Raw genomic sequence first — 57,671 nt, forward strand, 5'->3', positions numbered from 1 at the left:
ACTCGAACCCCGAACCCGCGGATTAAGAGTCCGCTGCTCTGCCAGTTGAGCTAGCGGCGCTCGTTGGCAACGGGAGAAACCTTAGCATGCGGTTCGGCGGGATCTCCAATCGGTATTGCTGCGGCGCGCAAATGTGAGCCAGGCTATGGTTCAGCCGGACAAACAGCCGCAAATCGACCCCGGGTCCGCCAGCGAGAACCCCGACGGCGTTGATCATGGAGTTTCCAGTGGCGACCCGGCGCGAAACCACGGTTGACTCCATGATCAACGAAACAGGGGGAGGGAGAAGAAGCGCTGGCCGTGGACGTCGTCGCCGTAGGGCGGGATCTCGGCGTACCCGAGGGCCTGATAAAGGGCGATCGCCTCGGGCAGGGCCTCGTGCGTACTGAGACGGAGTTCGGTGAACCCGAGGTCGGCCGCCGACGATTCCAGGGAAGCCAGCAGACGTCGTCCGACGCCGAGACGCCGGGCGGAGGGACTGACCCACATGTGCTTGATCTCGCCGACGCCCGGCGAAAGAACGCGAAGTCCGACGCAGCCAACCGGTGCGACGCCGTCCGACGCCACGAGGAAAAAGGCGAAGGCGGAGGCCGGCAGGAGATCGTCCGGCCCGTACCCCTCCGGGAAACGACGGGACAGCTCTTCGGCGTACTCGTGAAGGCATGAGCGAGCGACGGCGGATCCGGCGGCGACCGGCTGGACCTCGATGGCCGCGATCCGCAACAGGCGCTGGACCTCGTCCATGGCGTCGGCGAGGCGCCGGCGCTGGTCAGGGGTGAGCGGGTCGACGAGCGTGGCCACCGACTCGTCGGACCGGGTGTCGAGGTCGGACACCGCCGCGCGGCCCGCGGCCGTGAAGACCGCGATGCGCGCGCGGCCGTCCTCGGGGTGACGCTCGAGGGTGATGAGGTCCTGGCGTTCGAGGGCGCGGAGCAGTCGGCTGAGGTAACCGGAGTCGAGGCCGAGGCGGGCGCGAACGGAACGGACGTCGGGATCGCGTGAGAGCTCGTAGAGCAGGCGGGCTTCGCCGAGCGAGCGTTGGCCCAGGTAGTGGTCGGTCAGCACGCCGATGCGCTGGGTGTAGTAGCGGTTGAACTCGCGAATGCGACCGGTGACCTGCTCCATGCAGAAAGTATCTGACTAAAGTCAGGTAATCTCAAGGCAACGCGGCAAGCCGGAAACGCGTCCATCGATTGTGCTGAAGCGAATCTTCACGGCGCTGGCCGTGCTCGCGGTGACGGCGGCGTGCTCCAACAGCCCTGAGCAGAGCGATACGCCTGGTCTGACCCCGCGTGGAACGATCGTGACGACCGCGAAACCGACGCGGCAGGACCTGACGAATCGGGTGAGCCTCACCGGCAAGGTCACGGTCAACCCCGTGTTCGGGCTGGTCGCGCCGGTGACCGGGCAGGTCCGGTACGTGACGGTGACGACGCCGACGAGCACCCCGACGAAGCCGACCAAGGTCGCGACGGTGGTGGCGAAGGGCAAGTCGCACGTCGTGAACGTCCCGGCCGGGGCGATCTTCACCGGGCGGCTGGCCGACGACCGCTCCACCGTGCAGGCCGGGATGCCGATCGTCTCCGCCAAGCACGTCGGCTACGGGATCGTCGCCGACATCGACGGGGCTCAGGCATACAAGATCTCCGGGGCGCTGTCGACGGTCCGCGCGCAGATCACCAACGGTCCCGGCCCGTTCACCTGCAACGTGCTCGGCACCATCGCCGCGCTGCCCGGCGGGGTCATCCCCGATCCGCCGGCCCAGCAGCCCGATCCGTCGGCCTCGCCGTCCGCGCCGCCGGTGGTCAAGGCGCCCCAGCAGAACACGACGCCGTCGGAACCGACCGGCATGCGCGTCGTCTGCATCGCGCCCGCCTCGGTCACCCTGATCAACGGCGCGGCCGTCACCATCGAGGTGGTCACCGAAAGCGCGACCAACGTCCTGGTCCTGCCGGTCGAGGCGGTCGCGGGTGGTCAGGGCAAAGGTCAAGTCGAAGTGGTACGCCCAGACGGCACCCACGAGACCCGGGAAGTAGTGCTGGGTCTCACGGATGGGAAGGTCATCCAGATCAAGTCGGGACTCACCGAGGCCGACACGGTCATGGTCCCGGGGCCGGACCTCCCGCCTGCGCAGACCACCGGCGAGCAGGGCGGACCCGGCGTCGTGGTGACGAAGTGACCGCATTGATCGAGCTGTCCGGCGTAACCAAGACGCTCAAGGGACAGCAGGAGCCACGCACCATCCTGTCCGGAGTGGACTTAAGCGTTCACGCCGGTGAAAGTGTGGCGGTGCTCGGCCGGTCCGGTTCGGGTAAGAGCACTCTGCTGAGCCTGATCGGCCTGTTCGACCGGCCCGACGGCGGGCAGTACCTGTTGAACGGCAAGGACATCACCAAGCTGCGGGAACGCAGAGCGGCCGCGCTGCGTAGCGCCGAGTTCGGCTTCGTGTTCCAGCGGTTCTTCCTGCTCAAGCACCTGACCGCCGCGCAGAACGTGGCGATGGCGCTGGTCAACGGACAGGGCTGGCTGCCTCGGCGGCACCGTAAGGCGCGGGTGATGGCGGCGCTGGAACAGGTCGGCATCGCCCATCTGGCCAAGCACCGGCCGGCTCGGCTGTCGGGCGGTGAGCAGCAGCGAGTGGCGGTCGCCCGGGCGTTGGTCCGGCAGCCGAAGGTGCTCCTGGCCGACGAGCCGACCGGCGCCCTCGACACCGAGACCGGCAACCTCGTCATCGAGGTGCTCCACGCGACCACGGAGATGGGCTGCGGCCTGGTGCTCGTGACGCACGACTGGGATCACGCCAGGCGCATGGGCCGCGTGGTACGCCTTTCCGACGGCGTACTGCATCCCGAGGATGTGGAGGTCGGAGTATGAGGCGGTTCTCCGGGCGGCTGCGGTCCGCTCTGATCATCGGCATCCAGGGCATCCGCGCCCGCAAGACGCGTACGCTGCTGTCGATCGTCAGCCTGTTCCTCGGCGTGCTCGCCGTCGTCGTCGTGCAGGCGGGGGCGGAAGCGGCGAACAAGGCGGCCCTGGCCAACATCGAGTTGATGATGGGCAAGGACGGCACCGTTCAGATGTGGGTGCCGGACGAGAAGCACGCGCTCTCGCTCACCCTCGACACGTTGAAGGGGCGTACGGACGCCGTCGGCACCCTCGGCACGAGCGCCACCATCGGCGAACCCGGCGTCAACCCGGTCAACCCCGGGGGCGGGCCGTTCGATCAGCCCGGCGAGTACGGGCCGATGGGCGGTGGCCAGTTCTATTGCGACACCCGGGGCTACTGCAAGGAGGTGCCCCAGCAGCAGCAGGCGGAACAGCCACCGGTCGGCGCGGCGATCGAACTCGGGTTGACCGGGTTCACCGGCGACATCCGGCCGTTCCGCCCGTACAAGCTGACCTCGGGGAAGTGGCTCGATTTCAGCGGCCCGCCGTCGCTGGCCCCGCGCATCGTCGTCAACAAGGTCGCCGCGAAGGGATTCGCCCGCTACCAGATTCCGGCCGAGATGCGGATCAGAGGCGCCATCGCGAACCCGACTCCGCACATCATCGGCGTCGTCGACGACGGTCAGGACCGGCCGATGGCATACGTGCGGGCGGACGAGCTGACGAACTGGGTTCCGACCACCACCGCGGGCACCTTCGGCGGGATGGAGATCCTGCGTACGCAGGAAGCCACCGATGTCGAGCAGATCCTCAAGCGGCGGCTGCTGGCCGACGGCCTCACGAACGACCAGTTCAGCTCGATGGTGATCCAGTCGAAGAAGGAGATCGAAGGGCAGCTGGCCATGTTCCGGCTGATCTTCCTCGGCATCGCCGGGCTGGTGCTGCTCATCGGCGTCGCCGGCATCCTCAACGTCGGCCTGGCCACGGTCGGCGAACGGGTCGAGGAGTTCGCGCTCCGCCGAGCCGTCGGTACGCCCAGATCCCTGCTGGCCGGCATCGTGCTCGCGGAAACGCTGCTGACCGGGCTGTTCACCGCGGCCGCTGCGATCGGCGTCGCCTCTCTCTGTCTGAAAATCGTCAGCCGTGTCCTGGCCGGGCGGGCGGCGTTCCTGGCCGACATGGAATTCCCGTGGCAGGCCGGGGTCGCCGGAATCCTCGCCGGGCTGATCGCCGGGCTGCTGGGCGGGCTGATCCCCGCCATCCGGGCGGCCCGCATTCCGATCGCGACGGTCATGCGCGCCTGACTCTCTTCCGCGCTTCGACCGCGCTTCTGACCGCCGGATCACGGTTATGCATGCTTCCTCGCGCTGGGAAGCATGCGTAACCGTGATCTGCTTGCTTCAGAGCGGGCCACGGGGATGGGCGCCCACCTCTACCATCGGGGATCTCTGCTGGAGAAAGGACACTGGTGACAGACCCCGAAGTGGTCACGCCGGAACAACCCACTCTCGCGCCGGTATCGGTTCGGCGCAGCCGCGGCCCGCTGCTGCTCGTCGGCAGTCTGGTGCTCGCTCTCCTCCTCGGCGTCGGCGGCTGGGCCGGCCTGTCGCTGATGGCCGGGACCGGCCCGCAGGCCGCCGAGATCACCCCGGGCAACGTCGTCGCGTTCGCCGCGGTCGACCTCACTCCAGGGCTCGGCCAACAGCGCAAACTCGCGAACCTACTCGCCAAGTTCCCCAAGGCGTTCGACGACGGCGACGTCCGAGTGGACGACAAGGACCTCACCGCCGACGTCACCCCGTGGCTGGGCGGCCGGTTCGGTGCGGCGATGTGGATGCACAACAGTCAGGCGTACACCCTGTTCGTGGCGGCCAGCCGCGACGACCGCAAGGCCCGCGAGGGTCTCGAACGCCTCCGAGGTCGCGAAGGCTCCGGCAAGTTCGGGTTCGTCGTCGGCGACGGCTACGTCGTGGCAGCAAGGGGTACGCGCGACGCCCAGGCCGCCGCCGAAGCCGCGCACGCGGAGGCCCAGGCCACGCCGCTCGCCGGAGTGGCGGCGTACGCCGACGCCGTGAAGTGGCTGCCCGAAGAGCACTTCGCGCACGCGTACGCCGATCTCGCCGGGCTGAACCAGGCGATGACGACGATGATCATGTCGGATCTCGGGGACCTCGGCGAATCCGAGGAGGCGATTCCCGAGGACGCGATCACGGAGGTCACCTCCTCCGGTTTCTTCACCGGCGTACCGGGGTTGACGGGGAAGCAGAAAGGCACGCTGATCGTCGGCGCGAACGCGGTCGACGGCGGCGTGGAGGTCCACTACCGGACGTTCGGCGCGGCCGGGACGGAGTCGGTTGCTCCGACCGCTGACCTGATCGCCGCCGTCGGTGACCTCTCCGCCGACTCGGCCGTCGCGGGTTCCGTCGCGATCGCGAAGGCTCCGGCGGAACTCGAAGGCATGTTCGGAGCGCCGATGCTCGACCCCGAGGATTTCGACCCGGAGGACTTCGAAGGCCTCACCCCCGAGGACATCGCGGCGATCAAAGCCGAGATGGCCAAGGGACCCGACTTCGCCAAAGCGTTCAAGGCGCTGGACTCGTCGCTGCTCACCTTCGCGATGACCGGTATGCAGAATGAGATGCCCGTATTGTTCGCCACCCTGCAGACCAAGGACGCGACAGCGGCCGGCGATGTGGCGGCAGCGGCGAAGGCGACGGAGATCCCGCTGAAGGTGACCGTCAGCGGCAACACCGTCCGGATCGTCTCGGACGGCTACACCGCATCGGCGAAGCTGTCCGGCTCGCCGCTGTTCACCAAGGCGATCGAGGGCCTGCCCAGCCACCCGGACTCGCTGGTCTACGTCGACCTGACCAAGTTCCTCAGCCAGACCGGGGCCGACGCGCGTACGCGGGAGATGGCCGCCCCGATCAAGGCGATCGCTGCAGCGTCCACCCCGCTCGGTGCGGACAGCGAAGGCACGATCCGCCTCGTCATCGAGTGACCGTGGCGGTGGGCGGGCATGTCCGGCCCGCCCACCGCATTCGGCGCCTTCGTCAGGTGGCTTCGGCCAACTCGCGGCGCTGGCCGACGCTGTGCGCGATCGCGAGCGTCACCGCGACGGCGACTCCGAAGCCGATCGTGAGGATCGCCGAGACGAGCAGGGTTTGGCGGCCGCCGACGGCGGTGACCAGTGGGCCGCCCAGCAGCACGCCGAGGGCGGTGGACGGGATGGTCAGGGCGCTGCGCGCCGCCAGTACCCGGCTCAGCGCCGACGGCGGGCTCAGGCGCTGGAACAACGCCGTGCAGATCGCGGTGAACGGGCCGTAGATCAGCCCGCCGATCGCCATTCCGATGAGGCCGGGCGTCACGCTGTCGGTGAGGCCGAGCGGCAGCAGCGCCAGTCCCCAGCCGACGATGATGCTGATCACGACCAACCACAGTGGATGGTTACGCAGGAAGCCGGCCGCCAGCCCGCCGACGGTGCAGCCGACGCCGAAGACCGTCCAGTACAGGCCGAGCAGGCTCGCCGGCGCGTGCGCCTCCGTCGCGATGTGGATCGGCAAGGCTACCTCTACGGGGCCGTAGAGGAAGAAGAAGACGCAGGTCACCGCCAGTAGACCGAGCAGTTTCGGCTGGCTGCGCAGCGTACGCCAACCGCCCGGTTCGGCGCCGGCAGCGCGGGAGGCGGCGGGGGCGGTCGAAGAGGGCGCAAGCGTCCAGGAGACCGCGGCCAGCACGGCGAAGCTGACCGCGTCGGCGGCGATCACCCAACCGGGGCTGACCGCCGCGAGCAGCAGTCCGCCGAGCGCCGGGCCGACGAGGACTGCGGCCTGGGTGAAGGTCGACACGAGTGCGTTGCCGGTGACCTGATCCTCTTCCGGAAGCACCTCGGCGACCATCGTGTACGCGCCGGCGTTGCCCCAGGCGTGCAGCAGCGACGACACCGCGAGCAGGACGACGTAGAGGGCGGGTCCGAGCACTCCGGCGACGGCGAGCACCGCGATCGTGCCCAGGACCACCGCCCGCAACGAGGCGTCGACCGCCACGAGGCGTACGCCGCTGAACCGGCGCACGAACCGGGCGAGCAGGGCGGCGCCGAGGGTCGCCGGCAGGGCGTACGCCGCGACGGCGAGCCCGGTCCAGACGCCCGCCTGGCCGGCCGGGGCGATCTGCACCGCCAGCCAGGCCACGGCGACCATGCTCATCCCGTCGCCGAGCGCCGAGACCAGCATTCCCGGAAGAATCCGGCGCAACGCCGGCTGCCGGAGGACCCGGCCGTACGACCCGTTCATGTCAGCGATCCTGCAACAAGCCGAGGACATTGCCGTCGGGGTCGGTGACGGTCGCCACAACGCGGCCACCGCCGACTTCGCGTACGGGGTCCTGCACGGTGCCGCCCGCTGCCACGATCTCGGCGATTTTCGCCTCGATATCCGTCACCTCCCAGTACGTCACCGGGGATGTCATGCCCTGCGGTCCGCCACCCAGCACCAGCCCCACCTGCAGGCCGTCCATGTCGAAGCCGACATAGTAGGAGGAATCACTCTGCGGCTGCCGGCCCAGCAGCGCGGCGTACACGTGCTTGGCCTTGGTCAGGTCGGAGACGGGGTGAAGCACGGTCTTGATGCCCTTGGTCGTCATGTCTTTCAGCCTCGACCACCGCGCTGCCGCGCACATCCGTGGCGACCACGGGGAGCACCACGTATTCCGCGGAGCGTGAGGCACAATTGGCCGCGTGACAGCGGTCCAGGCAGGGATTTCCACGCGCGAGGCCGAGGTGCTGGCCCTGCTCGGCGACCACCTCAGCAACGCGGAGATCGCCGCGCGTCTGTTCATCTCGGTCCGTACCGTCGAAACCCACGTCTCGTCGATGTTGCGCAAGCTCGACGCGCCGGACCGGCGCGCGTTGGCCCAGCTCGCGGCCGAGTGGGGCCGGGCCGCGCGGGGTGGCGATGTCACACTCGGGCTGCCGGCGCCGGTGACGGCTTTCGTCGGCCGCGCGCAGGAAAGAGCAACGCTGGTCGAGGCGGTCACGGCCCACCGGCAGGTCAGCGCGGTCGGTCCCGGCGGCGTCGGCAAGACCCGCCTCGCGCTCGCGGTCGCGAGCGACGCCGCGGCCGATTTCACCGACGGCGTCTGGTTCGTCGACCTCGTGCCGATCACGGATGCCGCGATGGTCGGCGCCGCGGTCGCCTCGGCCGTCGGGGTGGGCGAGCAACAGGGCCGCGGCCTGGACGACAGCGTGATCTCCGCGCTCGCCGATCGGCACGCGCTGCTCGTTCTCGACAATTGCGAACATGTACGCGACGGAGTTGCGCCCTTCGTGGAACGGTTGCTCGCGGGGTGCCCGCGAGTGACGGTGCTGGCCACGAGCCGGGCCCGGTTGATGGTTCCCTTCGAACGAGTGCACCCGGTTCCGCCGCTGTCGCTGGAGGGTGACGCCGACTCCGACGCGGTGGCGCTGTTCCTCGACCGGGCCGCCGCGGTCGGCTCGCCGGTCGCGCCCGAGCAGCGAGACCAAGTCGCCGGCATCTGCCGGGGGCTGGACGGGGTGGCCCTCGCGATCGAACTGGCCGCCGCCCGGCTGCCGATGCTGGGGCTCGACGGGCTGACCGAGGTGCTCTCCGACCAGCTTCGGGTGCTCACCGGCGGAGCCCGCGCCGCCGACCGGCATCGGTCGGTACGCGCGACGCTGGACTGGAGCGTCGCACTGCTCGACCCGGCCGACCGTACGCTGCTCCAGCGGATCGCCGTCTTCGTGGCACCGTTCACAATGGACGCATCCGCTCAAGTGGCCGGAGCCACAATGGACGGACTGGCTCGGTTGGCGGAGCAGAGCCTGCTGTCGGCCGCGCCGGCACCGGGTGGCATGCGTTACCGGACGCTGGAGACCATCCGTCAGTACGGCCTGGAGCAGCTGGCCGCCACGGGTGAGCTCGACCGCGTACGCGCCGAGCACCTGCGGTGGTGTCTCGCCTTGGCGACTGAGCTGGCCGAGGACCCGAAATCGGGGACCGGTGCGTGGCGGGCCCGCTTCGACTACGCCGCCGACGATCTGCGGGCCGCCCTCGGCTGGGCCGCCACCTCGCCCGAGCACCGAGCCGACGCGTACGCCCTCGCCTCGGCGCTGGCGCAGACGGCGTTCAGCCGGAACCTCATCGGCGAAGCGCAGCAGCGCTACGAACAGGCCGCTGACTTGGCCGGCGATCCCGTTCCGGCCGGAGCCGCCCTGCGACAGGCGGCCGCCGTCGCCGGATGCCGGATGCGCGGTGACGACATGTATCGCCTCTATCGAGCCGCCGCCGAGACCGCCCGGGATGCCGGCGACGACGCCGGAACCGCTCGCGACCTGGCGACGGCCGCCGCGACGGTCTACCGATTCTCCGGCACGTTCGCCGACCCGCCGTCCGCCGAGCAGGCGGCTGCGTTGCTGACCGAGGCGCAGTCGCTCGCCGGAGACGATCCGGCCGCGCTGGCCGCGGTCGCGCTGGCCGAGTGCGGCGTACTCAGTGCTGAGGCAGGGTTGCCGGCGGCGTCGTCTCGCGCCGAACGCGCCGTCGAGCTGGCTCGGAGCAGCGGCGATCCGCTTGCGCACAGTGCGGCGCTCGACGCTCTCGCGGCGGTGCAGTGCTGGGCCGGTGACACCTTCGCGACCGCTGCCTCCGCTCGTCAGCGGGTGGACTTGCTGGCCAAGGTTCCGGCCACGCCGGCCGGCGCGCTTGAGCGCACGTACGCCTTGTCCGAAGCCGCCGAGATGTCGGTCGGAGTCGGTGATCTGGCCGCCGCCCGCCGGTGGGGCGAGGAACTCCGGGATCTGCCGCTGCTGGCCGAACGCGGCGACTTCGCGACATCCCGGCTGCTCGTCGCCGATGCCCTCGCCGGTCGGGCCGACGGCGTACTGGCCGCTTGTGGCCGTTTCCGCGACGCTTGGGGCCGGTCGGGCGGGCTGCATACGCCGACTCTCGCCGTCGCGGCCGCTGCCGTCGCGATGATCCACGGCCTCCGCGGTGACGACGTCGCCCGGTCGGAGTGGCTGGAAGTCGTCGACGAACTCGACGTCGCCCCGGAACTGCGAGCCGGATACAGCGCGGTATTCGACGCGACTGTGCTGCTGCACTCGGGTCGCGCCGACGAAGCCTTCACGTTGCTCGCCGCCGACCCCGACGAACTGGGGGAGTGGGCCATCTGGGTGTGGCGGCACTGGTATCTCGCTGCGCGCGCGGAAGCCGCCGCGCTGCTCGATCGGCCCGACGCTCGCGACCTGATCGCCGCCGCCCGCCCGATCGTGACCGGCAACCCGGTCGCGTCCGCGCAACTGGACCGCGCGGAAGCGTTGCTGGACAACGACTCTGAGCGCTTACGCGCCATCGCGGCCGACTTCGAGGACGCGGGCAGCCGCTATCAGGCCGCCCGCACGCTTTCCCTGGCTGGGGACGCCGCCCACGGATCGGCTGCGCTGGCCGCTCTCGGGTTCACCGCCTAGCTGCAGATCACGGTTACGCATGCCTCCGCGGCCGCTTTTGGCATGCATAACCGTGATCTGCAGCTAACGAGCGGGCGCGGTTGGGCGCGGCGAGCGGGCGAGTCAGCGACGCAGGCGGCGGGCGGCCTCGCCGAGCAGTGCGATGCCTTCGGCGATCGCGCTCTCGCTGAGCACCGAGTAGCCGAGGATGAGCGCCCCGCGCCGGTCGCCCACCGGCGCGATTCGATAGCGCGACAACGGTTGCACGAACACTCCGAGTTTGGCCGCGCCGTCGGCGAGTTCCTGCTCGTCCAGGTCGGGTGGCAGCCAGACGAGCAGATGCAGGCCGGCGGCGATGCCGGCCGGGCGGGCACCGGGCAGGTGGCGGTGCAGCGCTGCTACCAGCGCCTCGCGGCGGGCCCGGTAGAGCGGGCGCATGCGGCGGGTGTGCCGGTCGAACTCACCGCGTACGAGGAAATCGGCGAGGGCCAACTGCTCCAGGGTGGCCGAACCGCGATCCGCCGCGATCTTCGCCTCCGCCACCGCGTCGGTCAGGTGCTCGGGCAAGACGAGCCAGCCGATGCGTACGCCCGGAGCCAGCGTCTTGCTGAGCGTTCCGGCGTACGCCACCTGCTCGGGCGCGAGACCTTGCAGCGCACCGAGGGGATCACGGTCGAAACGGTACTCCGCGTCGTAGTCGTCCTCGATCAGCAGAGCGTTCCGTTCGCAGGCCCAGCGAACCACCGCCGCCCGCCGGGCCGCCGGGAGCGCGCCGCCGACCGGCCACTGATGCGACGGCGCGAGGACCAGGGTGTCGGCGTCCACATCGTCGAGTCCGTCGGTCAAGATGCCCTGTTCGTCCACCGGTACGCCGATCACCGCCAACCCCGCGCGAAGGGCCGCCGGACGGGCGTCGTCGTCCGGGGCCGGATCCTCCAACGCGAGCCGGGTCGCACCCTGGTCGGCGAGCACCTGAATGAGCAGCCGGATGCCTTGGGCGAATCCGTTGGTGATGACGATGTTGCGGGGATCGGCGACCGTCCCGCGTACGCGATTGAGGTAGTCGGCCAGCGCAGTTCGCAGCGCCGGCGCTCCGCGCCCGCTGAGCAGTGCGAACTCGGGTGTCGACGTCGTGGTCAGCACCTGGCGGAAGCTCCGCAGCCAGGCTTGGCGAGGGAAGTGCGCGACATCGGCCCGGCCATAACTGAAGTCGATCCGGTACGCGGCGGGCTCGATCACGGGCGGCCGATCGGCGGGTTCCCGCACACCCCCGGCGACCTCCGTGTAGCCACCGGGGCGAGAGGCCAGATAGCCCTCGGCGGTCAGTTGTGCGTACGCCTCGATCACGACTCCGCGCGAGACGCCGAGGTCGGCGGCGAGCAGCCGCGTCGGCGGGAGGGATGAACCGATGGGCAACCGGCCGCTGCGGATGTGTGCGCGTACCGCCGCTGCTATCTGCCGGTGAAGCGCGACCGGAACGTCACGGCGGACGTCGAGCCGCAGCTCGCCCACCCGCGGGGAATTGGTCCTGTTTCCGGCCATCGATTCGGACCTTATCAGCGGTCCCCGATGCGGCGAGGATCGAAGAAACCACTTCACCAGGAGGAATGACATGACCACGAAGCTGTTCGTCAACCTGCCCGTCCGCGACCTCGGCCGCTCGCAGAAGTTCTTCACCGCGCTGGGCTTCGAGTTCTTCGGCGCGACCGAGGACATGGCGTCGGTGATCATCAGCGAGCACACGCAGGTGATGCTGCTGGCCGAGAGCACGTTCGCCGGGTACGCCCACCGCCCACCCGCCGACGACGGCGCCACCGAGGCGATCCTGGTCCTGGGCCTGGAGGATCGGGCCGCCGTCGACGCCCTGGCCGCCAAGGCGGTCGACGCGGGCGGTACGCAACTCGGCCCGGCCCGCGATGACGGCGGGATGTATCAGATCGGATTCGTCGACCTCGACGGTCACCAGTGGGCGGCGCTGACCATCGGCGCCTGACCTCCTTGATCAGCGGAAGTTTCGTGGGGTCAGGACACCGCGAAACTTCCGCTGATCATGTGCTCACCAGTAGGCGGCAGCGGAGACCGATCCGCCGATCGCCCAGCCGATCCCGTACGCCGACAAGTCCCAAGCGGTCCACGACTCGGTTTCGGTGAACGCCGTGCCGCCACCGGGGTAGACGGCGACGCGACCGCGCTCGGAGGCGCCGGAGACGGCCGTCTCCTGCTCTGCCCCGATGATCAGATCGCCGATGCCGTCGCCGGTCCGGTCCACCACGGCCACAGGCAGCCCGAACGCGTCGCCCAGCTCGGCGGTGTCACCGAATCCGGGTGAGTCCTGGGTGTACCACTTCGTGCCGGCGGGTGCGTAGCCCGAGGCGGTCGCGGGAACGACGCCGACCGCGCCCGTGATGGCGGTCCGAGCCAACGGTGTGCCGATGACCAGCTCGGCCCGGCCGTCGCCGGTGAGATCGCCTACGCCGTACCAGTTTCCGTAATAGAGATCCTTGCCGGCGGCCCCGGTGTTACTCGGGACGATCACCTGACGGTCGGAGCCGATGATGCCCGTCGACCGGCCCTTGAGCACCACGATCGCGCCCGTCTGATCGTTGTCCGATCGGAAGACATCCGCATCGGTGAAGACCTCTGCCCGGCCGTCGCCGTCCACGTCGGCGATCGCGACCTTCCACCCGATCTCCCCGAAGTTCAGCGAGCCGTTGCCGGGTGCCCCGAGCCCCGGCGGTGTGATCCGGTTGATCCCCGTCGTCAGCAAGCCTGTCGGCGAGCCCTTCAACAGGAGGACCGCGCTCTCGTTGGCCCAGATGGTTCCGTCGTGGTAGTTCTCGGCCCCCGGTACGCCGATCGCTAGGTCGGCGTACCCGTCGCCGGTGACGTCACCGAGCGCGATGGACTGGCCGAAGTAATCGGCCTCCTGGCCCTGGTAGGGATCGCTCTCGGGGTAGTTGCCGCCGGTGTTGTCCTGCGTGAAGTACTGAGTTCCCGTCAGCCGTACGCCGGCGGCCGAGCCGAAGAAGACGTTCACCGCGCCGAGGCGCTGACTGCCCGGCCCGGCGGAGCGAGTCGCGATGGCGACGTCGTCGAAGCCGTCTTTGTTGATGTCGCCGACCGCGAGGGAGGAGCCGAACTCGTCGCCGTACTCACGCCGGCCGGGTACGCCCGGAAGATCCGGCTGGAGGGCGATCGCGGTGTCCATGTGCAATCCGGCCGGGCCGCCGTAGACGAGCCAGATGCGGTCGTCGCCGACCGAGCGGGAGGTCGCCCGCCCCGTCCTCCTGGTCGGCAGCAGTCGCTGTGTCGCCGGGGCGTACTCCCGGAACATCAGGTCGCCGTAACCATCGCCGTTGACATCACCGGAGGTGAACGGAGTCGGCGTGTTGGCCAGCGAGCCGATGCGGTCGAAAGCTCCAGACGCGTAATTCACCCGTAGACCGTTGTCCTGGACGAAGACGATCTCCGCCTTGTCGTCACCGTCGAAGTCCCAGGCGACCCGGCGGGCGGTCGGCGTCACCGGCGAGATCGTTCCCACTCGGGTGAACGACGGCGGCGGTTGCTCGATGACCACCGGTGCCGAGGCCCGGCTTCCCGCCGTCGGCAGCACCGCTGTGACGGCGGCGAGCAGGGCCGCGATTCCCTTGATCCACATACCTGTCCTCCCGTGGTTGCACGCAGCATAGAGCCCGTTCGCATCCGGCGTCTGCCGTCCCCGGAAGGGCGGTGGTCTACCCATCGACACAGGCCACTAGCCCTAAGCGTCGATGTGTGGTAGGAATCCTTCAATCTTCTGGCCGAGTCTGAGAATTTCCTTCATTGGGAGGCGTGCATGAGAAAGGTGATGGCCGCCGGGGCCGTCCTCGCAGCACTGATCGCACCTTCGGCGGCCGCTCCCGCGACTGCGGCGGTAGCGGTCGCAGCAGTCGCACCACAGCCGGGCACCTATACGGGCAAGGGATTCGACACCTGCACCGCACCCTCCCAGTCGGCCATGAACGCGTGGAAGGCCAGCTCGCCCTATCGGGCGGTCGGCATCTACATCAGCGGTTCGAGCCGGTCCTGTTCGCAGCCGAATCTCACCGCGACGTGGGTGTCCAACCAGGTCGCCAACGGCTGGCGCCTCATCCCCATCGAGCTCGACTACCAAGCCCCCTGCGGCACGCGTACGCCGAAGATGTCCAGCGATCCGGCGACTGCCCGGTCGCAGGGCGCGAGCCGGGCGACCAGCGCGGTCAACGCCGCCAAGGCGCTCGGCATCCCGGCCGGCAGCGCGATCTACAACGACATCGAGCAGTATCCGACCAGCGCCTCCTGCCGGGCCGCGGTGCTCTCGTATCTGTCCGGCTGGACCAACCAGCTGCATACGCTGGGTTACCTGTCCGGCATGTACTCCAGCGGTTCGTCCGGCGTCCTCGACGTGTGCAACGCGTACGACAACCCTCAGTACACTCGGCTCGACCATCTCTGGATCGCCTGGTGGAACGGGGTCGCCGACACCGGCGGCGGCCAGTACTGCGCCGACACGGCGTACCCGAACCACCAGCGTCTGCACCAGTACGCCGGTGATGTCAGCGAGACGTGGGGCGGCGTCACCATCAAGATCGACCGCAATTACCTCGACGTCTCCACGGTGGTGACGGAGCCGCCGACTCAGTGGAGCACGATCGTCGACAACTCCGACAGCAGCCGGTTCACCGCGAGCGCCAACTGGGGCACGTCGAGCTACTCGACGCAGCGCTACGGGGCCGACTATCGGTTCGCCGACCCGGTCTCCGCCAGCGATCCGGCCTGGTACAAGGTGAACATCCCGGAGACCGCAACCTACGAGGTCTCCGTCTGGTATCCGGCGAACTCGGGGTACAACAGCGCGACTCCCTACATCGTGGCCACCACCAGCGGAAACCAGTCCGTCGTCGTGAGCCAGCGGGTCAACGGCGGGCAATGGGTTTCGCTCGGCGTCTTCACCCTCGCCGCCGGCGACGGCGACAAGGTCGGCGTCAGCCGCTGGACAACCGGAACCGGCTACGTCATCGCCGACGCCATCCGGGTCACCCGCGTCTGACCGGGTCGGACCGCGCTGGATCAGGGATCCGGGTCGTACTCGCGCCAAGATTCGACCCGGAACCCTGATCCAGCCCCAACGTCAGGGGCAAACGTTCATCCGAGCGTTCGAAGCTGATCATCAACCCAAGCGCCGGAGTTAGCGAACCGTCGGCAGAGTGCAGCGCGAACACACTCCTGCCAGCTCGGAGCGCACCCCTTTGCACCGACCCAGGCGAGCGATCGCCGCCTTGCTCACGGCCCTCGCGGTAACCGTTTTCGCGGCACCGGGCCAGGCTGCGGCGCATCCGTTCGGCGATCCCCAGACCGTCACGATCAGCGCCGACGCCGCCCGACCGGACACCGTCCACATTCGATGGAAGGTCGGCGGCCTCGACGACCTCACCCTGCTCGGCATCTCGCTCGGGTTGCTGCCGCGCAGCCGGGTCATGCTCGACGGTGCGGTCTTCTACCAGGCCACGGATGCTACGACGGTCGGTCCGTCGCCCGAGCTGACGGAGTACCTGCTCCGCCAGATCGGCGTCACGAGCGCCGGGAAGTCTTGTGCCGGGACCGTGCATCCGCCCACCGAACTGGCCAAGTCCGGGATCACCCTCGACTTCACCTGTCCGGCTGCGGTCGGCAAGGTCACGGTCGCGGTGCGTACTCTGACCGACCTCAATGCCGCGTACCAGACGCTCGCGACGGGTCCGAACGGCGCTCGGGCGGTTTATGCCGCGGGCCACGAAACGCACGACTGGGTCCTCGGCCAGGCAGGCAAAAGCAACCACGTCGTTCTCGCCGGTGTCTCGCTCCTCGTCGTGGTCCTTCTCTTTCTGCTGGTACGCCGAATGCAGCGGGCGAAGCGGGTGACCCGGTGACCGCCGCCGACCAGTTGCAGGAGATCCTCCGGTCGCCGGGAGTGCCGCCGCTGGCCTTCGCGCTCGCGTTCGCGGCCGGAGCCGGGCACGCGGTGACTCCCGGGCACGGCAAGAGCCTGGCGGCGGCGTACCTTGCCGGATCTCGGGCGCGCCTGCGCGACGCCGCCTGGCTCGGCGGTTCGGTCGCGGTGATGCACACACTCTCGGTGCTGGTCATCGGCCTGGCCTGGACGTTCCTGTCGCTCTCGGACGTCTTGCCGATGCACCGCCTGACAAGTTGGCTCCAACTGCTGGCCGGCGTCCTCGTCGTAGGAACAGGCGTCTGGCTGCTCCGCCGGAGGTTCCACCGGCACGGGCATCCGCATGACCATGACCACTCGCATCAGCACGACAAGCGGCCCGGTTTGGTCCTCTTAGGAGTGTCCGGCGGGCTCACTCCATCACCGGCCGCCTTTCTGGTTCTGGTGACCGGATTGTTCCTCGGCCGCACCGGATTCGCCCTGCTCCTGGTCATGACGTTCGGGCTCGGCATGGCCGTCGTGCTGTTCGGCGTGGGCGCGCTCGCCGTCGCCGGCAGTTCGATCGTGGTCCGGGGCGCTCGCTCCCGCTCGCTGCTCCGGCTCGCCACCCGGGTGGCTCCGATTCTGGCCGCCACCGGCATCACCGTGCTCGGCGTCGCCATCACCGTCCTCGCGGCGGTCAATCTCACCACCGTCACATAAGGAGACGCTTCACCATGTCGCACCGACTGCGTACGGCTCGGCGGGGACCACGTGTCCTCCGGGTCGTGCTGGCGTCCGTGCTCATCGCCGGATTCGGGGCCACCGTACCCGTCTCCGCCGGTGCGCAGGACGTCGCGGCCGGCACCCCGCCGACCCTCAACCTGCGGGACGGGCAGACCCTCGCCGGCACCGTCAAGCTGACCGCCGGGCCGACGACCGAGAACGATTCGGTCGCGTCGCTGAAGGTCGACGGTGTCACCGTGGACTCCGCGAGGACGGCCGGCATCGCGCACCTCGCGTTCGCGATGGGCGGCAACGGCACCGAAGCCCGCTACCACAACTACATCACCGTCAACGACCGCACGGCGGAAGCGGACCGGATCTACTTCCCGGACATCCCCGGCGGTCAAAGCGCGGCGCTCGACTTTCCGGGGGACTGGCTGCGTACGGGGGTCAACACGATCACCGTCCACGCCGGGGCCAACTTCGTCGACACCACCAACACGGCGGCGGTCGGCTACGAGGTCCTCCCGTACGGCGAGGGCGGCCGGTGCCCGAACTACGACGACTTCCCGCTGACCAGCATCGGGCTGAGCCTGATCGGGGTGGTCGCCGACGGCGAGCAGAACGCGTTCAGCTACAGCTTCGGCGACGGCACCTGCGGCAGCTCGCCGCATCTGCTCACGCAGGACCTGACCTTCGTGGTGTCGGGCGAGATCGGCGGCACCGCCGGGCTCAGCGCCGACCTCGACACCACCACGCTGGCCAACGGGGAGCACACCGTCACCGCCACGGCGGTGTCGGGCGCGAGCGTCGCGGCGAAGGTCGCCGTGAACAACGCCCCGGCCGGTGCGCCCAAGGTGACCCCGGCCGACGGTGCTCGCGTACGCGGAAAGCAGCCGGTCGTCGCTGCGCTCCCGACCGGCGCCGACGGCGCGGTCACCGCGCTGACCATCGACGGGGCCGACGCCGAGAACGCCGAGTCCCTCGCGACCGGGACCGCAGTGCTGGGCCTGATCGTCGAGGCGGGCAACTCGATCGAGACGAAGTACCACAACTACCTGCTAGTCAACGGCAACCGTGTCGATCTCGGCGGTGACTACGGTGTCACGGGCGCGGAACTCGTCACGGTGAAGTTCCCGCACCGATTCCTGCACCTCGGCGACAACGTGATCGAGGTGAAGACCGGGGACTACAACGGCACCGCGAACGGAGTCACCTGCGCCAACCACGACGACTTCAAGCTCACCCGAAGTTCGGCCGCCCTGGCGCTGACCGGGGCCGGCACGGTCACCGCCGGGACGACGTACCTGGTCACGACCGCGACGAACGGCACGGTGACGAAGGACGAAGCGACCACCGAGTCGCTCGTCCTCGGTGACGGCACGTGTGGGGCGAACAAGGAGGCGGAGTTCCACTTCGGCATCGCGGACGCGCCGACCACTACCACGATCGACACGCTCGGAGCCGGCACCGCGCACCTGCGGATGTTCATCGGCGGCAACGGTTCCGACAACGGCTTCGACAACCAGGTCCTGGTCAACGGCATCCCGCTCGCGATGGGCATCTGGGAGAAGGAGACTGCCGACCTCGCCTTCCCGAACGAGTGGCTCACCCCGGGCGTGAACGTGGTCGAGTTCGTCGCGGGCAGCGACCACGGCAGTGCCAACGGCGGCTGCGACAACTTCGACGACTTCACCTTGCGCGACTTCGAGCTGGCTCCGGCCGGTGCGCAGGCGTCGCCCCTCACGAAGCAGGTCGCCGGGACGAACGTCACCATCGGCAGCTCGACCTACCCGACCGGCAGCCCGGTGACCGTCTGGGTCGGCGACGGTTCATGCCGCAGCAACAACAACTACGTCCTCGACAAGACGATCCTGTTCGACGTCACCGCCGGCAACGGCGGTACGCCGGTCGCGCTGGGCCGTCGCGCGGACGTGAACACGGCGACGTTGACCGACGGGGCCCATCAGATCAAGGCGGTGGCCGACGGCAAGACCTCGACTCGGCAGTTCACTGTGGACAACACCGCGCCGGTGGTCGAGACCAGTACGCCCGCCGAAGGTCAGAAGCTGACCGCCACGGTGGCGCTGACGGTGAAGGTCGCCGACGCTTCCGGAGTCATGGGCACCCCAGTGATCAAGCTCGACGGCAAAACGGTGACCGAGGGTACGCAGATCGGCCACGGCCTGGCGGCCGGCGCGCATACGATCGCCGTCACCGCGAGCGACATCCTGGGGAACAAGGCGACCCGCGAGATCCACTTCACCAGCGCGAGCATCCCAGATGTCCCGGCCGACCTGACGGCGACGGTCAGCGGAGGCACCAAGCCGTCCGCGACCCTGTCGGCCACGATGCCGGGAGCCGGCGGAGGGGCGCTGACCGCCACCTTCACCAAGGCCGACGTCGTGCTGCCGACCTCGGGTTACCAGGGCACCGCCTCGGCGCTGCCGACGACCCTCGACGTCGCCCATGACGCCACCGTCAAGGTGGAGTCGCTCCGGCCGCTCGACGGTCAGAGCGTCGACACGCCGTCCGGCCGGGACGTCGTCTTCCAGCGGTACGACCTGAACGTCGGTGCCGCCGCGACGCCGGTGCTGCGCTGGGAGGGGACGATCGACCCGGCCCGGGTGGTGGCACTGCGGGTCTGGCAGTCGTCGGCGCAGAAGTGGGTCGTCCTGACGAGCGCGCGCGGCCAAGCCGGGAAGCCGATCGTGCTGGCCGCTCAGCTGGGTGCGGAGTTCCGCGACGGTGCGACGGCGCATGTCCTGGTCACCGGGGAAGACCCGTTCGCCGACGACCTGTCGCCGCACGACTCGACCGCGCAGAACGACAAGGACAAGTTCGAGGATCCGAGCACGTACGACTTCGCGATCGCCCACTACACCGACACGCAATACCTCACGGAAGGCGCTGCGGGCGGCACCTACGACGACTTCGACGGCACGGCGGAGCCGACCGATCTGGAGACGGCCGAGGAGCAGGCGATCTGGCAGGCGGCGTACCGGTCGGAGACGCAGTGGATCGCCGACAACGCGGCCGGCCGGAAGATCGCGTACGTCGCGCACACCGGTGACGTGATCGAGAACGACTACTACGACCCGCTGGCCAGGAAGCCGGACGGCACGCTGCTGCGGCCGGGCCTCGACGAGCAGGTCACCAAGGAGCTTCAGGTCGCCTCAGGCTTCCAGAGCATCCTCGACCGCAACGGCGTGGTGAACCAGGTGATCGCCGGAAACCACGACAACCAGCTGGGTGCCGAGACGGGCCCGGACTCGCGGTTCAGCCAGACGTTCGGCGCGAACCGGTATTACCAGGTGGCGCAGGGCTGGCCGGCCGGATCCGAGTATCACGCATGGGACGAGGTGATCAACGCCGACGGTACGGTCACGCCGGGCAAGGACAACCAGAACAACTACATCCTGTTCTCGGCGGGCGGCCTCGACTTCGTCGCGGTCGGGCTTTCCTACGGCGTGACGCCGCAGGAGGCGAAGTGGGCGGACTCGGTCTTCAAGCGCTACAAGGACCGCAATGGAATCCTGCTTTCGCACGACTACCTGCGGCCGTCGACGAACCCCGACGGGCGGGGTGCGGATTTCTCCGCGCCGGACGGCTCGCCGCTGTACAAGACGGTCGTCGAGGCCAACCCCAACGTCTTCCTGGTCCTCGCCGGGCACGAGCACGGCGTGGGCACGAACCTGAAGACGAAGGTCGGCGTCACCGTCACCCACGACGTCGTGGAGCTGCTTGCGGACTACCAGTTCTACACCGTCCCTGCCGGTGAGCTATGGCCGGACAAGGTCGACGCGAACGGTGCGATCGACGTCAACGGTGACGGAACCATCGACCACAGGGCGACCGACCGGCTGCAGTTCGGCGCGAGCTTCCTGCGTCTGCTTCAGTTCGACGTCGCCCGGTCCGAGGTGCACATCGACACCTACTCGCCGTTCCTGAACGACTTCGGGGCGACCGAGTACGACATCCGCCAGGACGGCAGCCAGACAAAGCCGCGGTACAACGGTTCGGAGGACAACCTGACCCTGCCGGTCGACCTCACCACCCGGAAGACCTCCTTCTCGACCGATTCGCTGGCGGCGTACGTGCCGTCGGGGACGATCGGGACCGACCAGGTCACGGCGAACGGCACCGCCTCGGTGACGTGGCCGGGGCTCGCTCCGGCGACCTCCTACGGCTGGATCGTCTCGGCCGAGAGCGCCGACGGCGGCGTCGCGGTGGCGCAGCCCGCCGTCTTCCGTACGCCGAAGGGCCGCCCGACGCTGACCGCCACCACCGCTCCGGTGGAGTGGGGGACCGCCGCAGCCGTCACGGTCAAGCTCGCCGCCGACGGCGTACCGGTGACGGGCTCGGTGGAGCTACGCGAAGGCGACAAGGTACGCGGTTCGGCCGCCCTGGCCGCGGACAGCCTGACGTTCCCGCTCCCAGTCGGGCTCTCCGCCGGTACGCATGAGCTGACCGTGTCCTACTCGGGCAACGACCAGCTCGAGACGGTGCAGACCTCGGTCACGGTGACGGTGAACCTGCCACCGGCGTGGAACGCGACGACGTCGTACAAGGCGAACGCCAAGGTCAGCTACGACGGCAAGGCGTACCTGGCCGCGTGGCACTCCAAGAACGCCAAGCCCGGCGACCCGGCCGGGGCCTGGCAGGAGCTCGCGATGACCGAGGAGGGCACGGCGGTCTGGACGGCGTCGCGCATCTTCACGGCGGGTGACGTCGTGGCGTACGAGGGCAAGACGTACAAGGCGCTGTGGTGGACGCGGAATCAGCAGCCGGGCAACCCGTCCGGGGCGTGGGCCGAAGTGGCTCCGACTCCGCCGGACAACAGCCCGGCAACGTGGACGCCGACCACCATCTACCACGTCGGTGACCGGGTCACCTACGACGGTCACAGTTACGAGGCCAAGTGGTGGAACCGCAATCAGGCACCCGGAGCCGCTAACGGGCCCTGGGAACTGATCAAGTAAGGCAGCTCAGGTACGCGTTGATCATGAACCTAAGGTCCGGCTTTGGCCTTCGGCCGGACCTTAGGTTCATGATCAACGCGGCGACGGCTCAGCGCAGGAACCGGTCCTCGGCCTCGTCGGCGGGGACCGGTTCGGCGAACAGATGCCCCTGCCCGTACGCACAACCGAGGCGTACCAGGTGATCGCGTTGCTCCGTGGTCTCCACGCCTTCGGCGATGAGCCGCAGACCCAGCTTGTGTCCCATGAGGATGATCGAGTCGACGAGGTCGCCGCTCTTGACGTCCTGGCCGAGCCGGGAGACGAATGACTTGTCGATCTTCAGGGCGTCGATGGGCAATCGGTGCAGCGCCTCCAGGGACGAGTACCCGGTGCCGAAGTCGTCTATGTAGAGCTCGCAGCCCAGCGCGTGGATCTCCTCGAGGAAGGTCCGGGCCTGGGACACGTCACGCATGACGACGCTCTCCGTGAGTTCGAGGGCCAGCCAGCCGCCGTCGATCCCGGAGGCGAGGATGCACTCGGTGAGCGTGCCGAGCAGGGTCCGTGTCCACAGTTGACGGTGGGACACGTTCACGCTCACTCGCAGGTCCCGGCCCGCCGCCTCGCGCCACCCGGCGAGCCGACGGCAGACGTCGGCGAGGATCTGCTGACCGATGCCGATGACGAGCCCCGTCTCCTCGGCGATCGGCAGGAACCCCGCCGGGTCGAGCAAACCACGGGTCGGGTGCTCCCAGCGGGCCAGCGCCTCGAATCCGTCGATCCGGCCGGTCGGCAGGTGCACGATGGGCTGCACGAAGGTCTGGATCTCGTGCCGTTCGAGGGCCCGCCGCAGCTCCGACTCGACTTGCAGACGGCGTACAGCCTTGGTGCGCATCGAGTCGTCGAAGACGGCCTGGGAGCCCTTCAGCCGGGACTTCGCCGTGTACATCGCGATGTCGGCGTCCCGGACGAGATCTTCGGCGGTGGCGGCCGACGAGTCGCCGAAGGTGACGCCGATGCTCGCCGTCACCACAACGTCGTGCCCCTGGACGTGGAACGGTTCGGCCAGGCTCGTCTGCAGGCGCTGGGCGACCTCGTTGGCGTCGGTGTTCTCGGCGATGTCGTCGAGCAGGATGAGGAACTCGTCCCCGCCGAACCGGGCCGCGGTGTCCGAGGCCCGGAGGTTCTCGTTGATTCGCGCGGCGACCTCGACCAGCAGACCGTCGCCGGCCCCGTGCCCGAGGCTGTCGTTGACCACCTTGAACCCGTCTACGTCGAGGAAGAGAACGGCGAACTGGCGGCCGGGCGTACGCCGTCGCTGGCGGATCGCCTGGCGCAGCCGATCGAGGAACAACGTGCGGTTCGGCAGGCCGGTCAGCCCGTCGTAGAGCGCGGCGGCCCGGAGCTGTTCCTTGCCCAATCGCAGGTCGCGCACCATCCGGTCGTAGTCCAGGGTGTGCGACAACAGGGCGGCCCAGTGGTTGACCGGCTCTCGCCCGGTCTCGACCGCGCGTACTGCGGTGTCGGCGACGGCTAGCAGCCCCCAGTCGCTGGCGTCGACCTTCACCGGGACGACGAAGACGATGCCCTCGGGCAGCCGGCCGGCGACGTCGAGCAGGTACGCCGGGGGGAAGGCGGTGACGTCGAGCCGAGTCGGCACCTCCGGCGCGATCCCGTCCTTGAGGTACGCCCCCGCCACCTCCAACGTCGTGCCCGTGCCGGTCCACAGCCCCAGACAGCCGGCCTGAGCCGGCGTACGCGCGAGCCAGCCGAGCCCACGGGGATCGTCCCGGTGGCCGCGCAGCAGTCCGGTGCTCACCTCGTACTGCTGGCTCAGCGTCTTCTGGAGGTAGACGTTGTCGAGGAATTCGGCCCGGCCGTGCGCCTGCATCATCGCCCGCATCAGCGGCCCGGCCGGACTGTCCTGTTCGGACACGGTGGTGACCATGTCCATGAGGATCTCGGGCCGTCCGCTCGCCTGGGCCAGCCGCTGGAGGGCGGCCGACAGGCCGGGCGCGGGCGCCGGCCCGATCGCGTCCGCGACGGCCGCCACGTCCCGGTCGACGGCCGCGCTGGGCACCTCGGGCGGCACCGGAGCGACTGCCGCTCGCAATTGTTCGGCCACCGTCGACGAGGCCGGCCCCGGTACGCATCCGCAGGATTCGCGGACGACCAGCGCCGTCGGAACGTGGTGATGCGCGGTGGGCTCACCGGAGCCGTGCAGGAGCCGGGCCAGCTCGGCGACTGCCGTCCGGCCGAGCAGCTGCACCGGCTGCCGAACGGTCGTCAGCGGGGGATCGGCATACGCCGCCACCCGTTGATCGTCGAAGCCGATGATCGCCTGATCCTGCGGCAGGACCAGACCCTCCGCCTGCAGGATGGTCATGATCCCCACGGCATTCGCGTCGGTGCCGGTGATCAGCGCGGTCGACGGGATGCCGGCCGCCACCATCTGCCGCCCGGCCGCCTCACCACCGCCTTCGTGATTGTCGCCGGCCTCGAAGACGAGAGCGGGATCGAAGTCGATGCCGTGCGCGATCAACGCCTCGCGGTACGCCTCCAGGCGCTCCCGGACGTCGGTCGCGCCGAGGAACCCGGCGAACGCGATGCGCTGGTGCCCGTGGCCGATCAGGTGATCCACGGATGCGCGTACGCCGGCGCGGTTGTCCGGCACGACGACCGGGCAGTCGAGATCGGTGACCTCGTAGCCGACCGCCACTACCGGCCGCCCGGACTCCTGGACGCTCTTGAGGTACGCCGACCCGGCCGCGCGGAGGATCACCACGACTCCGGCGATGTGGTCGGCCCCGACGAGGTGCCGCAGGTCGGGCGGGCGCTCGATCTCCGTCTGCTCGGTGCCCGCCTCCGAGGTCTGCATCGCGAGCACGTTCGCGCCGAGCTCCCGGCCGGCCCGGGCGATGCCCGCCATGATGCCGCCGAAGTACCACCCGCCGAGGTACGGCGAGAGCACGCCTAGCGTGAGCTCCGTGGACATCAGCGACATGGTATGCCCGAAACGGTGGCGGGCCTAACCTCCGCGCGGCCGAAGAATCGAGGGAACTGCCCGATATGTCGCCTTAGGCGTGCACTGCGTTGTGCGTACCCCTGGAGAAACGCGCGGAGGCTGGGCGTCACGCGGACGCCCAGCCCCACGGACCTGCCGGTGGCCTCAGGCGAGGTCGAGACGCGGAACGACCCGCTCGACGAACTCGCTGGTGAACTCGACCGGATGCCGGTCGGGCATGACCTGGATCTCGGCCGCCCCGAGCCCGGCGTATGCCTCGGCCTCGGCCACGAAGGCGTCTACATCGGACAGCGCGGGCCGGGTCATGAGCACGGTCTTGGTGATCGTGTCGTAATCGCGGCCTTCGTCGTCGCAATGCCGGCGCAGGACGTCGAGCTTGTGCGCGATCGCCTCCGGACCCACCCCGAAGAGGTTGCAGGCGTCCGCGTAGCGAGCGACCAGCCGGAGGGTCTTCTGCTCGCCGCCACCGCCGATCAGGATCGGAGGATGCGGCTGCTGGAGCGGCGCGGGCGAGCAGAGCGTCTCGGCGAGCTGGTAGTGCTTGCCCTCGAACGGCCCGTTGTCGTCACTCCAGAACTGTCGGCAGATCTGGAGCGTCTCCTCAAGGCGCTCGAACCGCTCGCCGACCGGAACCACCGGAATACCCAGCGCGGCCTGCTCCCGCTCGTACCAGGACGCGCCGAGCGCGAGCCGGGACCGGCCCCCGGACAGCACGTCGAGGGTGGTCACGATCTTCGCGAGGACCCCGGGGTTGCGGTACATGACGCCGGTGACCAGCAGGCCGAGGGTCATGCGCTCGGTGATCGCGGCAAGGTAGCCGAGCGTTGTATATCCCTCGAGCATCGGCTCCTCGGCCGTGCTGGTCGGCGTCTGCATCTGGAAGAAGTGGTCCATCACCGTGAACGACGAGAACCCGGACTCTTCGGCCAGCCGGGCGGTCTGAGCCAGCGTCGGCGCGATCGCCGCGGGTTCGGCCGGGATGGTGAAGTTCCAGTAGTGCAGACCGAGTCTCATCGAGTCACCTGCCACTTTCCTAGTACTGCATCACGCAGTAGACGACGGTCGGATGGGTGAACCGGTACCACCGGTTCCACTTGTACTTGGTAGTGCAGCGGTCGCCGTTGGACGCGCCCGGCACGATGTCGATGACGTGAACAGTGCCTTTCGCTTTGCACTTCGACGCCGCGACGACCCAGCCGGACCCCTTGGGGAACTTGTAGCAGTAGGTCTCGACCAGATACAGCGCCAGGCAGAGCCGATAGCCGTCGACGGTGATGTACGGCGATTCGGGGTCGCTGCAGGTGCCCTGCGAGTAGTCCGTGGACAACACCTTATAGGTACCGCGGCTGCCGTTGCAGTTGCCGATTCCGAGGAAGTCGCCCTGCTCGTTGACGGAGATGCAGTCGCCGACCTCGACCGGCGAAGGCGGCGGGGCGGCTTCGGTCGTCTCGACCACGGTCGGCGGCGAATACGACTCGGACGGGTACGCATAGCTCGACTCGGTGGGCGAGGTGGAGGAGTGGGCGACCGGATCCTTGGAGTCTCGCAAGAGGAACCAGCCGCCGGCGCCCAGGCACCCGCCGACGAGGCAGAGCGCGAGGATGCCGCCGACGATGCCCAGGACCAGGCCCGTCTTCTTCTTGGGCGGCGGTCCCGGCGGGCCGAGCGGAGCGCCCGGAGGCACCGGCGGACCCAGCGGCGGGACCGGAGCGCCGGTGCTGAGCGTGGGATAAACGGCAGTCGGTTCCGTACCCGGGCGGTTCACCGGCGAACCGGGGTACGCCGGCGAACCGGGATATCCCGGCGCCGGCGGTTGCTGCTGGTAGCCGGGCTGGTTCCACTCCGGAGGCTGGTTCCACTCCGGATAGCCAGGCTGATTCGGCGGAGGGGGTGTGGTCACCCGCCGAGTGTCACACAGGTGATCCACAGCTCGCCAACCGCCGGAGGGCGGGACAGCCGTCCGGCCGTCCCGCCCTCGTTCATCTATCGGCTATGCGACTTTCACGCGACACACGGGTTGCCGCTGGGGTGCAGCGCCGTGCCGTGAATGTCGGCCGTCGACTCCGCCAGCACCACGTCCGTCAGCAACGTGTCGAGCACGACCGCCTGCTGAGTGACCCTGGTCCCGGTGGTGGTCGTGCCGTTGAGCTTCAGCGATCCGACGACGAGCGGAATCGTCAGCGGAGCGCTGCCGACCGTGACCGCGACACCGTTGATCTTCAGCGACGCGATCGACGACGAGCCGGCGAAGGTCGGCACGAGCCCGCTCGGGCCGCTGGTGCAGGTCACCGAGGCCGACGACTGGATGACGCCGAGTTCGATGGTGACCAGGCCGCCGACGGTGATCTTCGTGGACTCGATCTTCGCGGTGGATAGCGCCTTGTCGCCGAGGACCGGGACGATGTTCTGGTTGTCCGGGCTCAGGTCGGTGCCGGCGGTGATCACCTTCGCGTCGACGTTCACCAGACCGGAGGTGAGGTTGACGCTCGCCACCGTGCCGGAGTCGTCGACACAGGGCAGGTCGGCCGGGTTCGCCTTGCCCGCCTTGAGGCCGGCCAGGTTCAGCGCCGTCGCCGAGCAAGAGAACACGCCGTTGCGGTCGGAGTCGACGATGGTGCCGACGCCGGTCGGGTCGGTCAGCGCCGCACCGCTCGGCGAGGACAGCGTCACGGTGAACGTCTCGTTGTTCTCGTCGACGGCGTCGTCGACGATCGGGACGGTGATCTGCTTGCTGGTCTCCCCGGCGGCGAAGGAGACGACGCCGTTGGTGGCGGCGTAATCGGCCGGCGCGGTCGCCGTCCCGTTACTCGTGGCGAAGTTCGCGCTCACGGGGAACGGCGCGGGCGCTGACAACGAGACGGTGAACGTCGCGTTCCCGGCGTTCTCGTCGACGGAGACGTCGTTGATGCTCAAGCCGGGCACCACGACCGTCAGCTTCTGTACGTAGCCGCGACTCGTGCCGTCGATGAGGAAGTCCACCTCGCAGTAATGCGTACCGGCGACGGCGTTGGCCGCCACGTTCACGGTCTCGGTGAAGTGCGCGTCGTCGCCGCTGGTCACGACCTGGCTGGTCGGGTTGAACGACAGCGACAGCGGCGGACCGCAGCCGAACGGGGTCGGAGTCACGGTCACCTTGATCGCCTGGATGCCGGCGAGGATGGCCTCCGAGACCTGGTCCGACGGCACGTTGTTCAGCAGCACGCCGCCCGTCGCGTTCACGATGTCGGTGAACTGGCCGCTGGCGTCGAGGTTGCCGACGTTCACGGCGACGACCCGGACGTTGGCCGCCTGCAACGCCGAGATGGTGTCGGCGAGCGTGTGACCGTTGCTCGGGTCGTGTGACGGCGCGTCACCGAAGATGACGATGATGCGCGTGCCGTCCGGCCGGAACGTGACCGCGCCGGTGGACAGCTCGTACAGCCCGTTCAGGTCGGCCTCCGGCAGGTCACACCCGCCGCCGGCGCTCCACAGGTTGATCCCGGCCTGCACCGCCGCCGGGTCCGCCGTGATCGCCTGGTCCACCTTGAACGGCACGGCGTCACAGTTGAAGTCCTTGTACTCCGCGACTCCGAACTGCGCGGTCGGCTGAGCCGAGCTGATGGTGGAGAGCACTCCGGCGGCGTTGGAGCGGACGTCGCCGATGGCGGCGCCCATGCTGCCGGTGGTGTCGGCCAGGAAGACGATGTCGGGCTTCGGCGGCACCGTCGGCGTGTGGACGGTCTTGGCGATCTCCGCCGACCCGCCGGGTGGCAGGGTCAGGTTGACGTAGGCGGGTTCGACGCCGGGATCGGTCGCCGCGGCCGGAGAGGCCGCGAAGGTGAGGCCGGAGGCGAAGGTCGCCAGCGCCACGAGGGTCACCCCGGTACGCAGGCGTCCGGACCGTCGTCGGTCGGTCAGGAACATGGTCGCTCCTTTCGCGGGCAGCCGTCATCGGATCGCATTTCGAGACGCGGATGACGACCCCGATGCGACGGCCAGTGGTGTTGGATGTCCACAGTCAAGTAAATGAATGACGTGCCATCAACTCTTGACTATCTCCACTGGCTGTGCCGGATGATCTCCGTACGCTCAAACACCGTCCCTAGTGGAGCGGATTGGCCGGGGAATGGGGGCCGAACGGCCGATCCGACGGGAGTGGTTTTCACGCCTTCACGACTCGTCACGTGAGAATCCCACGCGATTCATGTCCTCCTGTCGGCACTCCGACAAGGCCGTAACGTTTAGCTAATGGTCGCTGATTATTCCGTCGGCCTTCATTCCCGGCTCCGCGGCGACGTGCACCCGATACGTCGTGCCGGCGCGCAACCCCGTCCAGCACCAGATGTGCCAGCCGCCGGCGGTCCACGACGCTTGGACGGGGTGATAACCCGCGCCCTCCACCGTCACGGTCGCCGGACCGGAGGTGCTCAGCAGCGCGCACGCCCGACCGGTCGCGGTCACGAAGGCGGCCGCATCGGCGGCGTACGCGACGGGCAGTGCCCGGATGTCGCCGGGCTCACCGGCGTCGGCGGAACGGTTCAACGGCTCGACGGCGGTGAGGGCGACTGCGGTGGCCCGACCGGCCGCCTGCGCCGACCGATCCGCGTCTGCGGCCGCCGCCGCCCGATTTCCGGCCCGCTCGGCGGTTGCCCGGGCGGTCATCGCGATCGTCACGACAACCGCCGCCAGCAGCGCAAGGCCGATCTTCCTCGCAAACGTGTGCGTCACCGTTCCTCCCCAGGATCACGCGGTCACGCTGATCGAACGCGCGTACTAATATCCTTTCACGACAGTGACTCCGCGTCAACGCTGTTGCGGCCCTTCCGGGCTTGAGTGATTCGGTGTTCACGCTGCTCAGGGTCCACGACGCGGTAGGAGATGTGCCACAGTGCGATCACTACGAGGATGGCGGCGACCGCCCAGCCGGGCAGCGGCCCGCCGAAGGTACCGAGCAGGAGAGTGAAGGCGACCGCCGGGAAGCCCCAGCCGAGCACCCAGCGCACCGGTACGCCGCCGCGCGCTCCGGTGATCGTCGCGGTGAGGAAGTAGATCGCGGTTCCGGCGCAGAGAATCCAGCGGTCCGAGGTCGGCAGGTGTCCCTCGGGATGCGCCGCGATGAGGCCGAGCCCGGCGGAGATCGCCACGATCGCGCCGGTCATCACGTAATGGGCGGGCAGCGTCAGCCGCAAGGCGAACGTGCGCGCGCCGTAGTTCGGCAGCGAGCTCGAGCCGTACTGGAGGGTCAGGTACCAGATCGCCACGAGCAGTCCGAACCCGGCGATCACCGACAGCCACAAGGCGCTGCCCCACTCCGGTACGCCCGCCGCCGCGCCGACGAGCTGAGCCACCGCTTCGCCGAGCACGATGATGACGAACAGCCCGAGGCGCTCGCCGAGATGCGAGACGTTGGGCTGAGCCGCCTTGATGTCGGGCAGGTCCGGGAGGTGCTGGAGTTCGATCCGCGGGTCGGGGGCGAGCCGGCGGATCAGTATGCGGGCGAGCCGGCGGATCCATAGGTCGCGCTGCTTCTGCTGTTCCTTCTGCTCGGCCGCGATCTGCTTGTCGGGGTCGAGGGAGAGGACGAACGAGGTCACGATGTCCAGTGCGATCCCAGCGAACCACCACCAGTACCGCGAGTCGGCCAGCCACAGCGAGACGATCCACGGGATCACGCCGTTGCCCTGGCGGGCGGCCGGCCAGTCGGTCGGGACGAGGTTCGACCGCTTCCAGGTCAACGCCGCGAGCACCCGGCAGAGCACGTATGCCAGCACGAACACCTGATAGTCGTTGCCGTGCCCGTGTACGGCGTGCGGAATCGCCGCGGCCATGACGGCGATGCCGAACATCGCGACGAGCAGGGGCACTTGGTTGACGCGGTCGCCCCGCACATTGGCGTACAGGCTGAACGAGGTCCACACGCTCCACATCGCGTAGTACAGGATCGCGAAGACGGCGATCTGCTTGAGGCTCACGTCCTCGTGAAGCAGGTGGGCCAGTTGCGCGACGGCGGCCACGATGACCAGGTCGAAGAAGAGCTCGAGCCAGGTGGCGTGCCGTTCCTCGACGGCGGCGGCGGGGTTGGACATGATCGGAACTATCTCACCAGCCGGTTCTGACGACCGGCCCGGATCATGCGAAAAACCTTAACGGTCAATGTCCATTGCTTCGTGAAGCAATTACGGTGACAGCTTCCGAGAGAAGGGAACCGTTATGGCACACCGGATTCGGCTCGCGCTCGCCGGCGCCGTGCTCGCCCTTGGGGCGGCGGCGATCGCCACCCCCGCCCACGCGGCGAGCCTGGTGACCTGCGAGAGCGAAGGCGGCTACTACGACTGCTACCTGCCCAGCGGCTACTACGGGCAGGTCTGGTACTACGACGGCGTGCACGTCGCCGGGGCCGACAACTACAGCTCCATCGGTGGTAGCTGTGTCGTCGGCACCAAGCACAACGTTCGCGTGACCTTCGACGGCGGCGGGCGGTCGAGCACCTCGTTCACCTGCGCCTGACCTTCTCGCGCTTTAAGCACGCCTTGGGCGCGCTTTGAGGTGCAGATCAGGGATATGCATGCTTCCCGAGCCGGGGAAGGCTGCAAATCCCTGATCTGCAGGGAACAAACATCTGCAGGGAACAAACATCTGCAGGGAACAAAGGTGGCGTTGACATCGAAGGAGCGTCATACGACGCTGTGGGAGCGCTTCCACTCCACGGAAAGCCCATGGCGGCGAACGCCCACGAACAGAAGGACGCCCGACGATGAGAAAGAGCCGCATCGCCCTGCTGGCTATCACGCTGGCATCGGCAAGCCTCGCCGTCCCGACACAGGTCGCGACGGCCGAAGCCGGACAAGTGACGGTCAGTGTCAACGCTAGAGCGGGGTTGGAGAGCGTGAGCGACGCCGCCATCGGCGTCAACCACGCGGTCTGGGACGCCAACCTCGGCACGAACGCCGTCGCCGACCTGCTCAAGAGCGCCGGTACGCAGATCATGCGCTACCCCGGCGGGTCCTATTCGGACATCTACCACTGGAAGACGAACACCGCGCCGGGCGGCTATGTCGCCCCGGACACCGACTTCGACCACTTCATGAGCGGAGTCCAGCGGGCGAACGCGCAGGCGATGGTGATCGCCAACTACGGCACCGGCACTCCGGAGGAGGCCGCCGAGTGGGTGCACTACGCCAACGTCGAGAAACACTACGGCGTGAAGTACTGGGAGATCGGCAACGAGCTGTACGGCAACGGCCACTACGGCGCGAACTGGGAGGCCGACGACCACGCCGACAAGAGCCCGGCCGGGTACGCCACCGTCACCAAGCAGTACATCCAGGCGATGAAGGCGGTCGACCCGTCGATCAAGGTCGGCATCGTGCTGACCACTCCGGGGAACTGGCCGGACGGCATCGTCGGCGGCGGTGACGCCGGGACCTGGAACCAGGTCGTCCTGCAGATCGCCGGTCCGAGCGCCGACTTCGCCATCCTGCACTGGTACCCGGGCGGCTCGACCGGGCCGGAGGCGTTCTCGAAGACCGCGCAGGTGACCGACGCCGTCTGGCTGGCTCGCCGGCAGATCGCCAAGTACGCGGGGAAGGATCTCGGCATCGCGCTCACGGAGATCAACACCGGGTACGGCCAGAACACTCAGCCGGGCGCGTTGTTCGCCGCGGACGCGTACGCGAGTCTGACCGCGGCCGGCGTGTTCAGCGTCGACTGGTGGAACGTCCACAATGGTCCCGGCACGGTCTCCACAGTGGCCGGTCACACCGACTACGGCGACTTCGGTCTGCTCTCCAGCGGCGTCTGCGCCTCCGACGGCACCACGTGCGAGCCGGCGCTCAACACGCCCTTCGGCCCGTACTTCGGCATCTCGCTAGCTGCGCGGTTCGCCCCGCCGGGCGCCCAACTCGTTCGGGCCGTCGCGAGCGATCCGATGGTCAAGACGCACGCCGCGCGTAAGCCCAACGGCGACCTGTCCGTCCTGCTCGTGAACGAGGACGAGACGAACTCGAAGTCGGTCACGCTCAGCTACGCGGGGTACTCGCCCGCCGCCACGGCGCAGGTCGCCAGCCACGGCAACGGGGACACCGCGATCGCCACCAGCACCGGCACCGCGACCTCGGTCACGCTCGCGCCCTACTCGATCACTGTGCTCACGCTGCACCCGTCCGCTGCGGTCACCGGTCCCGCACAGCCGGGCCGTCCCACGGCGTCCGCGGTGACGGCTTCCGACGCCACGCTGACCTGGCCGGCCGGGGCCGCGGGACTCAAGTACGAGCTTCACCGGCAGAACGGCGTGATCACCGAGCAGTGGGGCGAGACGACCGGCACGACCTTCACGGTCCACAACCTCACCCCCGGCACGCGCTACACGGCCAACGTCATCGCCCGCGACGCTTCCGGCAAGGTCTCGTGGGCCTCACCGCCCGTGACATTTCAGACTGGTACGCCCAGCGCAGCGCCCTGCGCGGTGACGTTCGCCGACGTGAGCGACTGGGGCAACGGCTACGTCGGCAGTGTGGACATCACGAACACCGGCACGAACGCGATCGACTCCTGGAACCTCGCCTTCACCTGGCCGACGGCGTGGCAGCAGCTCAACAGCGGCTGGAACGGCACGTGGACCTCCACGGGCTCGTCGGTGCTCGTCTCGAACGCCGACTTCAACCGCACCATCGCGCCCGGCGCAACCGTCAACGTCGGCCTCGTCGGTGCATACCAGGGTCCGAACGTGCTGCCCGCGTTGTTCACGTTGAACGGCGCTCTCTGCACGACTCGCTGATCCTGTGCCGTCCCGCCGCGTCGTCCGTTCGTTCAGCGGGCGCGCGGCGGGGCGGTGCTTGCCCGCACGACCAGCCGGGTCGGGACGAGCGTCGTGCCCGTCTCGTGTTCGGCGCGCTCGATCTGCCGCAGCACACCCTGTACGCAGCGCCGGCCGACCTCGGCGAAGTCCTGGTGGACCGTGGTCAGCGGCGGGATGAACGAGTTCGCCTCCGGGATGTCGTCGAAGCCGACGACGCTGACGTCGTCCGGAACGGATTTTCCCCGTTCGTGCAGCGCGCGCAGGATGCCCAGGGCCATCTGGTCGTTGGCGGCGAAGACGGCGGTGCACGAGGGTTCGTCGGCCAGCCGGAGACCGGCCCGATAGCCGGACTCGGCCGACCAGTCGCCGGGCAACTGCGGTGGCACCGTACGCCCGGCCGCCTCCAGCGTCTGCCGCCAGGCGAGCGCCCGGCGGTTGCTGGCGAACGACTCCTCGGGGCCGGTGACGTGCCAGACCGTCTCGTGCCCGAGGTCGAGCAGGTGGGAGACCGCTTGCCGGGTGCCGTCGGCCTGGTCGGTGTCGACCACGCTGTAGAGGTCGCCAGCGTCGGAGTCGGCCACGACGACCTGCACGTTGGGCGGCAGCGTCACGGTGGCCGCGTCCAGCAGGTGCACCTCCATGATCACGATGATCCCGTCCACGGCCAGCTCGCCCAGCCGGGTGAACGCCCCGAGCACGCTGTCCTGGGTGGGCACCGCGACCGGGATCAGCGTGATCGCGTACCCCTCGTGGGCGGCATGCGTGGCGATGGCCTCGAGCGTGCGGCTGTTGCCGGTGCTGGCGAGCGAGAAGAGGATGACCCCGATGGTCCGGAACGCGCCGCGCTTGAGCGCGCGCGCCGCGCTGTTGGGGCGATATCCGAGTTCGCGCATGGCCGCGAGGACCTGCTCGCGGGTGGTGTCGACGACGCCCGGGCTGCCGTTGGAGACGCGGGAGACGGTCTGGGAGGAGACACCGGCGAGCCGGGCGACGTCGGCCATCGAGACCCGTCGAGGCTGTGCCATGGTCGCCGCCCTCCCGTAACGAATCCGAAACCCCCGCTTGACGTCCCCGGCGGCCCGGTGACAGTATCACCGCGCCGATGTTTACGTAAACATCCAGCAAGGTCACAGGATGTAATTCCTGGTGGCGCGCTATGTTTACGTAAACATCGCGATCCTACCGGCGAAGTCTGAGAAGGAGGGGGACATGGCGGTCCTCGCGCCTCCGGCGATCCAGCGCTCCGGCCCACCGGGCCGATCCGGAGCCGCCCGGCGTCGTCGGAGCTGGACGGGATGGGCGTTCGTCGGCCCGTTCATGGCGGTGTTCGCCTTCGTCTTCCTCGCCCCGATCGGGTACGCGATCTATCTGAGCTTCTTCCGCACGAAGCTCATCGGCGGCACGAGTTTCGTGGGGCTGGAGAACTACCAGAACGTCTTCACCGACTCGCAGTTCTGGTCCTCGTTCGGCCGGGTCGCGCTGTTCCTGTGCGTACAGGTGCCGATCATGCTGTTCCTGGCCCTGCTGGCAGCGCTGGCGATCGACAGCGGCCGCCTCTACGGCAAGTCGTTCTTCCGCGTGACGATCTTCATGCCGTACGCCGTCCCCGCAGTGGTCGCCACGCTCATGTGGGGCTTCATGTACGGGCCGCAGTTCGGCCTGATCGGCAACATCAACGACGCGTTCGGCTGGTCGTTGCCGAACCCGCTCGGTCCCGGCTGGCTGCTGGCTTCCATCGGCAACATCGTGACGTGGGAGTTCGTCGGCTACAACATGCTGATCTTCTACAGCGCCCTCCAGGTCATCCCCCGGACGCTCTACGAGGCGGCCGAGCTCGACGGGGCCGGTCAGGTCCGGATCATCCGCTCGATCAAGCTGCCGGCCATTCGCGGCGCGCTGCTCATCGCCACGATCTTCTCGATCATCGGCACCTTCCAGCTCTTCAACGAGCCCGCGATCCTCAAGAGCCTCGCGCCGAACGTGATCACGACCTACTACACGCCCAACATGTACGCCTATTCGCTGTCGTTCGCCGGTCAGCAGTTCAACTACTCCGCCGCCGTGGCGATCGTCATGGCGCTGCTCACCGCCATCGTCGCGTACGCCGTCCAACTGCGCGGCCTGCGGAAGGAGCGCGTCCAGTGACCACGGCCCGGGCGCGTAAGCGCAGTACACTGCTGACCGCGTTGACCGCGATCATGCTGGTCTACAGCCTCGTCCCGCTCGTGTGGCTGTTCATCAACTCGACGAAGTCCCAGGCGAGCCTGTTCGATTCGTTCGGGCTGTGGTTCTCCGGCGACTTCTCGCTGTTCTCCAACATCCGCGACACGCTGACCTACGACGACGGCGTGTTCGTCCGCTGGCTGCTCAACACCCTGCTCTACGTGGTGCTCGGCGCGGGCGGGGCGACCGCGCTCGCCACCCTCGGCGGGTACGCCCTCGCGAAGTACGACTTCTTCGGCAAGCGGGCGGTGTTCGCCGTCGTCATCGGCGCGGTCGCGGTGCCGACGACGGCGCTGGCGGTGCCGACCTTCCTGATGTTCTCCAAGCTCGGCCTTACCAATACGCCGTGGGCGGTGATCATCCCGTCGCTGATCTCGCCGTTCGGGCTCTATCTCATGTGGACCTTCGCGGCCGAGGCGATCCCGGGCGAACTCATCGAGGCGGCTCGCGTGGACGGGGCCGGGGAACTGCGGACCTTCCTGAAGGTATGCGTACCGCTGCTCGCTCCGGGCATCGTCACCGTCTCGCTGTTCACCATGGTCGCGACCTGGAACAACTACTTCCTGCCGCTGATCATGCTCAAAGATCCCGACTGGTATCCGCTCACGCTGGGCCTGAACTCCTGGAACGACCAGGCCGCGACCTCCGGCGGGCAGGCCGTGTTCAACCTCGTCATCACCGGATCGCTGCTCACGATCCTCCCGCTGCTCGCCGCTTTCCTGCTCCTGCAGCGCTATTGGCAGTCCGGTCTGGCGGCCGGTGGCGTCAAGGACTAGCTCCGTTCCCCGATATTCCCTGATTTATCGAGTCATCCCTTGAGAGGACCATCATGACGATCAACCGACGCGCATTCCTCCGGGGCACCGCGGCCCTCGGCACCGCGGCCGCCGCGGCGGCCGCCCTCGCGGCCTGCGGCTCCGACGACGACAGCGGCGACAACCCGACCGTGTCGGCGAACGACGTCGACGCCGCGCTCGCGGCCGGCGGCACGCTGACCGTCTGGGCCTGGGAGACCACCCTGAAGCAGGTCGTCACCGCGTTCCAGGCGAAGTACCCGAAGGTCACCGTCAACCTCGTGAACGCCGGCACCGGCGACAAGCAGTACACGGCGCTGCAGAACGCCATCTCGGCCGGGTCGGGCGTACCGGACCTGGCGCAGATCGAGTACTACGCGTTGCCGCAGTTCGCGCTCGGCAAGTCACTGGTGGACCTCTCCGGTTTCGGCGCGAACTCCCTCGACGGCACCTTCACCCCCGGCCCGTGGGCGTCGGTGAAGTCCGGCGGCGTCACCTACGGCCTCCCGATGGACTCCGGCCCCATGGCCTTGTTCTACAACAAGGAGGTCTTCGACAAGCACGGCATCGCCGTCCCGGCGACCTGGGACGAGTACGTCGCCGCCGCCAAGAAGCTGCACGCGGCCGACCCGAAGGCGTACATCACGAGCGACACCGGTGACGCGGGTTTCACCACCAGCATGATCTGGCAGGCCGGCGGCAAGCCGTTCCAGGTCGACGGCACCAACGTCAAGATCAACCTGGCTGACGACGGTTCCACCAAGTTCGCGAACCTGTGGCAGCAGCTCGTCACCGACAAGCTCGTCGCGCCGATCAGCGGCTGGAGCGACGCCTGGTACAAGGGCCTCGGCGACGGCACCATCGCGACCCTGGTCATCGGTGCGTGGATGCCGGCCAACCTGGAGTCAGGCGTCGCCGCAGCCAAGGGCAAGTGGCGCGTCGCGCCGATGCCGCAGTGGACCGCTGGCGGCGCCGCGACCGCCGAGAACGGCGGCAGCTCGTTGGCCATCCCGAAGCTCGGCAAGAACAACGCGCTCGCCTACGGCTTCATGAAGTACGCCACCACCGGCGAGGGCGCGCAGATCCGTGTCGACAACGGCGCGTTCCCGGCGACTACCGAGCAGGTCAACGCCGACGCGTTCAAGAACAAGGAGTTCCCGTACTTCGGCGGCCAGAAGGTCAACGAGGTGCTGGCCCAGGCCGCTTCGGGCGTCGTCACGGGCTGGTCCTACCTGCCCTTCCAGGTGTACGCCAACAGCATCTTCAACGACACCGTGGGCAAGGCGTACGTCTCGAACACCACGTTGGCCGACGGGCTGAAGGCGTGGCAGGACGCCTCGGTCAAGTACGGCAAGGAGCAGGGCTTCACCGTCAACTGAGCCATCCCCTTCGCCGCGGGCGGGCGTGCCACCCCGCCCGCGGCCCCCTCCGGACGACACCGAACGACACGTGAACGACACCAAGGAGAGCACCACCGTGACCGCCCCGCAGTGGCTGCGCCGCCCCTCCGGCGCCGCGCCGCGCCTCTCGTTCGGCGCCGACTACAACCCGGAGCAGTGGCCCCGTGAGGTCTGGCAGGAGGACGTACGCCTGATGCGGGAGGCGGGGGTGGACGTCGTCTCGCTCGCCATCTTCTCCTGGGCGAAGCTCCAGCCGGCGGCGGATCGGTGGGACTTCGAGTGGCTCGACGAGGTGATGGACCTGTTGCACGCCAACGGGATCGGCGTCGACCTGGCCACCGCGACCGCGTCGCCGCCGCCGTGGCTGACCGCGAAGCACCCCGAGATCCTGCCGGTCACCGCGCTGGGGGAGACGTTGTGGCCGGGCGGACGGCAGCACTGGCGGCCGACGTCGCCGGTCTTCCGGCAGTACGCCCTGGCGCTCGTCGACAAGTTGGCGACGCGATACAAAGACCACCCGGCCCTGGTCGCCTGGCACGTGTCGAACGAGCTGGGCTGCCACAACGTCTACGACTACTCCGACGACGCCGCGCGGGCGTTCCGCAAGTGGCTGCGCGACCGGTACACGACCATCGAGGCGCTGAACCATGCGTGGGGCACCGCCTTCTGGTCCCAGCAGTACGCCGTCTGGGACGAGATCCTCCCGCCGCGCCTCGCGGCGACGCACCCGAACCCGACGCAGCAACTGGACTTCAAACGGTTCTCCGACCACGCCTTGCGTGAGCACCTCCGGGCCGAGCGAGACCTCCTGCGGCAGCACACCCCCGACGTCCCGATCACCACGAACTTCATGGTCATGGGCGAGATGAAGACCATGAACTACCCGGTCTGGGCCGACGACGTCGACTTCATCGCCAACGACCACTACGTCGTGCCGGGGCCGCAAGCTCAGGACGAGCTGTCGTTCTCGGCCAACCTCACGAGCAACATCGCGGGCGGGCGGCCCTGGTTCCTCATGGAGCACTCCACCAGCGCCGTGAACTGGCAGCCGGTGAACGTGCCGAAGAAGTCCGGGGAACTCATCCGAGATTCGCTGACGCATGTCGCACACGGAGCCGACGCCGTCTGCTTCTTCCAGTGGCGGCAGTCCGCGGCCGGAGCCGAGAAGTACCACTCGGCCATGGTCCCGCACGCCGGGCCGGACAGCGCCGTCTTCCGTTCGGTGACGCGGCTCGGTGCGACGCTTCGCGACCTCGCGCCCGTCGCCGAGGCCGTCCGCGAGCAGTCGCCGGCCGCCATCGTCTTCGACTGGGAGTCCTGGTGGGCCGTCGAGGCCGACTCGCACCCCACCAACCGGCTGAAGTATCGGCAGGAAGCGCTCGACTGGTACACCGCCTTCCTCAACCTCGGCATCCGGGCCGACGTCGTGCCGCACGGCACGTCGCTGGGTGCGTACCGGATGGTCGTCGCGCCGATGTTGCACGTGCTCAGCGAAGGCGCAGCCAAGGAACTGCGCGACTACGCGGAGAGCGGCGGCCACCTGGTCACGACCTATTTCTCGGGTGTCGTGAACGAGCACGACCACATCTGGCTCGGCGGTTACCCGGGCGCACTGCGCGACCTGCTCGGCGTCCGGGTCGAGGAGTTCGCCCCGCTGCTCGACGGCGAGGTGGTTCGGCTCGACAGTGGACTGTCCGGCACGACCTGGTCCGAGCGCGTCGACACCGCGAGCGACGTCTCGGCCCTGGCTCGCTACACCGACGGCGAGCTGGCCGGTTATCCCGCGATCACCCGCCGGATCACCGGGACCGGCTCCGCGGCGTACGTCTCGACGCGCCTCGGGGCCGCGGGTCTCACCCGCGTCCTGGGCGACCTGGCCGCCGCGGCCGGTCTGGACAGCGACCTTCCCGCTTCCGTGCGCGGTCAGGTCGAGCTAGTGGTACGCCGAAAGCAGGGAACCAGGTTCGCCTTCTTGATCAACCGCACCACCCGGCCGGTGACAGTCGCCGGATTGGCGGGGCAGCCGCTGGTGGGCCGCGTTGCCGGGGGAGCCGTCGAACTGGAACCCCGTGGCGTAGCCGTCCTTTTCGCGCGATCATGAACTATCGGGCATGATCGATCGGTGTGTCGTGTCCGCAGGAGCCTGATCGTTCCGGCCGGAACCTGATCAACTAGCGCTGAGCACCTTCCGGAAAGCCTCGGCGCTGGCGGTACGGCCGGTGGCGCGCTCGTAGCGGCGTACCAGGTCGCGGGTGCGAGCGTGCCGTCCCCAGCGGCGATCGGCGCGCAGGATCAGATTCCGCCGGGGCGGCGGGAAGGCCGTAATCAGCGCGTACGCCAGCGTGGCCCGGTCGACGCCGAGCTCCGCGAGCAGCCAGGAGACGCCGGGGTCGATCGCGACCAGCGTCTGCGCCAGATGTTCCGGACGATGATCGCGTTCGCGCCGGGCCAAGGCCAGCCGAAGTGATGCCTCGTACGCCGCCTGCGCGTCCAGTCCGAGCGGCGGATCCAGGGCGGCACATCGCCGACGGGCCTGACGCGCGCCGAACGGCAACAGCGGTTCCCGGAGCGGTGGCTGATCCAGCAGGGCCAGGCCGCACCGGTCGAGAAGGTGATCCAGGTCGACGCCGAGGACGGCGAGCGCCGCTCGATCTGCCGCCGCACCCGCGCCGCCCGGCCCGCAGGTGTGGACGGCGTGGCGAACCGCCTCGAACGTCACCCGAGCCGCACCGAGCACAGTAGACACCCGACCGGCGGCGGTCAGGCTCAGCAGGAGATGCTCGCTGCCGACGCGGTTCGATCCGGCGTCGCGCGCGAGGCGGAAGGCTCGGCCGACGGCGCGGGCGAGATCGGGATGGTCACCGCGGAACATTCAGTCCTCCCCGTGGTACTTGCGATGGACGGTCTGCTTCGTGACGCCCAGCCGGAGGGCGATGTCCCGCCACGACCAGCCGGCCCGGCGGGCGGCGGCGACGTGCTCGGCCTCCAGCTGCTCGACCAGCCGCCGGAGCCGGGCGACCGCTCGGAGCGCGGCGTCGGGATCAGTCCCGCGGACGGCGTTCTCCAGGTCGGCCAGCTCTACCATGTCGTCAGCATATGCTGACGCCCGAGCATCGTCAACATATGCTGACGATGCTCGGGAGGACCGCCGATCAGGCGGCGAATCCGCCGTCGACGGTGATGACAGTGCCGGTGATGTAGCGACCATGATCGCCCGCCAGGTGGGCGACGGTCGCGGCGATGTCGTCCGGGGTGCCATAGCGGCCGAGTGCGGTGATGCCGGTCAGAAAGGCAGCGGCCGGGCCGTCGGCCGGGTTCATGTCGGTGTCGATCAGGCCTCCGTTCACCATGGTGGCCGTGATTCCCCTGGGCCCGAGTTCGCGGGCCAGCCCCTTGGTGAGTCCGATCAGAGCGGATTTGCACATCGCATACAGGGTCATGCCGTCGGCCGGAACCCGCTCGGCCAGAGCACTGCCGATGGTGATGATCCGTCCACCGGCCGTCATCTGCCGGGCGGCGGCCTGTGCGGCGAGGAACACCGCCCGGACGTCGACGGCGATGATGTCGTCGAGTTGCTCGAGGGTCACCTGGTCCAGTGGGCCGCCGGTGAAGATCCCAGCGTTGTTGACGAGGATGTCGATCCGGCCGAGACCGGTGACGGTCTGCTCGACCGCCTCCGCCGCTGCCGACGGCTCGGCGTTGTCGGCCCGAATGACCAGTGCTTTCCCGCCCTGGGCCGCGATCTGCTCGGCGACGGCCTCGGCCTTGTCCTTGGCGTTGACGTAGGTCAGCGCCACGGCCGCGCCGTCGCCGGCGAGCCGCTGGGCGATCGCGGCCCCGATGCCGCGGCTGCCCCCGGTCACGAGGGCGACCTTTCCGGCGAGTCCCGTCATCGGGCGTCTCCTCTCAGGGTGGGTTCGGCGGCCGGACAGTCGTGGTAGGCCTCGATGCGCCATCGTCCGTCTTGTTTGGCCAGCACCCAGGTCACCAGTGAGATCGGCCCGGCTCCGCCGGGGAAATCGGTGCTGCTCCGACTGATGACGATCGCCACGTCGGCTTGGATGAACCGCAAGCTCTGCAGCGTGTGGACACGCTTCGAGCCGTGCAGCGGCCCGGCGAACGCGCCGGCCATGCTCTCGGTGATGGTCGCCTTGCCCGGCAGGAAATAGCCGGGCAGGATCGCGGTCGCGTTCTCCGCGTACGCCTCGGCGAAGGCCTCAGCGTCACCGGCGGCCCAGGCGCTGGCGACGGTGTCGAACACGGCCCGGATCGCGTCTTCGTCCTCGACCAGGCTCATCGGGGTCACCTCCGGGTCCTGTCGGGTGCCGTTCACGGCTTGGGCACGTATCGGCGCACGGCCACCTGGCCCGGGAACAGCTCCTCACCGGCGATCTCCAGCTCCTGCGGTTCGGTCAGGTCGCGCCACAGGGGAACTCCCCGGCCGATGACCACCGGGTACACGTCGAGCAGGTACTCGTCGATCAAGTCGGCCGCGATCAGGGTGGCCAGAAGTTCCGGCCCGCACATGAGGAGCAGGTCGGCGCCCGGCTCGGACTTGATCGTGGCGATCGACGCGGCCACGTCGCCCCGGAGCACGGTGACGTCGGCGGCTTCGGTCAGCGTTCTGGACGCCACGAATTTGGGCAGGTTCTTGACCTGAGTCGCGTACGCGACCTCGGCCGCCGTCGCGGGTGAGTGCGGATGCCGGCCGTTGACCGCGACGCTCTCCCAGTAAGGCACGTACTTTTCGAAGACGGTGCGGCCGAAGATCAGGCCGCCCAAGGCGGCGAACGTTTCCGCGTAGGACTTCTGCAGTTGCTCGCTCCAATGCGGGCCGAAGCGCAGGTCGCCTTTCAGGTCGGCGATGTGGCCGTCGGTAGAGACGAGCATGCGCACGATCAGTTTTCGCACTGTGTTCCCCTTCGTGTTCTCGGACTTCCGGCGATGTAGACGACGGCCGGCCGGAAAATCACCGATGAGGATTCGGTGCCTGGAACGTCTATATCGGCGTGGTACCACAACTGATGGATGAGGCGACCTTCACCGAGCTGGCGACACGGCTGCGCCGGGAGCTTCATGTCCACTGCTACCGGATGCTGGGTTCGTTCGACGAGGCCGAGGAGGTCGTCCAAGAAGTGCTGCTGCGCGCCTGGCGGGGACGCCACGATTTCGCGGCGCGCTCCTCGGCCCGCGTGTGGCTGTACCGCATCGCGACCAACGCCTGTCTGGATCAGATCAGGCGGCGTGCCCGGAGCACGCCGCCGAGCGGCAGATCAGCGGAGCTTCCGGAGGTCGCCTGGCTCCAGCCGTATCCGGATCTGCTCCTCGACGAGGTCGCCACGGCAGCGGATCCAGGTGAGATCGCGGTCGAGCGGGAGACCATCGAGCTGGTGTTCGTCGCCGCCCTGCAACTTCTGCCGGCCCGGCAGCGAGCCGTCCTCATCCTGCGAGACCTGCTCGACTGGCCGGTCGACAAGATCGCGCCCGTCGTGGCCGCCAGCGTCACCGCGGTCAACAGCGCGCTGCAGCGGGCGCGGGCCACCGTGCGAGAGAAGCTGCCGCACCGGTCGGAGTGGAAGCGCCCGGCCGGACTGACCGACGACGAGAAGCAGCTACTGCGCCGATATGTCGCGGCCCATGAACGGGGAGACATCGATACGGTCGTCAGCCTGCTGCATGCCGACTTGCAGGTCTGGATGCCGCCGGATCCACGCATCTGCCGCACGCGGGCCGCGTACGTCGAATTCGCCTTCTCCGCACCGCCGCCGGGGCGGTGGCGCGTACGCCTGACCTCGGCCAACCGGCAGCCCGCGGCGGCGTTCTATCTCAGGCGGGGACAGGACACGTCGTTCCACCCGGTGGCGGTGCAGGTGCTGCGCCTGGAGTCCGGGCTCATCACACAGATCACGGCATTTCGCCAGCCCAACCTGTTCCCGGTGTTCGGGCAACCGGCAGCCATCGCCGGCGCTCTGGAATCCGACTGGTAACGAACGCCGCCCTGCCGTCGGCCGACGCCGAGCGACAGGGCGGCGAGTCACCACATCACCACTGCGAGGGCGGTGGCGGCGTGACGACCGGCGGCCGGTCGTCGCAGGTGATGGTGTTGGGCAGTTCCCACGACGCCAGCCAGGGCCCGGTGGTGCCGCCGCCGTCGTTGCCGCCGAGGTCGGTCACCGAGAATTCCGACCCCGCCGGGGTGAAATGGAACGTGCCGCAGTTGTTGATGCCGACAGCGCCGACGTTGCGAGCGTCCACATTGGAGAAGGTGGCCGACCCGGCGACCCGGGCGCTCAGCACCGAGGTGCCGGTGCCGTCGACCCGGATGTCGGCGAAGTGCACGTTCGAGATGCCGTAGAGGTCCTTCACCGGCCAGTCGCTGACCAGCATGATCGCGTTGTACATGCTGTCCAGGTAGTGGTCGCCGGTGACTCGGATGTCGGCGTCGATGCTCTTGTCGAGCGCGTAGATCCAGATCGCGCCCAACCCGATGTTCCAGTTCAGTTCATACGTCCCTGCGCGTACCACCGTGTTGTCGGTGATCGCCAAGCCGCCGGTGAAAGCGGTGGCGTTGAACCGCGAGCCGATGTGCAGGCCGCTGCCCTCGCGCAGCGGGTCGGCCACGAGATTGCCCACGACGGCGTTGTCCGTGCCGCCGTAGATCGCGATGCCGTTGGCGAGCGTGGGTGTCTGAACAGTGTTGTGGCTGAACGTGTTGCGCGCGTTGGCCGTCGTCTCGGACCACATGGCGAGGCCGTCGTCACCGGTGTTGCGGACGAAGTTGTTCGTCGCGTCCGAGTCGGTGACGCCGACATGGAAGTTGAGACCGTCGGCGATCTGGTCGGCGATGACGTTGCCCCGGACCGTCACGTTGCTCATCGGGCCGTCGAACCACAGGCCGACCTTGGTGTGGTGGAGGTAGAGGCCCTCGATCGTCGAGTCGCTCATCGCGCCGCCCACGCCGTTGACCTGGTCGGTGTCGATGCGTTCGCGGACGTCGCCCTCGATGGTGAAGCCGGACAGCCGCACGTTGTGGCTGCCCCCGGCGGAGGCGTCCTTGCCGTAGAAGCCGACTCCGGTGTGGACGGAGCCGTCCGGCGCGGGCTCGGACAGTGCCACCTCGTGGCCCTTGACGATCGTGTACCAGCTGCCGGCGCCCTCGATGGTCACGTCGTCGACGACGATGTGCCGGTTGACCTGATAGGTGCCGGGCGGGAGGTACACCGGCAGGCCCTTGCGCTTCGCGTACGCGATTGCGCGGTCGAACGCGTCCGAGGACTCCCGGCGGCCGGTCGGGTCGGCCCCGAACAGCAGTACGTTGGCCGCCTTGAGGTTGACCTGGGGCAGGCCGACCAGCTGCGAATCCAGCAGGTCGATCACGGTCCACGCGGCGTTGGTGCCGGCCGGGGCGGTGAGCTGGACCTTGCTCCCCGCCGGGTACGCCTTTCCGAGCAGCAGGCGCTGTTCGTCGTAGAAGTGCATGGGGCGGAACGGAGTGGTGATGACCGGCTTCGGATCGGTATACGCCGGAACACAGCCGCACTCGGTGATCCACCAATCCTCGTGCAGCAGTCCCGCGGTGGGGTCGTTGCTGAACGGGTACTGGTTGTAGAGCCACGAGTACTGCGAGGTCAGCGTCATGGTGCGCTTGTTCTTGCCGTTCACCGTGACGTCCAGCGGAGCGGTGATCCCGCCGCCGGTCGGGGCGTCTGGGATGCTGTAGCGCACGGTGAGGGCATTGGCCGTGGCCGGCAGCGTGAACTCGACGTACTGACCGGGGGCCAGCTGGACCGCCGTCCGCCCGGAGGCCTCCGCGGGCAGTGTGTACGCCTGCCGGCTCGGGCCGATGACGGTGCCGGTGGTGGCGGCGTTCTCCGCCTCCTGCTCGGCGAACGGGACCGCCGCACCGCGCCCGGCGACCAGGGCCGGGTCGAGCGCGGCCCGCGTGATCACGGGTCCGGCCGCCGCCACGGCGGGGGACGCGCCGACGACCCCGCTCGCGACCAGGCCGCTCGAGATCACGGCTCCGGTCGCGAGGAGGGCGAGGGCTTTCTTCCTGTGCATAGACCGCTCTCTTCCGGGACTGGGGATAGAGACTGGCCTACGGTAAGACTCGCGTACGCGGCGAGACAATAGCCGATCAGTTGATGAAACTTCCCGCGTAAGTCAGTGCAAGAAATTGACTCAGTCCCAGTGCCGGGCGTTCGTCTCGTCCAGCGAGTCGTCCGGCACGACGCAGAACACCAGGCCGGCGGGGTCCTGCATGATCCACCACGGGCCTGACTCGCGTACGCGCCGAGCACCGAGCGCCTCCAGCCGCGTCACCTCCGCCTCCACATCGGTCGCATGGATGTCGAGGTGTACGCGAGCCGTCCCCTCGCCGAGCCGTTGCACGAGCAGGCCGAGCCCGTCCGGGGTGAGCTTCGTTCCGCTGAAGTCGGGAAACCGTTGGAACACCGGCAGTTCGCGGCCGATCGCACCGGCCCAGAAGGCGGCCTCGGCGTCATGGATCTCCGGTGGAGCGTCGATGACGATCTGCGAGATGCGGCTGTAATGCGCCACGGCTGACTCCCTCCTCGATGATCTGCAGGGCAAAAGCAGGCTACGGCAGATCGGGGTTGACGGATTCGGCCCACGGGTGGATAGTGAGGCTATCCGATAATGGAAAGCACCGCTATCCGCTAGGGACCTAGAGGAGCAACCATGCGCCGCCTGATCCGCCTCCACCCGCCACTGATGATCACCGCCCTTCTCATGGCCGCCCTTACCGTCTGGTGCCTGATCGGTCTCGCCGTCGACGATCGCGTGCTGCTGGGCGTACCGATCTGGTTGAAGCCGCTGAAGTTCTCGATCAGCGTCATGATCTATTCCGTCACCCTCGCCTGGCTGATCTCGCTGTTGACCAAGCGTCGCCTGGCCTCCGCGATGGGGACCGTCATCGCGGTCACCGCGCTCATCGAGCTGGCGGCCATCGTCGGTCAGGCCGCCCGGGGCCACCGCAGCCACTTCAACTTCGCGACCACTTTGGACGGAGCGCTGTTCACCCTCATGGCGATCAGCATCGTCGTCCTCTGGCTCGCCACCGTTGTTGTGGCGGTCCAGCTGATCCGACAGCGCATCGCCAGCCGACCCGCGGCGTACGCGATCCGCGCGGGCATCGTGATCGCGATCGCCGGACTGGCTGAGGGCTTCTTCATGACCCGGCCCAAGCCGGGCCAGATCGAAACGGCCAGCAGCGGCGGCGAGCGGATCTTCGGCGCGCACTCCATCGGCGTCGCCGACGGCGGCAACGGCCTACCGTTCGTCAACTGGAGTACCGAGGGCGGTGACCTGCGCGTCGGTCACTTCATCGGGATGCACGCCCTGCAAGCGCTGCCCTTGTTCGCCCTGGCCCTGATGCTGCTGGGTCGGCGCTTCGGGCGGCTCGCCGACGAGCAGACCCGGGCTCGGCTGGTGCTGACCGCCGCGGCGGCGTACGCCGGACTCACCGCGCTGGTCACCTGGCAGGCGCTGCGCGGGCAGTCGATCGTCCACCCGGACGGACTGACCTGGGCGGCTGCGGGCGTCCTCGGCGTGGTGGTCATCGCCGGCATCGGCTGGAGCCTCACCCGCGTCAGCGCACCCCTGGCCAAGGTGGCGACCCGGTGAGCTGGTTCGCGATCGCCTTCCCGCTCACCGTCCCGTTCTGGGCGCTGATGATCCTGCTGCCGAAGTGGGGCTGGACCAGCCGGATCATCGCCTCGCCGCTGATCGTGCTGCCGGTGCTGGTCGCCTTCTTCGGCGCGGTGGCCCCCATCCTGCCCGACTTCGCGGCCGAGATGCTCAACCCCGACCTCGACGGCGTACGCACCCTGCTCAGCAGCGACGCGGGAACGTCGGCGGTGTGGGCGCAGGTGCTCGCCTGGGATCTGTTCCTCGGGCGGTGGATGTACCTCGACAGCCGCGAGCGGAACATCCCGGTGCTGATCATGTCGCCGCTGCTGGTCCTGACGATCCTGCTGTCGCCGTTCGCCGTCGTGATCTACCTCGGCCTGCGCGCCGTCAAGCGCCCGACCGAAGAGATCACCTAGTCTTCCCGGCATGAGCTACGACCTGATCTTCGCGCGGTTGGCCGAGGGCCAGAGCTGGGAGGACTTCCTGGCGGCGGAGCCCGACGGTGCGGACGCCCCGCTCGACCCGGTGACGTGGCGGCGGGTCGTCCAGCGGGTCCGCGAGATCCTGCCGGGCGCGACCGAGTCGGGCGACGAGCTGGATCACGAGGAGACCGCGATCCAGCTCTACTGCCAGGCCGACACCGCGCAGCTGCATGTGCCCTACTGGTACACGGGCGATGCGGCCCGTCGCGTGGTCACGCTGCTTTACCGGGTCGCCGCGGTGGTCGCGGAGGAGGCCGGACTCACGGCCTTCGATCCCCAGGTCGAGGCGCCGGTCACCGCCCAGCGCATCGACGATGCGGTGGCTGCCTTCGACAGCGTCGCCGCGAGCTTCGCGGCGAATTAAGCTCCGCGCGCCAACCGGTTCTCGTGCACGCGCAGGTTCGCAGTCGCAAGATCCAGAAGCGGCGTCGATACGCCTAGAGCACTGGCCCTGGCGGTGAGGTCGCCGAGGATCTGCTCGGCTTCGGTCGGCTGACCGGCGACGAGGTCGCGATAGAGGGAAGCGGTGTCGGCCGAGCCGGCCCGCGAGGTGAACGCGATGACGTTCGCCAGGGCCGGTTCGGGCATCGGGTGCCCGGCGGCGGCGGAGACCTGCGCGGCTTCGGCTGCGAGCTGTGCGCCGAGCTGCCCGGCACCCGCCTCGACCGCCTCGCCGACGGTTCCGCGTACGAGAGTGTTGAGCGCGCCGAGGGTGCTGATGAAGACCCACTTGTGCCACATCGCCGACCGGATGTCGGGGGAGACGGCGAAGTCGAAGCCGGCATCGGCGAGAACCTCCTCGACGCGGCGTACGCGATCGGAGACGCCGCCCGCCAACTCGCCGATCGTCATGTCGGAAAGCGGCGCGAGCTGCACGATGTCGCCCTCGTCGTCGAGGGTGGTGATCACCCGAACGACGCCGCCGAGCACCCCGTCCGACCCGTACGCCTTGGCCAGCCCGTCGAGGTGAGCCAGTCCGTTGAGGAACGGGACGACCACCGTACGCGGTCCGACCGCCGCGGCGGTGTCCTCGACGGCCTGCGGCAACGTCGTCGCCTTCACCGACATGAGCACGATGTCGTAGTGCCCGGCGAGCTCGGGTGCGATCACGAGGTTCGGCGTCACCACGGTCTCCCGGCCGAGGCCGGTGATCCGCAGTCCGCGTACGCGAAGCTGCTCGGCGCGCCGGGGCCGGACCAGGAAGGTGACGTCACGCCCGGCCTCGTGCAGCCGCGCGCCGAAGTATCCGCCGGTGGCACCGGCTCCCACGACAAGAATCCGCATGCGGCGGACGTTACCAGTTGAACTGGTAACGGAGCTATGCTGTGTGACGTGATCGCGGATGAGGCGGCGTTCCGGTTCGTCGCCGGGCGGCCGTCGGTGGACTTCACCGGCACGCTCGGCAAACGTCGGCGGGAGGAGCCCGTTGAGCGGATTCCTGAGGCGGCCGCGCTCGGGCGATGGTTCGTCGAATCCGGTCTGACCGACGAGCCCGTGGTGGTGCCGGCGACGGCTCTGCGTCAGGCGTACCCGTTGCGTGAAGCCTTGTATCGCCTGATGCGCGCGCCGATGCGCGGCGAGCGACCCACCCGGGCCGATCTGGAGCTGGTGAACCACTGGGCCGCGCGGACCCCGCCCGCTGTCGCCCTGACCGCGGACCTGACCGTGCGGCTGGTCGAGCCGACAGTGCAGCAGTTGTTCGCGTTGCTTGCCCGCGACGGCGTCGACCTCCTCGGCGGACCGTACGCCGAGCGCCTGCGGGAGTGCTCGAGCGAGACGTGCACGCTGCTCTACCTGGACACGTCCCGAGCGGGCAGTCGCCGGTGGTGCTCGATGGAGCTTTGCGGCAGCCGCGACAAGATGTCGCGTTACCGTCGTCGAGCCGCGGCTACCTGACCGATAGGCAGTGCCCTCCACGTGCGGATGGAGGGCACTGCAGCTCAGCCGGGTCAGACCTGGGTGACCCGGACCGCGTCGGCGATCACATAGCCGGCCGCGCTGGTCCAGCGGCTGACGCCGACGACGTTGTAGTCGCCTGCGGCGAGCGCGAAGGTGCCCAGCGAACGCCAGGCGCCGCCGCCGGTCGACTGGTCGACGACGATGGTCTGGTTGCCCCCCGCGGCCGCGACGACGAACGGCGTCGCCGTGTTGTAGCCCGCGACGGCCGGGTACCACGTCTCGACCTTGTAGTTGCCGGCCGCCGGGATGTTCACCTTGAACCAGGCGGCATCGCTGGCGAGCACGGGGTTGGCGTACCGGTAATCCGCGCCGTAACGCTGGGTCGAGTAAGTGGAGGTGGCCCAGTTGGCGCTGGCGGTGAACCGGCCGGCCGTCGCGTTGTCCACGATGGTGCTGTAGCCGGTCGACTTCGGCGGCAGCCCGAGGTAGCTGGCGATGCCCTTCGCGTGCCCACGGGCGTCCGCGGTCAGGAACGCCGCGTTCTTGAGCAGGTTCGCGTCGGCCACGGTGTCGATGAACATGTTCTCGGTGAGGATCGCCGGCATCGTGGTCTCACGCAGCACGTGGAAGTTGGCGGTCTTCATCCCCCGGTCGGTGACGCCGGCGACGGTACGCATCCCGGCCAGCGCGTTCGAGTGCATCGCGTTGTGCAGCGCGAGAGTCGCCGAGTCGGTCGTGAGATAGCGGTAGCTCTCGAAGCCGGTGCCACCACCGGAGTTGATGTGGACGCTGATGAAGATGTCCGCGCCCCACGCGTTCGCGTCGTCGGTACGCTGCTGGAGGCTGACCGTCGCGTCCGTGGTCCGCGACATGCGGATGTCGATGCCGGAGTAGTCCGCCAGCAGGATGTCGCGGATTTGCAGCGCGATGTTGAGGGTGAGCGCCTTCTCCTGCAGGCCGTTGCCGACCGCCCCGGAGTCGGTGCCGCCGTGACCCGGGTCGAGATAGAGCTTCTTGTTCGCGGCGAACGCCGGTACGCCGGCCCAGGGGGTGAGGGCAGCGCCGACGGCCGCCGCTCCCGCCACTTGGAAGAGCGCGCGCCGCCGGATGGGGTGACTGCTCATGGAGGACCTTTCGGCTGGGGGATACCGCTGGCATCGAAATACTCAGCCGCGTCGAACCGCCCTGTCAAGCCTTCACAGTCCTTCACATTGACGCGTGAAGCCTTCACCTCGCTGGGTTTTGGCTGCAGATCAGGGTTACGCAGCCTTCCGTAGGCTCAGGAAGGCTGCGTAACCGTGATCCGCAGGTCCGTCGGCCGGCCGAGGAAGCGCCCGACGTCGGCCGCCTCGGCGGTCAGCTCGTATTGTCGCTTGTGGACGGTGTCGTCGAACGCCTCGACCTCGAGCCGATCCTTCGCGATCCGCCACCGGCCGACGACGCGTCCGTCCACCACCACCGCCGGGTGGAGCACTCCGCCGCCCGCTTGGATGCGGTGGGCGTACGCCGGATCGAGCATCAGCGACCGATCGCGATAACCCAGCAGATACGTGTCGTACGCCCCGAGCAGCCTCGTCCCGCTCCCCTCTTCGCGTTCGTAGGCCGCGGCTTGGAAGGGCTCGCGGACTGCCCCGATCGGCAGTCCGGACCAGGTCGCGAAGTCCTCGGTAGTCGCCGGGCCGAACGCCCGCTGGTAGCGCCGAGCCAATTCGGCCAGCGGATCCGTCGGCTGTTTCCCAGCCGGTGCCCACTCGTCGAGTAGGACGTACCCCGGCTCGTCCTTGTCCAGATCCGGCCCTCGGCAGATCAGCCCCCGGCCGGCCGCGTACGCCATGAGGTGTGGAACGGCCTGTCCGCGAAGATCGAGCCCAAGCTCACGCACGATCTCGGCGCGGCTGAGCGCCCGCCCACGCAGGATGCCGGGCAGCTTCGCCAGCGCCTTGTCGCACGTCTTGTCGTCGAGGCCTAGCTGATCTCGGCGTCCCTTGGTCGCAGCTACGTTCCTGGCCCCGAAGATGCTCAGCATCCACCGCACGTCCACGGCCGGCACGAGGTGCAGCGTTCCCCGCATCAGCCACGTCCGGGCCACTTCCCCAGGCTCGCTGCATTCTTCGCGTACGCCGTCGGCGGTGAGGTCCCGCGTCCGAGCGCGCACGGCCAGCCGCATCGCGGCGGTGTCCTGCGCCTGCAGCCCGGCCAGCCGCCCGGCCACCTCGACGACGGTCGGGCCGGCGGGGTCGGCCAGCCCCTGGGCGGCGTACCGGCGTCGCAGGACCTCGTCGTCGCGCATCCGCCCAGCCTACGGCCGGGCGTACGACTTGAGGCGTACGCCGGATGCAGTCTTGAAGGGGACGCGTCACGGCCATGCCAGGCAATAGCGTCGGCGACCATGACATTGTCTGTAACCGAACTGACCAAGGTCTACGGCGAGGGCGACACCGCTGTGCGCGCGCTCGACGGCGTCAGCGTCACCTTCGCTCAGGGCCGATTCACCGCGATCATGGGACCGTCCGGGTCGGGGAAGTCGACGCTGATGCACTGCGCGGCCGGGTTGGATACGGTGACGAGCGGTTCGGTGCGGCTGCACGACGACGAGTTGACCCAGCTCCGCGACGTCGCGCTGACCCGGCTGCGGCGCACGCGCATCGGCTTCGTCTTCCAGTCGTTCAACCTGCTGCCGACCTTGACGGCGAAGCAGAACATCCTGCTGCCGCTGGAGTTGGCCGGGACCAAACCCGATCCGGCCTGGATGTCGACGGTGATCAACACGCTCGGGCTGGCCGACCGGCTCGGGCACCTGCCGAGCCAGCTCTCCGGCGGCCAGCAGCAGCGGGTGGCGTGCGCGCGGGCGTTGCTGCCCCGGCCGGACGTCATCTTCGCCGACGAACCGACCGGCAACCTCGACTCGAAGACCGGGCACGAGGTGCTGGACTTCCTGCGGCGCAGCGTACGCGAACTCGGGCAGACGATCGTGATGGTGACGCACGACCCCAACGCCGCCTCGTACGCCGACCGGGTGGTGCTGCTGGCCGACGGGCGGATCGTCGACGACATCGAGGACCCGACCGCCGACGCGGTGCTGGGCCGGCTGCGGCTGCTGGGGGCTTGAGATGTGGCGCGTAATTGTGGCTTCGCTGACCAAGCATGCCCGGCGTCTGGTCGCCACGACGCTGGCCGTGGTGCTGGGGGTGGGCTTCACCGCCGGGACGCTGATCTTCGGCGACACCGCTCAGGCGGGGTTCGACGAGACGTTCGCGCGTACGGCGAAGAACGTGGACGTCGTGGTGCTCGCCGGTGAGAAGCCGCTCCCCAGTGAGCAGCTGTCCGCAGTGTCCGCTGTGGACGGAGTCGAGCACGCCGAGGGCCGGATGGCGGTCTCGTTGCCGATGCTCGGCTCGACGGGCAAACCGCTGGTGAACAACGGCCGAGCCGGGTACGCCGTCTCCGTCGCCGCCGACGAACGCCTGCGCGGCTTCGACCTCGACGGCCGAGTGCCCGGAGTGGGCGAGGCGCTGCTGGACACGGAGACCGCCGCCCACGAGCACCTGTCGATCGGGCAGACGATCCAGGTGCTGGACAAGGCCGGGACGAAGCAGGCGTACGCGATCTCGGGGCTCGTCGACTTCGGGGTGTCGAAGGCCTATTCCGGGCTCAGCGTCGTCGGGCTGCCGTCGGCGGAGATCACCCGGCTCACCGGGGAGACCGGGTTCGACGAGATCGTCGTGCGGGCCCGGCCAGGGGTCGATCCCGCCGAACTCAAGCAGCGGATAAAGGCGGTCACGGGGGCGAGCGTAAAGACCGGCGACGAGCGCCGGACCGACCTGGCCAACGACGCGACCTCGGTCGCGACGCAGTTCACCTTCATCCTGCTCGTCTTCGGGGCCATCTCACTCGTCGTCGCGGTCTTCGTCATCTACAACACGTTCGCCATCCTCCTGGCTCAACGCGTACGCGAGACCGCCCTCCTGCGCTGCGTCGGCGCGACGCGACGGCAGATCTTCGGGGCGACCCTGCTCGAATCGGCCGCGGTCGGGCTCGTCGGCGGGGCGTTGGGCGTACTCGCCGGAATCGGGGTCAGCTATGGCTTGCCGTTGCTGCTCAACGGTGCGCTGCATGCCGGAGTGCCCGAGCACTCCGTGGTGCTGCGGCCGATGCCCGTCCTCATCGGACTGACGATCGGGTTGGTGGCGACGGTAGTGGCGGCCGCGATCCCGGCGCTGCGGGCGACGCGGACGAAACCGCTCGCCGCATTGCGGGACCTGCCCGGCGCGGTCACGGCCAGCCGCCGGTCGAAGATCATCCGAGGCGTCGTCGCGCTGCTCATCGCGGCGATCGGGGTGCTGATCACGCGTCAAGGTGGTCAGACCGAGGATTCCGAGACCGCCACGTTCATCGTGGTGGGCGGCGGCGTCGTGGTCTTCCTCGGCGTACTGGTCGCCTCGCCGCTGTTCATCGGGCGGCTCACCGCGCTGGTCGGGTTGCCCGCCAGCCGCCTCGCCGGGCCGCCCGGGCGGGTGGCGGTCGCCAACGCGCGGCGCAATCCCGGGCGCGCAGCGGTCACGACCGCCTCCCTCATGATCGGCGTCGGGCTCATGGCCATGTTCAGCATGCTGCTCGGCAGCATCAAGGAGACCGCGCGGGAACAGCTGGCCAGTCACTACCCGGCCGATTACGTCATCTCAGCGGTACGCGACGGGAAGACCGGCGAGCACGGCCCGATCCCGACGGCGTACACCGATCAGCTGAGGCAGCACCAGGAACTCGCCGTGGTGGCAGTGGTCCGGGGTGCCCAAGTACGCGTCGACGGCAAGATGTTGCAGCTGGGTGCCATCGACCGTCCCGAACTGCTGCCGCAGCTGCCGGCCGGGCTCGCCGACGGCACGATCATCGTCGACGACAAGCAACCCGATCCGCAGCTGACGACGTTGCGTACGGCGGCCTCCGGCGACACCACGATTCCCGGCGCGGGTCGCTTCGACGGCCTCGTGACGTGGAATCAGCTGGCGAAACTGGCCGGCCCGGGCGATGGCACCCTCGTCCTTGTGAAGGCGGCCGATGGCGTCGGCCCCGTCGACTCGCGAGCGATCATCGACCGCCTCAGTTCGGCGTACCCGTTGATGGAAGTCAATAGTGTCGCGGACCTGTCGAGTGGCCTGGAGAGTGCGGTGAACGGCCTGATCGGGCTGTTCGCGGGCCTGTTGGGGACCGCGGTGCTGATCGCGCTGTTCGGCATCGCGAACACGCTGTCGCTGTCGGTGATCGAGCGGACGCGCGAGTCCGCGACGTTGCGCGCGCTGGGGCTGACCCGCGGACAGCTGCGCGGCATGCTGCTGGCGGAGGCGCTGCTCATGGGCGTGGTCGGCGCGGTCGTCGGCATCGTCTTCGGCCTGGTGTACGCCCCGCTCGTGCTGGTGGCGGCGCTCCGCGACGTGCATCCGATCATCGTGACGCCCTGGGGCTGGCTGGCCGGGCTGCTGCTGTTGGCCGCGGTGGCGAGCTGTCTCGCCGCCGTTCTGCCGGCTCGGCGGGCCGGGCGGGGGTCGATCGTGGCGGCGATGGCCGACTAGCCCTCGTTGCCGGCCCGTTGGGGCGCTGCCTGTCCGTTGGGGCGCTGCCTGTCCGTTGGGGCGCTGGATCAGGGTTCTGGGGCGAATCATGGCGCAAGATTCGACCCAGAACCCTGATCCAGCGCCATCGCACCGGAAGATCATGAGCCGGCCCGCACCAGCCCGGTCTCATAAGCGAAAACGACGATCTGTACGCGATCGCGCAACCCGAGCTTGGTCAGCACTCGCCCGACGTGCGTCTTCACGGTCGCCTCGGCGACCACCAGCTTCGCGGCGATCTCGGCGTTCGAGAGGCCCTGCGCGACCAGCAGCACGACCTCGCGTTCGCGATCGGTGAGCGCCGCCAGCCGAGGTTCGGCGGTCGAGACGACGAAGCGCCCGGCGAAGTGGTCGAGCAGTTTGCGAGTCACGCGCGGGGCGACCACCGCGTCACCGGCTGCGACGGCGCGAATCGCGCCGAGCAGATCCTCCGGCGGGGCGTTCTTGAGCAGGAAACCACTCGCGCCTGCTTGAAGTGCGGCGAACGCGTCCTCGTCGGTGTCGAACGTCGTCAGGACCAGCACCTTCGGCCCGTCCGGCTGCTCGGCGAGCTGCTGAGTGGCGCTCACCCCGTCGAGGACCGGCATCCGGATGTCCATGACGACGACGTCCACCGGCTGGCCCCGGCGGGCGAATTCGCGTACCTGGGAGACGGCGGCGGCACCGTCCCCGGCCGATCCGGCTACTTCGATGTCCGGCTGCGACGACAAGATCATCTCCAGCCCCGTACGCACCAACGGCTGGTCGTCGACGATGAGCACTCTCACGCGGCCACCGCCTCGGGCAGCGGCAGGCAGGCGCGGACTTCCCAGCCCCCGGCCAGCCGTGGCCCGGCGTGCAGCGAGCCGCCGTGCACAGAAACCCGTTCCCGCATCCCGGTCAGACCGTGGCCGTCGACACAGGGCCCCCCGCGTCCGTTGTCGGTGAGGTGCACGACGATCTCGTCGCCGTCCCGGCGCAGGTCCAGGTCCACCTGGGCATCCGGTCCGGCATGCCGCATGACGTTGGTCAAACCCTCCTGCACGATCCGGTAGACGGCGAGTTCGAGGGCGGGCGAGTCGACCGCGCCGACCGTGTTCTCCACGCGTACGGTCAATCCGGCCGAGCGCGCCCCGGCGACCAGCGGGTCCAGCTCGGCGAGCGTGATCCGGCGACGACTCTGCGGCGAATCCGCGCTGCCCCGCAGCACCCCCACCAGCCGCCGCATGTCCTCCAGCGCGGCGCGCCCGGTCTCCGCCACCGTCGCCATGGCCTGCCGGGACTTCTCCGGATCGGCGTCGAGCGCGTACCGGCCGCCGTCGGCCTGCACGACCATCACCGCGAGGCTGTGCGCGACCACGTCGTGCAGCTCACGAGCGATGACCGCGCGCTCGTCGGCCACCGCGATCCGGGCCAGGTGCGCGCGTTCCCGTTCCAAGCTCGCCGCGCGTTCCTCCAGGCCCGCGACATAGATGGCCCGTTGTCTCACCGTGTACGCCATGAGCCAGACGCCGCCGCAGATCCCGACGTAGAAAAGCGTCATCTGCCACCAGCTGTCGGCGTCGGCGTGCCGAGCGACTTCGATGACGATCCCGATCGCGACGACGAATCCGGAGATCAGGCCACCGCGCAGGGTCTTGGAGTACTTGACCGCGCTGTACATCCCGATGAGCACGGCGAGGTCGTAGGGGAGTGGATCATGCGCCCTGCTCCAGAACACGACCTGCGCCAAGGCCATGGCGGCGATCACGCCCATGCTCCAGAGCGGCCGATGACGCCGGACCAGCAGCGCGACCGCCATCACCAGGCCGAGCCAGGTGAGCGCCGGGGAGGTCTGCCGGAGGAAGATCGGCAGAGTGGCCAGGCAGGCGACGCCCG

The 57,671-nt window shown here is 69.0% G+C and carries 47 protein-coding genes (1 of these 47 running past the window's edge); 23 read left to right on the forward strand and 24 right to left on the reverse strand.

Annotated features, from left to right (window positions below; genetic code table 11):
• Positions 1-264 precede the first annotated feature (264 nt).
• Positions 265-1,125 (reverse strand): helix-turn-helix domain-containing GNAT family N-acetyltransferase, encoded by an 861-nt coding sequence (locus HOV77_RS13655; protein ID WP_290862055.1) that lies wholly within the window; start codon positions 1,123-1,125, stop codon positions 265-267.
• Positions 1,126-1,303: 178 nt separating this feature from the next.
• Here HOV77_RS13655 and HOV77_RS13660 point away from each other — a divergent pair, with 178 nt between their 5' ends.
• From HOV77_RS13660 to HOV77_RS13675, 4 genes are all read left to right on the forward strand, one after another.
• A complete protein-coding gene (locus HOV77_RS13660) occupies positions 1,304-2,179 on the forward strand; it encodes an efflux RND transporter periplasmic adaptor subunit (RefSeq protein WP_290862057.1) in 876 nt (291 codons plus the stop codon).
• Entirely contained in the window at positions 2,176-2,874 is a 699-nt protein-coding gene (locus HOV77_RS13665; RefSeq protein ID WP_290862059.1) for an ABC transporter ATP-binding protein, read from the forward strand. The genes HOV77_RS13660 and HOV77_RS13665 overlap by 4 nt, the downstream gene beginning before the upstream one ends.
• Positions 2,871-4,190, forward strand: a complete 1,320-nt coding sequence (locus HOV77_RS13670; RefSeq protein WP_290862061.1) for an ABC transporter permease — start codon at positions 2,871-2,873, stop codon at positions 4,188-4,190. The genes HOV77_RS13665 and HOV77_RS13670 overlap by 4 nt, the downstream gene beginning before the upstream one ends.
• 164 nt (positions 4,191-4,354) lie before the next feature.
• Complete coding sequence (locus HOV77_RS13675; protein ID WP_290862063.1) at positions 4,355-5,887, forward strand: hypothetical protein; 1,533 nt, start codon at positions 4,355-4,357, stop codon at positions 5,885-5,887.
• Between the two features lie 52 nt (positions 5,888-5,939).
• On the opposite strand, the gene HOV77_RS13680 is transcribed toward HOV77_RS13675, so the two are convergent.
• Both HOV77_RS13680 and HOV77_RS13685 read right to left on the reverse strand, forming a co-directional pair.
• Positions 5,940-7,178: an MFS transporter gene (locus HOV77_RS13680; RefSeq protein WP_290862065.1), complete on the reverse strand. Its 1,239-nt coding sequence runs from the start codon at positions 7,176-7,178 to the stop codon at positions 5,940-5,942.
• A 1-nt stretch (position 7,179) separates the two neighbouring features.
• Positions 7,180-7,527: a VOC family protein gene (locus HOV77_RS13685; RefSeq protein WP_290862067.1), complete on the reverse strand. Its 348-nt coding sequence runs from the start codon at positions 7,525-7,527 to the stop codon at positions 7,180-7,182.
• A 94-nt stretch (positions 7,528-7,621) separates the two neighbouring features.
• Here HOV77_RS13685 and HOV77_RS13690 point away from each other — a divergent pair, with 94 nt between their 5' ends.
• On the forward strand, positions 7,622-10,369 hold the full coding sequence (locus tag HOV77_RS13690) for a LuxR C-terminal-related transcriptional regulator (protein ID WP_290862069.1): 2,748 nt from the start codon (positions 7,622-7,624) through the stop codon (positions 10,367-10,369).
• Between the two features lie 102 nt (positions 10,370-10,471).
• Here the strand turns inward: HOV77_RS13690 and HOV77_RS13695 are convergent, their stop codons facing one another.
• Entirely contained in the window at positions 10,472-11,890 is a 1,419-nt protein-coding gene (locus HOV77_RS13695) for a PLP-dependent aminotransferase family protein (RefSeq protein ID WP_290862071.1), read from the reverse strand.
• Between the two features lie 70 nt (positions 11,891-11,960).
• On the opposite strand from HOV77_RS13695, the gene HOV77_RS13700 reads away from it, so the two are divergent.
• Complete coding sequence (locus tag HOV77_RS13700; RefSeq protein WP_290862073.1) at positions 11,961-12,341, forward strand: VOC family protein; 381 nt, start codon at positions 11,961-11,963, stop codon at positions 12,339-12,341.
• 63 nt (positions 12,342-12,404) lie between these two features.
• On the opposite strand, the gene HOV77_RS13705 is transcribed toward HOV77_RS13700, so the two are convergent.
• Positions 12,405-14,006, reverse strand: coding sequence for a hypothetical protein (locus HOV77_RS13705; protein WP_290862075.1), 1,602 nt, complete (start codon positions 14,004-14,006; stop codon positions 12,405-12,407).
• Between the two features lie 177 nt (positions 14,007-14,183).
• On the opposite strand from HOV77_RS13705, the gene HOV77_RS13710 reads away from it, so the two are divergent.
• The 4 genes from HOV77_RS13710 (at position 14,184) to HOV77_RS13725 (ending at position 21,982) form a co-directional block, all read left to right on the forward strand.
• Complete coding sequence (locus HOV77_RS13710) at positions 14,184-15,416, forward strand: glycoside hydrolase domain-containing protein (protein ID WP_290862078.1); 1,233 nt, start codon at positions 14,184-14,186, stop codon at positions 15,414-15,416.
• A gap of 229 nt (positions 15,417-15,645) precedes the next feature.
• The gene (locus tag HOV77_RS13715) at positions 15,646-16,275 is read left to right on the forward strand and encodes a hypothetical protein (RefSeq protein WP_290862079.1); all 630 of its coding nucleotides are present in this window, start codon (positions 15,646-15,648) and stop codon (positions 16,273-16,275) included.
• Entirely contained in the window at positions 16,272-16,997 is a 726-nt protein-coding gene (locus HOV77_RS13720) for a cobalt transporter (protein WP_290862081.1), read from the forward strand. The genes HOV77_RS13715 and HOV77_RS13720 overlap by 4 nt, the downstream gene beginning before the upstream one ends.
• A 14-nt stretch (positions 16,998-17,011) precedes the next feature.
• The gene (locus HOV77_RS13725) at positions 17,012-21,982 is read left to right on the forward strand and encodes a carbohydrate-binding protein (protein WP_290862083.1); all 4,971 of its coding nucleotides are present in this window, start codon (positions 17,012-17,014) and stop codon (positions 21,980-21,982) included.
• 88 nt (positions 21,983-22,070) lie between these two features.
• On the opposite strand, the gene HOV77_RS13730 is transcribed toward HOV77_RS13725, so the two are convergent.
• The 6 genes from HOV77_RS13730 to HOV77_RS13755 form a co-directional block, all read right to left on the reverse strand.
• Positions 22,071-24,953 carry an EAL domain-containing protein gene (locus tag HOV77_RS13730; protein WP_290862085.1) on the reverse strand — a complete coding sequence of 961 codons (2,883 nt, stop codon included), beginning with the start codon at positions 24,951-24,953 and terminating at the stop codon, positions 22,071-22,073.
• A 174-nt stretch (positions 24,954-25,127) separates the two neighbouring features.
• Positions 25,128-25,997, reverse strand: coding sequence for an LLM class F420-dependent oxidoreductase (locus tag HOV77_RS13735; protein ID WP_290862087.1), 870 nt, complete (start codon positions 25,995-25,997; stop codon positions 25,128-25,130).
• Positions 25,998-26,016: 19 nt separating this feature from the next.
• Positions 26,017-26,883, reverse strand: a complete 867-nt coding sequence (locus HOV77_RS13740) for a hypothetical protein (RefSeq protein ID WP_290862089.1) — start codon at positions 26,881-26,883, stop codon at positions 26,017-26,019.
• Positions 26,884-26,984: 101 nt separating this feature from the next.
• Positions 26,985-28,886: a Calx-beta domain-containing protein gene (locus HOV77_RS13745; RefSeq protein ID WP_290862091.1), complete on the reverse strand. Its 1,902-nt coding sequence runs from the start codon at positions 28,884-28,886 to the stop codon at positions 26,985-26,987.
• A gap of 321 nt (positions 28,887-29,207) precedes the next feature.
• Complete coding sequence (locus HOV77_RS13750) at positions 29,208-29,690, reverse strand: hypothetical protein (RefSeq protein ID WP_290862093.1); 483 nt, start codon at positions 29,688-29,690, stop codon at positions 29,208-29,210.
• Positions 29,691-29,746: 56 nt separating this feature from the next.
• On the reverse strand, positions 29,747-31,048 hold the full coding sequence (locus tag HOV77_RS13755) for a low temperature requirement protein A (protein WP_290862095.1): 1,302 nt from the start codon (positions 31,046-31,048) through the stop codon (positions 29,747-29,749).
• 124 nt (positions 31,049-31,172) lie between these two features.
• Here HOV77_RS13755 and HOV77_RS13760 point away from each other — a divergent pair, with 124 nt between their 5' ends.
• Positions 31,173-31,469: a hypothetical protein gene (locus tag HOV77_RS13760; RefSeq protein ID WP_290862097.1), complete on the forward strand. Its 297-nt coding sequence runs from the start codon at positions 31,173-31,175 to the stop codon at positions 31,467-31,469.
• A 247-nt stretch (positions 31,470-31,716) separates the two neighbouring features.
• Positions 31,717-33,738, forward strand: a complete 2,022-nt coding sequence (locus tag HOV77_RS13765) for a cellulose binding domain-containing protein (protein WP_290862099.1) — start codon at positions 31,717-31,719, stop codon at positions 33,736-33,738.
• A gap of 32 nt (positions 33,739-33,770) precedes the next feature.
• Here HOV77_RS13765 and HOV77_RS13770 read toward each other — a convergent pair whose 3' ends face one another.
• A complete protein-coding gene (locus HOV77_RS13770) occupies positions 33,771-34,784 on the reverse strand; it encodes a LacI family DNA-binding transcriptional regulator (protein WP_290862101.1) in 1,014 nt (337 codons plus the stop codon).
• A 184-nt stretch (positions 34,785-34,968) separates the two neighbouring features.
• Between HOV77_RS13770 and HOV77_RS13775 the strand changes: the two genes are divergently transcribed.
• From HOV77_RS13775 to HOV77_RS13790, 4 genes are all read left to right on the forward strand, one after another.
• On the forward strand, positions 34,969-35,904 hold the full coding sequence (locus tag HOV77_RS13775; RefSeq protein ID WP_363260199.1) for a sugar ABC transporter permease: 936 nt from the start codon (positions 34,969-34,971) through the stop codon (positions 35,902-35,904).
• A 53-nt stretch (positions 35,905-35,957) separates the two neighbouring features.
• Positions 35,958-36,758 carry a carbohydrate ABC transporter permease gene (locus tag HOV77_RS13780; RefSeq protein ID WP_290862152.1) on the forward strand — a complete coding sequence of 267 codons (801 nt, stop codon included), beginning with the start codon at positions 35,958-35,960 and terminating at the stop codon, positions 36,756-36,758.
• A gap of 53 nt (positions 36,759-36,811) precedes the next feature.
• Positions 36,812-38,155: a sugar ABC transporter substrate-binding protein gene (locus HOV77_RS13785; RefSeq protein ID WP_290862103.1), complete on the forward strand. Its 1,344-nt coding sequence runs from the start codon at positions 36,812-36,814 to the stop codon at positions 38,153-38,155.
• 70 nt (positions 38,156-38,225) lie between these two features.
• On the forward strand, positions 38,226-40,277 hold the full coding sequence (locus HOV77_RS13790) for a beta-galactosidase (protein WP_290862105.1): 2,052 nt from the start codon (positions 38,226-38,228) through the stop codon (positions 40,275-40,277).
• 66 nt (positions 40,278-40,343) lie between these two features.
• On the opposite strand, the gene HOV77_RS13795 is transcribed toward HOV77_RS13790, so the two are convergent.
• The 5 genes from HOV77_RS13795 to HOV77_RS13815 form a co-directional block, all read right to left on the reverse strand.
• Positions 40,344-41,048: a Clp protease N-terminal domain-containing protein gene (locus HOV77_RS13795; RefSeq protein ID WP_290862106.1), complete on the reverse strand. Its 705-nt coding sequence runs from the start codon at positions 41,046-41,048 to the stop codon at positions 40,344-40,346.
• The gene (locus HOV77_RS13800; protein ID WP_290862108.1) at positions 41,049-41,261 is read right to left on the reverse strand and encodes a helix-turn-helix domain-containing protein; all 213 of its coding nucleotides are present in this window, start codon (positions 41,259-41,261) and stop codon (positions 41,049-41,051) included.
• A 67-nt stretch (positions 41,262-41,328) separates the two neighbouring features.
• The gene (locus tag HOV77_RS13805) at positions 41,329-42,069 is read right to left on the reverse strand and encodes an SDR family oxidoreductase (protein ID WP_290862110.1); all 741 of its coding nucleotides are present in this window, start codon (positions 42,067-42,069) and stop codon (positions 41,329-41,331) included.
• On the reverse strand, positions 42,066-42,473 hold the full coding sequence (locus HOV77_RS13810) for an SgcJ/EcaC family oxidoreductase (protein WP_290862112.1): 408 nt from the start codon (positions 42,471-42,473) through the stop codon (positions 42,066-42,068). Before HOV77_RS13810 ends, HOV77_RS13805 begins: the two co-directional genes overlap by 4 nt.
• 32 nt (positions 42,474-42,505) lie before the next feature.
• On the reverse strand, positions 42,506-43,087 hold the full coding sequence (locus tag HOV77_RS13815) for a dihydrofolate reductase family protein (protein WP_290862114.1): 582 nt from the start codon (positions 43,085-43,087) through the stop codon (positions 42,506-42,508).
• 113 nt (positions 43,088-43,200) lie between these two features.
• Here HOV77_RS13815 and HOV77_RS13820 point away from each other — a divergent pair, with 113 nt between their 5' ends.
• Positions 43,201-44,163, forward strand: a complete 963-nt coding sequence (locus HOV77_RS13820; RefSeq protein WP_290862116.1) for an RNA polymerase subunit sigma-70 — start codon at positions 43,201-43,203, stop codon at positions 44,161-44,163.
• Positions 44,164-44,218: 55 nt separating this feature from the next.
• On the opposite strand, the gene HOV77_RS13825 is transcribed toward HOV77_RS13820, so the two are convergent.
• Positions 44,219-46,237, reverse strand: a complete 2,019-nt coding sequence (locus HOV77_RS13825; protein ID WP_290862118.1) for a glycosyl hydrolase family 28-related protein — start codon at positions 46,235-46,237, stop codon at positions 44,219-44,221.
• A gap of 120 nt (positions 46,238-46,357) precedes the next feature.
• Positions 46,358-46,735, reverse strand: coding sequence for a VOC family protein (locus tag HOV77_RS13830; RefSeq protein ID WP_290862120.1), 378 nt, complete (start codon positions 46,733-46,735; stop codon positions 46,358-46,360).
• Between the two features lie 141 nt (positions 46,736-46,876).
• On the opposite strand from HOV77_RS13830, the gene HOV77_RS13835 reads away from it, so the two are divergent.
• From HOV77_RS13835 to HOV77_RS13845, 3 genes are read left to right on the forward strand one after another with little or no spacing between them, the layout of a single operon-like run.
• Complete coding sequence (locus tag HOV77_RS13835; protein ID WP_290862122.1) at positions 46,877-47,821, forward strand: hypothetical protein; 945 nt, start codon at positions 46,877-46,879, stop codon at positions 47,819-47,821.
• A complete protein-coding gene (locus HOV77_RS13840; protein ID WP_290862124.1) occupies positions 47,818-48,243 on the forward strand; it encodes an ABA4-like family protein in 426 nt (141 codons plus the stop codon). Before HOV77_RS13835 ends, HOV77_RS13840 begins: the two co-directional genes overlap by 4 nt.
• A 10-nt stretch (positions 48,244-48,253) precedes the next feature.
• Positions 48,254-48,673 carry a hypothetical protein gene (locus HOV77_RS13845; RefSeq protein ID WP_290862126.1) on the forward strand — a complete coding sequence of 140 codons (420 nt, stop codon included), beginning with the start codon at positions 48,254-48,256 and terminating at the stop codon, positions 48,671-48,673.
• On the opposite strand, the gene HOV77_RS13850 is transcribed toward HOV77_RS13845, so the two are convergent.
• Positions 48,670-49,593: a ketopantoate reductase family protein gene (locus HOV77_RS13850; RefSeq protein WP_290862128.1), complete on the reverse strand. Its 924-nt coding sequence runs from the start codon at positions 49,591-49,593 to the stop codon at positions 48,670-48,672. The two genes, HOV77_RS13845 and HOV77_RS13850, sit on opposite strands and share 4 nt — an antisense overlap.
• 48 nt (positions 49,594-49,641) lie before the next feature.
• Between HOV77_RS13850 and HOV77_RS13855 the strand changes: the two genes are divergently transcribed.
• Positions 49,642-50,205 carry an ABATE domain-containing protein gene (locus HOV77_RS13855; protein ID WP_290862130.1) on the forward strand — a complete coding sequence of 188 codons (564 nt, stop codon included), beginning with the start codon at positions 49,642-49,644 and terminating at the stop codon, positions 50,203-50,205.
• A gap of 53 nt (positions 50,206-50,258) precedes the next feature.
• Here the strand turns inward: HOV77_RS13855 and HOV77_RS13860 are convergent, their stop codons facing one another.
• On the reverse strand, positions 50,259-51,332 hold the full coding sequence (locus HOV77_RS13860) for an N-acetylmuramoyl-L-alanine amidase (RefSeq protein ID WP_290862132.1): 1,074 nt from the start codon (positions 51,330-51,332) through the stop codon (positions 50,259-50,261).
• Between the two features lie 155 nt (positions 51,333-51,487).
• Positions 51,488-52,498, reverse strand: a complete 1,011-nt coding sequence (locus tag HOV77_RS13865) for a winged helix DNA-binding domain-containing protein (RefSeq protein ID WP_290862134.1) — start codon at positions 52,496-52,498, stop codon at positions 51,488-51,490.
• Between the two features lie 99 nt (positions 52,499-52,597).
• On the opposite strand from HOV77_RS13865, the gene HOV77_RS13870 reads away from it, so the two are divergent.
• Complete coding sequence (locus tag HOV77_RS13870; protein WP_290862136.1) at positions 52,598-53,317, forward strand: ABC transporter ATP-binding protein; 720 nt, start codon at positions 52,598-52,600, stop codon at positions 53,315-53,317.
• Position 53,318: 1 nt separating this feature from the next.
• Positions 53,319-55,775 (forward strand): ABC transporter permease, encoded by a 2,457-nt coding sequence (locus tag HOV77_RS13875; RefSeq protein ID WP_290862138.1) that lies wholly within the window; start codon positions 53,319-53,321, stop codon positions 55,773-55,775.
• A 140-nt stretch (positions 55,776-55,915) separates the two neighbouring features.
• Here HOV77_RS13875 and HOV77_RS13880 read toward each other — a convergent pair whose 3' ends face one another.
• Together HOV77_RS13880 and HOV77_RS13885 are read right to left on the reverse strand one after the other, a co-directional pair.
• A complete protein-coding gene (locus HOV77_RS13880) occupies positions 55,916-56,581 on the reverse strand; it encodes a response regulator transcription factor (protein WP_290862140.1) in 666 nt (221 codons plus the stop codon).
• Positions 56,578-57,671 carry the 3' portion of a sensor histidine kinase gene (locus HOV77_RS13885; protein WP_290862142.1) on the reverse strand. Its footprint extends 43 nt past the window's final position, so only the last 1,094 of its 1,137 coding nucleotides appear in the window; the start codon falls outside the window, past its right edge; it ends in the stop codon at positions 56,578-56,580. The genes HOV77_RS13880 and HOV77_RS13885 overlap by 4 nt, the downstream gene beginning before the upstream one ends.

The sequence above is a fragment of the Hamadaea sp. genome (assembly GCF_013362815.1).
Classification (GTDB): Bacteria; Actinomycetota; Actinomycetes; order Mycobacteriales; family Micromonosporaceae; genus Hamadaea.

What these genes read in the sequence shown, in the direction of transcription:
- HOV77_RS13730 (WP_290862085.1), bottom strand. Translation starts at nt 24,953, where the DNA reads ATGTCCACGGAGCTCACGCTAGGCGTGCTCTCGCCGTACCTCGGCGGG.
- HOV77_RS13775 (WP_363260199.1), top strand. Translation starts at nt 34,969, where the DNA reads ATGGCGGTCCTCGCGCCTCCGGCGATCCAGCGCTCCGGCCCACCGGGC.
- HOV77_RS13810 (WP_290862112.1), bottom strand. Translation starts at nt 42,473, where the DNA reads ATGAGCCTGGTCGAGGACGAAGACGCGATCCGGGCCGTGTTCGACACC.
- HOV77_RS13825 (WP_290862118.1), bottom strand. Translation starts at nt 46,237, where the DNA reads ATGCACAGGAAGAAAGCCCTCGCCCTCCTCGCGACCGGAGCCGTGATC.
- HOV77_RS13680 (WP_290862065.1), bottom strand. Translation starts at nt 7,178, where the DNA reads ATGAACGGGTCGTACGGCCGGGTCCTCCGGCAGCCGGCGTTGCGCCGG.
- HOV77_RS13875 (WP_290862138.1), top strand. Translation starts at nt 53,319, where the DNA reads ATGTGGCGCGTAATTGTGGCTTCGCTGACCAAGCATGCCCGGCGTCTG.
- HOV77_RS13760 (WP_290862097.1), top strand. Translation starts at nt 31,173, where the DNA reads ATGGCACACCGGATTCGGCTCGCGCTCGCCGGCGCCGTGCTCGCCCTT.
- HOV77_RS13850 (WP_290862128.1), bottom strand. Translation starts at nt 49,593, where the DNA reads ATGCGGATTCTTGTCGTGGGAGCCGGTGCCACCGGCGGATACTTCGGC.
- HOV77_RS13770 (WP_290862101.1), bottom strand. Translation starts at nt 34,784, where the DNA reads ATGGCACAGCCTCGACGGGTCTCGATGGCCGACGTCGCCCGGCTCGCC.
- HOV77_RS13670 (WP_290862061.1), top strand. Translation starts at nt 2,871, where the DNA reads ATGAGGCGGTTCTCCGGGCGGCTGCGGTCCGCTCTGATCATCGGCATC.
- HOV77_RS13765 (WP_290862099.1), top strand. Translation starts at nt 31,717, where the DNA reads ATGAGAAAGAGCCGCATCGCCCTGCTGGCTATCACGCTGGCATCGGCA.
- HOV77_RS13795 (WP_290862106.1), bottom strand. Translation starts at nt 41,048, where the DNA reads ATGTTCCGCGGTGACCATCCCGATCTCGCCCGCGCCGTCGGCCGAGCC.
- HOV77_RS13710 (WP_290862078.1), top strand. Translation starts at nt 14,184, where the DNA reads ATGAGAAAGGTGATGGCCGCCGGGGCCGTCCTCGCAGCACTGATCGCA.
- HOV77_RS13835 (WP_290862122.1), top strand. Translation starts at nt 46,877, where the DNA reads ATGCGCCGCCTGATCCGCCTCCACCCGCCACTGATGATCACCGCCCTT.
- HOV77_RS13800 (WP_290862108.1), bottom strand. Translation starts at nt 41,261, where the DNA reads ATGGTAGAGCTGGCCGACCTGGAGAACGCCGTCCGCGGGACTGATCCC.
- HOV77_RS13705 (WP_290862075.1), bottom strand. Translation starts at nt 14,006, where the DNA reads ATGTGGATCAAGGGAATCGCGGCCCTGCTCGCCGCCGTCACAGCGGTG.
- HOV77_RS13725 (WP_290862083.1), top strand. Translation starts at nt 17,012, where the DNA reads ATGTCGCACCGACTGCGTACGGCTCGGCGGGGACCACGTGTCCTCCGG.
- HOV77_RS13785 (WP_290862103.1), top strand. Translation starts at nt 36,812, where the DNA reads ATGACGATCAACCGACGCGCATTCCTCCGGGGCACCGCGGCCCTCGGC.
- HOV77_RS13745 (WP_290862091.1), bottom strand. Translation starts at nt 28,886, where the DNA reads ATGTTCCTGACCGACCGACGACGGTCCGGACGCCTGCGTACCGGGGTG.
- HOV77_RS13685 (WP_290862067.1), bottom strand. Translation starts at nt 7,527, where the DNA reads ATGACGACCAAGGGCATCAAGACCGTGCTTCACCCCGTCTCCGACCTG.
- HOV77_RS13700 (WP_290862073.1), top strand. Translation starts at nt 11,961, where the DNA reads ATGACCACGAAGCTGTTCGTCAACCTGCCCGTCCGCGACCTCGGCCGC.
- HOV77_RS13805 (WP_290862110.1), bottom strand. Translation starts at nt 42,069, where the DNA reads ATGACGGGACTCGCCGGAAAGGTCGCCCTCGTGACCGGGGGCAGCCGC.
- HOV77_RS13860 (WP_290862132.1), bottom strand. Translation starts at nt 51,332, where the DNA reads ATGAGCAGTCACCCCATCCGGCGGCGCGCGCTCTTCCAAGTGGCGGGA.
- HOV77_RS13695 (WP_290862071.1), bottom strand. Translation starts at nt 11,890, where the DNA reads ATGGCCGGAAACAGGACCAATTCCCCGCGGGTGGGCGAGCTGCGGCTC.
- HOV77_RS13735 (WP_290862087.1), bottom strand. Translation starts at nt 25,997, where the DNA reads ATGAGACTCGGTCTGCACTACTGGAACTTCACCATCCCGGCCGAACCC.
- HOV77_RS13865 (WP_290862134.1), bottom strand. Translation starts at nt 52,498, where the DNA reads ATGCGCGACGACGAGGTCCTGCGACGCCGGTACGCCGCCCAGGGGCTG.
- HOV77_RS13755 (WP_290862095.1), bottom strand. Translation starts at nt 31,048, where the DNA reads ATGTCCAACCCCGCCGCCGCCGTCGAGGAACGGCACGCCACCTGGCTC.
- HOV77_RS13655 (WP_290862055.1), bottom strand. Translation starts at nt 1,125, where the DNA reads ATGGAGCAGGTCACCGGTCGCATTCGCGAGTTCAACCGCTACTACACC.
- HOV77_RS13780 (WP_290862152.1), top strand. Translation starts at nt 35,958, where the DNA reads ATGCTGGTCTACAGCCTCGTCCCGCTCGTGTGGCTGTTCATCAACTCG.
- HOV77_RS13845 (WP_290862126.1), top strand. Translation starts at nt 48,254, where the DNA reads ATGAGCTACGACCTGATCTTCGCGCGGTTGGCCGAGGGCCAGAGCTGG.
- HOV77_RS13870 (WP_290862136.1), top strand. Translation starts at nt 52,598, where the DNA reads ATGACATTGTCTGTAACCGAACTGACCAAGGTCTACGGCGAGGGCGAC.
- HOV77_RS13820 (WP_290862116.1), top strand. Translation starts at nt 43,201, where the DNA reads ATGGATGAGGCGACCTTCACCGAGCTGGCGACACGGCTGCGCCGGGAG.